Origin of the sequence: Pseudomonas sp. WMBT8, from assembly GCF_050916005.1 — a bacterium.
Taxonomy (GTDB): domain Bacteria; phylum Pseudomonadota; class Gammaproteobacteria; order Pseudomonadales; family Pseudomonadaceae; genus Aquipseudomonas.
Genome location: NZ_CP188096.1, coordinates 6022925 through 6080595, shown reverse-complemented (window position 1 = coordinate 6080595; position 57671 = coordinate 6022925). Strand labels below are relative to the sequence as shown.

General features: G+C 59.6%; 52 protein-coding genes (2 of these 52 running past the window's edge). 27 read left to right on the top strand and 25 right to left on the bottom strand.

The window, feature by feature from the left end; all coding sequences use genetic code 11:
- The 5 genes from atpD to glmS all read left to right on the top strand — a co-directional run.
- Positions 1-816, top strand: partial view of a F0F1 ATP synthase subunit beta gene (gene atpD / locus ACO77H_RS27855; protein WP_015886645.1) — the 3' portion only. The gene continues 561 nt to the left of window position 1, outside the view; the window shows 816 of its 1377 coding nt (coding positions 562-1377); its start codon lies beyond the left edge, outside the window; it ends in the stop codon at positions 814-816.
- A 44-nt stretch (positions 817-860) separates the two neighbouring features.
- Entirely contained in the window at positions 861-1277 is a 417-nt protein-coding gene (locus tag ACO77H_RS27850; protein ID WP_057439300.1) for a F0F1 ATP synthase subunit epsilon, read from the top strand.
- A gap of 123 nt (positions 1278-1400) precedes the next feature.
- Positions 1401-2768: a bifunctional UDP-N-acetylglucosamine diphosphorylase/glucosamine-1-phosphate N-acetyltransferase GlmU gene (gene glmU, locus ACO77H_RS27845; RefSeq protein ID WP_432754811.1), complete on the top strand. Its 1368-nt coding sequence runs from the start codon at positions 1401-1403 to the stop codon at positions 2766-2768.
- Between the two features lie 227 nt (positions 2769-2995).
- Positions 2996-3763 (top strand): DeoR/GlpR family DNA-binding transcription regulator, encoded by a 768-nt coding sequence (locus ACO77H_RS27840; RefSeq protein ID WP_029290123.1) that lies wholly within the window; start codon positions 2996-2998, stop codon positions 3761-3763.
- 10 nt (positions 3764-3773) lie between these two features.
- Positions 3774-5606 (top strand): glutamine--fructose-6-phosphate transaminase (isomerizing), encoded by a 1833-nt coding sequence (gene glmS, locus ACO77H_RS27835; RefSeq protein WP_057439302.1) that lies wholly within the window; start codon positions 3774-3776, stop codon positions 5604-5606.
- A gap of 383 nt (positions 5607-5989) precedes the next feature.
- Here the strand turns inward: glmS and ACO77H_RS27830 are convergent, their stop codons facing one another.
- The gene (locus ACO77H_RS27830) at positions 5990-6955 is read right to left on the bottom strand and encodes a DMT family transporter (protein ID WP_262376956.1); all 966 of its coding nucleotides are present in this window, start codon (positions 6953-6955) and stop codon (positions 5990-5992) included.
- On the bottom strand, positions 6952-8160 hold the full coding sequence (locus ACO77H_RS27825) for a tetratricopeptide repeat protein (RefSeq protein WP_432754810.1): 1209 nt from the start codon (positions 8158-8160) through the stop codon (positions 6952-6954). The genes ACO77H_RS27830 and ACO77H_RS27825 overlap by 4 nt, the downstream gene beginning before the upstream one ends.
- A gap of 119 nt (positions 8161-8279) precedes the next feature.
- On the opposite strand from ACO77H_RS27825, the gene ACO77H_RS27820 reads away from it, so the two are divergent.
- Complete coding sequence (locus tag ACO77H_RS27820) at positions 8280-9182, top strand: LysR family transcriptional regulator (protein WP_432754809.1); 903 nt, start codon at positions 8280-8282, stop codon at positions 9180-9182.
- Positions 9183-9463: 281 nt separating this feature from the next.
- On the opposite strand, the gene ACO77H_RS27815 is transcribed toward ACO77H_RS27820, so the two are convergent.
- Positions 9464-10426: a GNAT family N-acetyltransferase gene (locus tag ACO77H_RS27815; protein ID WP_432754808.1), complete on the bottom strand. Its 963-nt coding sequence runs from the start codon at positions 10424-10426 to the stop codon at positions 9464-9466.
- A 720-nt stretch (positions 10427-11146) separates the two neighbouring features.
- On the opposite strand from ACO77H_RS27815, the gene ACO77H_RS27810 reads away from it, so the two are divergent.
- From ACO77H_RS27810 to ACO77H_RS27780, 7 genes are read left to right on the top strand one after another with little or no spacing between them, the layout of a single operon-like run.
- Positions 11147-12172, top strand: coding sequence for a glycosyltransferase (locus ACO77H_RS27810; RefSeq protein WP_432754807.1), 1026 nt, complete (start codon positions 11147-11149; stop codon positions 12170-12172).
- Positions 12172-13320: an NAD(P)/FAD-dependent oxidoreductase gene (locus tag ACO77H_RS27805; RefSeq protein ID WP_432754806.1), complete on the top strand. Its 1149-nt coding sequence runs from the start codon at positions 12172-12174 to the stop codon at positions 13318-13320. The genes ACO77H_RS27810 and ACO77H_RS27805 overlap by 1 nt, the downstream gene beginning before the upstream one ends.
- Positions 13277-14131 (top strand): pyridine nucleotide transhydrogenase, encoded by an 855-nt coding sequence (locus ACO77H_RS27800; RefSeq protein WP_346343162.1) that lies wholly within the window; start codon positions 13277-13279, stop codon positions 14129-14131. Before ACO77H_RS27805 ends, ACO77H_RS27800 begins: the two co-directional genes overlap by 44 nt.
- The gene (locus tag ACO77H_RS27795) at positions 14128-14961 is read left to right on the top strand and encodes a sugar phosphate isomerase/epimerase family protein (protein ID WP_170042016.1); all 834 of its coding nucleotides are present in this window, start codon (positions 14128-14130) and stop codon (positions 14959-14961) included. Before ACO77H_RS27800 ends, ACO77H_RS27795 begins: the two co-directional genes overlap by 4 nt.
- 2 nt (positions 14962-14963) lie before the next feature.
- Positions 14964-15320, top strand: a complete 357-nt coding sequence (locus ACO77H_RS27790) for an SMR family transporter (RefSeq protein WP_057440644.1) — start codon at positions 14964-14966, stop codon at positions 15318-15320.
- An 11-nt stretch (positions 15321-15331) separates the two neighbouring features.
- Positions 15332-16138 (top strand): glycosyltransferase family 2 protein, encoded by an 807-nt coding sequence (locus tag ACO77H_RS27785; protein ID WP_169954053.1) that lies wholly within the window; start codon positions 15332-15334, stop codon positions 16136-16138.
- Between the two features lie 15 nt (positions 16139-16153).
- Positions 16154-19327: a hypothetical protein gene (locus ACO77H_RS27780; RefSeq protein WP_170057494.1), complete on the top strand. Its 3174-nt coding sequence runs from the start codon at positions 16154-16156 to the stop codon at positions 19325-19327.
- Positions 19328-19407: 80 nt separating this feature from the next.
- Here ACO77H_RS27780 and ACO77H_RS27775 read toward each other — a convergent pair whose 3' ends face one another.
- Genes ACO77H_RS27775 through ACO77H_RS27750 form a run of 6 tightly spaced genes read right to left on the bottom strand, consistent with a single transcriptional unit; the run spans position 19408 to position 25094 of the window.
- Positions 19408-20340 carry a phosphatidate cytidylyltransferase gene (locus ACO77H_RS27775; RefSeq protein ID WP_170042018.1) on the bottom strand — a complete coding sequence of 311 codons (933 nt, stop codon included), beginning with the start codon at positions 20338-20340 and terminating at the stop codon, positions 19408-19410.
- A gap of 1 nt (position 20341) precedes the next feature.
- A complete protein-coding gene (locus ACO77H_RS27770; protein ID WP_170057495.1) occupies positions 20342-20962 on the bottom strand; it encodes a lysophospholipid acyltransferase family protein in 621 nt (206 codons plus the stop codon).
- 9 nt (positions 20963-20971) lie between these two features.
- Entirely contained in the window at positions 20972-21415 is a 444-nt protein-coding gene (locus ACO77H_RS27765) for a hypothetical protein (RefSeq protein WP_170057496.1), read from the bottom strand.
- Positions 21405-22703, bottom strand: a complete 1299-nt coding sequence (locus ACO77H_RS27760; protein WP_170057497.1) for a phosphatase PAP2/dual specificity phosphatase family protein — start codon at positions 22701-22703, stop codon at positions 21405-21407. The genes ACO77H_RS27765 and ACO77H_RS27760 overlap by 11 nt, the downstream gene beginning before the upstream one ends.
- 2 nt (positions 22704-22705) lie before the next feature.
- Positions 22706-24460 carry a bifunctional alpha/beta hydrolase/class I SAM-dependent methyltransferase gene (locus ACO77H_RS27755; protein WP_432754805.1) on the bottom strand — a complete coding sequence of 585 codons (1755 nt, stop codon included), beginning with the start codon at positions 24458-24460 and terminating at the stop codon, positions 22706-22708.
- 10 nt (positions 24461-24470) lie between these two features.
- Positions 24471-25094, bottom strand: a complete 624-nt coding sequence (locus ACO77H_RS27750; protein ID WP_170042021.1) for a CDP-alcohol phosphatidyltransferase family protein — start codon at positions 25092-25094, stop codon at positions 24471-24473.
- A gap of 216 nt (positions 25095-25310) precedes the next feature.
- Here ACO77H_RS27750 and bufA2 point away from each other — a divergent pair, with 216 nt between their 5' ends.
- The 4 genes from bufA2 to cfaB all read left to right on the top strand — a co-directional run bounded on the left by bufA2 (position 25311) and on the right by cfaB (position 28516).
- Positions 25311-25565 carry a BufA2 family periplasmic bufferin-type metallophore gene (bufA2, locus tag ACO77H_RS27745; protein WP_169954045.1) on the top strand — a complete coding sequence of 85 codons (255 nt, stop codon included), beginning with the start codon at positions 25311-25313 and terminating at the stop codon, positions 25563-25565.
- 62 nt (positions 25566-25627) lie between these two features.
- On the top strand, positions 25628-26473 hold the full coding sequence (bufB, locus tag ACO77H_RS27740; protein WP_170057499.1) for an MNIO family bufferin maturase: 846 nt from the start codon (positions 25628-25630) through the stop codon (positions 26471-26473).
- Positions 26464-27246 (top strand): HvfC/BufC family peptide modification chaperone, encoded by a 783-nt coding sequence (locus tag ACO77H_RS27735; protein ID WP_432754804.1) that lies wholly within the window; start codon positions 26464-26466, stop codon positions 27244-27246. The genes bufB and ACO77H_RS27735 overlap by 10 nt, the downstream gene beginning before the upstream one ends.
- A gap of 85 nt (positions 27247-27331) precedes the next feature.
- Positions 27332-28516: a C17 cyclopropane fatty acid synthase CfaB gene (cfaB, locus tag ACO77H_RS27730; protein WP_169954042.1), complete on the top strand. Its 1185-nt coding sequence runs from the start codon at positions 27332-27334 to the stop codon at positions 28514-28516.
- 201 nt (positions 28517-28717) lie between these two features.
- On the opposite strand, the gene cls is transcribed toward cfaB, so the two are convergent.
- A complete protein-coding gene (gene cls, locus ACO77H_RS27725; protein WP_432754803.1) occupies positions 28718-30157 on the bottom strand; it encodes a cardiolipin synthase in 1440 nt (479 codons plus the stop codon).
- Positions 30158-30287: 130 nt separating this feature from the next.
- Here cls and ACO77H_RS27720 point away from each other — a divergent pair, with 130 nt between their 5' ends.
- Positions 30288-30809, top strand: coding sequence for a DUF3617 domain-containing protein (locus ACO77H_RS27720; RefSeq protein WP_169954040.1), 522 nt, complete (start codon positions 30288-30290; stop codon positions 30807-30809).
- 39 nt (positions 30810-30848) lie between these two features.
- Here the strand turns inward: ACO77H_RS27720 and ACO77H_RS27715 are convergent, their stop codons facing one another.
- From ACO77H_RS27715 to ACO77H_RS27695, 5 genes are all read right to left on the bottom strand, one after another.
- A complete protein-coding gene (locus ACO77H_RS27715; protein ID WP_432754802.1) occupies positions 30849-32186 on the bottom strand; it encodes a dihydroorotase in 1338 nt (445 codons plus the stop codon).
- Positions 32187-32188: 2 nt separating this feature from the next.
- On the bottom strand, positions 32189-32749 hold the full coding sequence (locus ACO77H_RS27710; RefSeq protein WP_170042025.1) for a DapH/DapD/GlmU-related protein: 561 nt from the start codon (positions 32747-32749) through the stop codon (positions 32189-32191).
- Complete coding sequence (gene hisI / locus ACO77H_RS27705; RefSeq protein ID WP_169954037.1) at positions 32746-33171, bottom strand: phosphoribosyl-AMP cyclohydrolase; 426 nt, start codon at positions 33169-33171, stop codon at positions 32746-32748. The genes ACO77H_RS27710 and hisI overlap by 4 nt, the downstream gene beginning before the upstream one ends.
- Positions 33168-34073: a GTP cyclohydrolase FolE2 gene (folE2, locus tag ACO77H_RS27700; protein WP_432754801.1), complete on the bottom strand. Its 906-nt coding sequence runs from the start codon at positions 34071-34073 to the stop codon at positions 33168-33170. The genes hisI and folE2 overlap by 4 nt, the downstream gene beginning before the upstream one ends.
- 78 nt (positions 34074-34151) lie before the next feature.
- On the bottom strand, positions 34152-34520 hold the full coding sequence (locus ACO77H_RS27695; RefSeq protein WP_432754800.1) for a glutamine synthetase: 369 nt from the start codon (positions 34518-34520) through the stop codon (positions 34152-34154).
- 126 nt (positions 34521-34646) lie between these two features.
- Here ACO77H_RS27695 and dksA point away from each other — a divergent pair, with 126 nt between their 5' ends.
- The 4 genes from dksA to ACO77H_RS27675 are packed head-to-tail and all read left to right on the top strand — an operon-like array spanning position 34647 to position 37937.
- A complete protein-coding gene (gene dksA / locus ACO77H_RS27690) occupies positions 34647-35051 on the top strand; it encodes an RNA polymerase-binding protein DksA (protein ID WP_169954034.1) in 405 nt (134 codons plus the stop codon).
- A gap of 26 nt (positions 35052-35077) precedes the next feature.
- Complete coding sequence (zigA, locus tag ACO77H_RS27685) at positions 35078-36286, top strand: zinc metallochaperone GTPase ZigA (RefSeq protein WP_169954033.1); 1209 nt, start codon at positions 35078-35080, stop codon at positions 36284-36286.
- The gene (locus ACO77H_RS27680; RefSeq protein WP_432754799.1) at positions 36286-36930 is read left to right on the top strand and encodes a DUF1826 domain-containing protein; all 645 of its coding nucleotides are present in this window, start codon (positions 36286-36288) and stop codon (positions 36928-36930) included. Before zigA ends, ACO77H_RS27680 begins: the two co-directional genes overlap by 1 nt.
- A gap of 44 nt (positions 36931-36974) precedes the next feature.
- Entirely contained in the window at positions 36975-37937 is a 963-nt protein-coding gene (locus tag ACO77H_RS27675) for a CobW family GTP-binding protein (RefSeq protein WP_170042265.1), read from the top strand.
- Here the strand turns inward: ACO77H_RS27675 and ACO77H_RS27670 are convergent.
- The gene (locus ACO77H_RS27670) at positions 37931-38323 is read right to left on the bottom strand and encodes a DUF3301 domain-containing protein (RefSeq protein ID WP_057961211.1); all 393 of its coding nucleotides are present in this window, start codon (positions 38321-38323) and stop codon (positions 37931-37933) included. The two genes, ACO77H_RS27675 and ACO77H_RS27670, sit on opposite strands and share 7 nt — an antisense overlap.
- A 116-nt stretch (positions 38324-38439) precedes the next feature.
- On the opposite strand from ACO77H_RS27670, the gene pdxY reads away from it, so the two are divergent.
- Entirely contained in the window at positions 38440-39312 is an 873-nt protein-coding gene (gene pdxY, locus ACO77H_RS27665) for a pyridoxal kinase PdxY (RefSeq protein ID WP_169954031.1), read from the top strand.
- 116 nt (positions 39313-39428) lie between these two features.
- On the opposite strand, the gene ACO77H_RS27660 is transcribed toward pdxY, so the two are convergent.
- Positions 39429-39911 carry an acyl-CoA thioesterase gene (locus tag ACO77H_RS27660; protein ID WP_029290061.1) on the bottom strand — a complete coding sequence of 161 codons (483 nt, stop codon included), beginning with the start codon at positions 39909-39911 and terminating at the stop codon, positions 39429-39431.
- Between the two features lie 293 nt (positions 39912-40204).
- Here ACO77H_RS27660 and ACO77H_RS27655 point away from each other — a divergent pair, with 293 nt between their 5' ends.
- Positions 40205-41968, top strand: coding sequence for a cation:proton antiporter (locus ACO77H_RS27655; protein WP_169954030.1), 1764 nt, complete (start codon positions 40205-40207; stop codon positions 41966-41968).
- A 60-nt stretch (positions 41969-42028) separates the two neighbouring features.
- Here the strand turns inward: ACO77H_RS27655 and ACO77H_RS27650 are convergent, their stop codons facing one another.
- From ACO77H_RS27650 to uvrD, 8 genes are all read right to left on the bottom strand, one after another.
- A complete protein-coding gene (locus ACO77H_RS27650; RefSeq protein ID WP_029290059.1) occupies positions 42029-42436 on the bottom strand; it encodes an SMI1/KNR4 family protein in 408 nt (135 codons plus the stop codon).
- A 99-nt stretch (positions 42437-42535) separates the two neighbouring features.
- The gene (locus ACO77H_RS27645; protein ID WP_432754798.1) at positions 42536-44035 is read right to left on the bottom strand and encodes a surface lipoprotein assembly modifier; all 1500 of its coding nucleotides are present in this window, start codon (positions 44033-44035) and stop codon (positions 42536-42538) included.
- 93 nt (positions 44036-44128) lie between these two features.
- Entirely contained in the window at positions 44129-44791 is a 663-nt protein-coding gene (locus tag ACO77H_RS27640; RefSeq protein ID WP_432755788.1) for a Slam-dependent surface lipoprotein, read from the bottom strand.
- A gap of 187 nt (positions 44792-44978) precedes the next feature.
- On the bottom strand, positions 44979-48089 hold the full coding sequence (locus tag ACO77H_RS27635) for a TonB-dependent receptor domain-containing protein (RefSeq protein ID WP_432754797.1): 3111 nt from the start codon (positions 48087-48089) through the stop codon (positions 44979-44981).
- Positions 48090-48223: 134 nt separating this feature from the next.
- On the bottom strand, positions 48224-49204 hold the full coding sequence (locus tag ACO77H_RS27630) for a FecR family protein (RefSeq protein WP_346266489.1): 981 nt from the start codon (positions 49202-49204) through the stop codon (positions 48224-48226).
- 43 nt (positions 49205-49247) lie between these two features.
- Entirely contained in the window at positions 49248-49745 is a 498-nt protein-coding gene (locus tag ACO77H_RS27625) for a sigma-70 family RNA polymerase sigma factor (RefSeq protein ID WP_169954026.1), read from the bottom strand.
- Between the two features lie 185 nt (positions 49746-49930).
- Positions 49931-50803 (bottom strand): Tim44 domain-containing protein, encoded by an 873-nt coding sequence (locus tag ACO77H_RS27620; RefSeq protein ID WP_169954025.1) that lies wholly within the window; start codon positions 50801-50803, stop codon positions 49931-49933.
- A 223-nt stretch (positions 50804-51026) separates the two neighbouring features.
- Positions 51027-53210: a DNA helicase II gene (gene uvrD, locus ACO77H_RS27615; RefSeq protein ID WP_169954024.1), complete on the bottom strand. Its 2184-nt coding sequence runs from the start codon at positions 53208-53210 to the stop codon at positions 51027-51029.
- Positions 53211-53490: 280 nt separating this feature from the next.
- On the opposite strand from uvrD, the gene ACO77H_RS27610 reads away from it, so the two are divergent.
- The 3 genes from ACO77H_RS27610 to ACO77H_RS27600 form a co-directional block, all read left to right on the top strand.
- A complete protein-coding gene (locus ACO77H_RS27610; RefSeq protein WP_170042033.1) occupies positions 53491-56370 on the top strand; it encodes an EAL domain-containing protein in 2880 nt (959 codons plus the stop codon).
- 156 nt (positions 56371-56526) lie between these two features.
- Positions 56527-57393 carry a transcriptional regulator HexR gene (gene hexR / locus ACO77H_RS27605; protein WP_029290040.1) on the top strand — a complete coding sequence of 289 codons (867 nt, stop codon included), beginning with the start codon at positions 56527-56529 and terminating at the stop codon, positions 57391-57393.
- Positions 57394-57617: 224 nt separating this feature from the next.
- Positions 57618-57671, top strand: partial view of a PA3496 family putative envelope integrity protein gene (locus ACO77H_RS27600; protein ID WP_262376960.1) — the start only. 144 nt of this gene lie beyond the right edge of the window; only the first 54 of its 198 coding nucleotides appear in the window; the start codon lies at positions 57618-57620; its stop codon lies off the right edge, out of view.

Below are 57671 nucleotides of genomic sequence, written 5' to 3'. Positions count from 1 at the left end.
TTCTACCACGAGATGAAGGACTCCAACGTTCTGGACAAAGTGGCATTGGTCTACGGTCAGATGAACGAGCCGCCGGGTAACCGTCTGCGCGTAGCACTGACTGGCCTGACCATGGCCGAGAAGTTCCGTGACGAAGGTAACGACGTTCTGCTGTTCGTCGACAACATCTACCGTTACACCCTGGCCGGTACTGAAGTATCCGCACTGCTGGGCCGTATGCCTTCGGCAGTAGGCTACCAGCCGACCCTTGCTGAAGAGATGGGCGTTCTGCAAGAACGTATCACTTCGACCAAGGAAGGTTCGATCACTTCGATCCAAGCGGTATACGTACCTGCGGATGACTTGACCGACCCGTCGCCTGCGACCACCTTCGCCCACTTGGACGCCACCGTCGTACTGTCCCGTGACATCGCTTCCCTGGGTATCTACCCAGCGGTCGATCCACTGGACTCGACTTCGCGCCAGCTGGACCCGAACGTGATCGGCCAGGAGCACTACGACACCGCTCGCGGCGTTCAGTACGTGCTGCAGCGCTACAAAGAGCTGAAGGACATCATTGCGATCCTGGGTATGGACGAGCTGTCGGAAACCGACAAGCAGTTGGTATCCCGCGCTCGTAAGATCCAGCGCTTCTTGTCGCAGCCGTTCTTCGTGGCTGAAGTCTTCACCGGTGCCTCGGGTAAATATGTTTCCCTGAAAGACACCATTGCTGGCTTCAAAGGCATCCTCAACGGTGACTACGACCACCTGCCAGAACAAGCGTTCTACATGGTCGGCGGCATCGAAGAAGCGATCGAGAAAGCCAAGAAACTGTAATCCAGGCGCCCGGCAACGGGCGCTCATCAGGTTGAGGCAATCAGATGGCTATGACAGTCCATTGCGATATCGTCAGCGCGGAAGGGGAAATCTTCTCCGGTCTGGTAGAGATGGTAATTGCACACGGCGAGTTGGGTGACCTGGGTATTGCCTTGGGCCACGCACCGCTGATCACCAGCTTGAAGCCCGGTCCGATTACTCTGACCAAGCAGGGCGGGGAAAAGGAGGTGTTCTACATCTCTGGCGGTTTCCTCGAAGTTCAGCCGAACATGGTCAAGGTTCTTGCCGACACCGTGCAACGTGCTGGCGACCTGGATGAAGCCTCCGCTCAGGAAGCCGTCAAGGCTGCCGAGAAGGCTCTGCACGAAAAAGGTGCAGACTTCGACTACAGCGCTGCTGCTGTACGTCTGGCCGAGGCTGCAGCCCAGCTGCGCACGCTCCAGCAGATCCGCAAGAAGTAAGCGGCCAAGCCGTCATGCTTCATGCGCGATTGATTAAAAAGGGTAGCCTCGGCTACCCTTTTTCTTTTTTTGCAAAACACTTCTTTGGTCTGAAGCCGGACCGCCCAGGATTGGTAGCCATTCATGTCTCTTGAAATCGTCATTCTCGCCGCTGGCCAGGGCACCCGCATGCGTTCAGCCCTGCCCAAGGTACTGCACCCGGTTGCGGGTAACTCCATGCTTGGCCATGTTATCCACAGCGCCCGGCAACTGGACCCACAACGTATCCACGTAGTGATTGGCCACGGTGCCGATGCGGTACGTGAGCGTCTGGCAGCCGATGACTTGAATTTCGTATTGCAGGACAAGCAACTGGGTACCGGTCATGCCACCGCGCAAGCCGTACCGTTCATCAAGGCCGACACCGTGCTGATCCTCTACGGTGATGTGCCGCTGATCGAAGTGGAAACCCTGCAGCGCCTGCTCAAGCACGTAGTGCCGGGCCAGATGGGCCTGCTCACCGTCGAACTGGACGACCCTACCGGTTATGGCCGCATCGTGCGCGATGCCGGCGGCAAGGTCGCCGCCATCGTCGAGCATAAAGATGCCAGCGAGGCACAACGGGCGATAAGCGAAGGCAATACCGGGATTCTCGCGGTGCCGGCGGCTCACCTGGCAGACTGGATGAGTCGTTTGTCGAATAACAATGTCCAGGGCGAGTACTACCTCACCGACGTCATCGAGATGGCCGTCAGCGACGGCCTGCTGGTCGCCACCGAGCAGCCCCACGACCCAATGGAAGTGCAGGGCGCCAACGACCGCAAGCAACTGGCGGAACTGGAGCGTCACTACCAACTGCGCGAAGGCCGCCGCCTGATGGCGCAGGGCGTGACACTGCGTGACCCGGCGCGTTTCGATGTACGCGGTGAGGTGACCGTGGGCCGCGACGTGCTGATCGATATCAATGTGATCCTCGAAGGCCGCGTGATCATCGAAGACGATGTGGTGATTGGCCCCAATTGCGTGATCAAGGACAGCACCCTGCGCAAAGGCGTGGTGGTCAAGGCCAACAGTCACATCGACGGTGCCGTGATGGGTGAGGGCAGCGATGCGGGGCCGTTTGCGCGGTTGCGCCCGGGCAGCGTGCTGGGCGCCAGGGCCCATGTGGGTAACTTCGTTGAGCTGAAAAACGCACGGATGGGCGACGATGCGAAGGCAGGGCACCTGGCCTACCTCGGCGATGCAGTGATTGGGGCCCGCAGCAACATTGGCGCCGGCGCCATTACTTGCAATTACGATGGTGCCAACAAGTATCAGACGACGATCGGTGAGGACGTCTTTATCGGCTCCAACAACTCACTGATTGCGCCCGTCACCATTGGCGATGGTTCAAACACAGCGGCAGGCTCAACCATCAACCAGGATGTGGATAAGTCGCAATTGGCGGTGGCCCGCGCCCGCCAACGCAACATCGACGGCTGGAAACGCCCGGTCAAAATCAAAAAGACCTGAGTTATCCACAACCTTCAGCCACCACCCATCAATGTGGGAGCTGGCTTGCCTGCGATGGCGATATTTCAGTCACGTTTTCATCGACTGATACACCGCTATCGCAGGCAAGCCAGCTCCTACATTTTTGATCTGGGGCTTCAATAAAATTTCATTCTTCTGCTTGACGATCCTTCGTCAATAGGTTTTGATTGCCTTCGTTATCTTTCGAAACGAAACTTATCATCACCATGTCGAAACGAAATACACCACAACGACGCCACAACATCCTCACCTTGCTCAACGAGCAGGGCGAAGTGAGCGTGGATGAATTGGCCAAGCGTTTCGAAACCTCCGAAGTGACCATCCGCAAGGACCTCGCCGCGCTGGAAAGCAACGGCTTGCTGCTGCGTCGCTACGGTGGCGCCATCACCATGCCCCAGGAACTGGTGGGCGATCCTGCCCAACCGATTTCTGTGCATAAGCGCGCCATCGCCCGGGCGGCGGTCAAGCGCCTGCGTGAACATGCGCGGATCATCATCGACAGCGGCAGCACCACCGCCGCGATGATCCCCGAACTGGGCCATCAGCCCGGCCTGGTAGTGATGACCAACTCCCTGCATGTGGCCAGTGCCCTGAGTGAGCTTGAGCATGAACCGGTACTGCTGATGACCGGCGGTACCTGGGACCCGCACTCGGACTCGTTCCAGGGACAGGTCGCTGAACAGGTGCTGCGTTCCTATGACTTCGACCAACTGTTTATAGGCGCTGACGGCATCGACCTGCAACGTGGCACCACCACCTTCAATGAATTGCTGGGCTTGAGCCGAGTGATGGCCGAAGTCGCCCGTGAAGTGGTGGTGATGGTCGAATCCGACAAGATCGGCCGCAAGATTCCCAACCTGGAACTGCCCTGGAGCAGCGTCCATACCCTTATTACCGATGATCGCCTGCCGCTTGAGGCCCGCGACCAGATTCAAGCCCGCGGCATTACGCTGATTTGCGCGGCAGTCATCTAGGAGAGAAACCATGTGTGGAATTGTAGGCGCAGTCGCTGAACGAAACGTTACCGCCATTTTGCTCGAAGGCCTCAAGCGCCTGGAATACCGTGGCTATGACAGTGCCGGCGTGGCGGTCTTCAGCAACGCGGGCAAGCTCGAGCGCATGCGTCGCCCAGGCAAAGTCAGCGAACTGGAACAGGCCCTGGCCGGTGAGCCCCTGGCGGGCCGCCTGGGCATCGCCCACACCCGCTGGGCGACCCACGGGGCACCGTGCGAGCGCAATGCGCACCCGCACTTCTCCGGTGATATCGCGGTGGTGCACAACGGCATCATCGAAAACCACGAAGTGCTGCGTGAACAACTCAAGGGCCTGGGCTACGTCTTTACCTCGGACACCGACACCGAAGTCATCGCCCACCTGCTCAACCACAAGCTCAAGGACCACAGCGACCTGACCACCGCCCTCAAGGCCACGGTCAAGGAACTGCATGGCGCCTACGGCCTGGCGGTGATCAGCGCTAGCCAACCGGACCGTGTGGTTGCCGCCCGCAGTGGCAGCCCGCTGGTGATTGGCCTGGGCCTGGGGGAGAACTTCCTCGCTTCCGATCAGTTGGCCCTGCGTCAAGTCACCGACCGCTTCATGTACCTGGAAGAAGGCGATATCGCCGACATCCGCCGTGAAAGCGTGGCGATCTGGGATGTCGACGGCAACTCCGTCGAGCGTGAAGCGGTGCAATACCGCGACGGTGCCGAAGCTGCCGACAAGGGCGAGTTCCGCCACTTCATGCTCAAGGAAATCCACGAGCAACCGGCCGTGGTGCAACGCACCCTGGAAGGTCGCCTTGGCGACAAGCAAGTACTGGTAAACGCGTTCGGCCCGCAAGCCGCCGAGCTGTTCGCCAAAGTGCGCAATGTGCAGATCGTCGCCTGTGGCACCAGTTATCACGCCGGCATGGTCGCGCGTTACTGGCTCGAAGAACTGGCTGGCATCCCGTGCCAGGTCGAAGTGGCCAGCGAGTTCCGCTACCGCAAGGTGGTGGTGCAGCCCGACACCCTGTTCGTGACCATCTCCCAGTCCGGCGAGACCGCTGACACCCTGGCCGCCCTGCGCAATGCCAAAGAGCTGGGCTACCTGGCGAGCCTGGCGATCTGCAACGTCAGCATCAGCTCCCTGGTACGTGAGTCGGACCTGACCCTGCTGACCCAGGCCGGTCGCGAAATCGGCGTAGCCTCCACCAAGGCCTTCACCACCCAGTTGGTGGGCTTGCTGCTGCTGACCCTGTCCCTGGGCCAGGTGCGCGGCACATTGGCTGCAGGCGTGGAAGCCACCCTGGTAGAAGAACTGCGCCGCCTGCCGACCCGCCTGGGCGAAGCCCTGGCCATGGACAGCACCGTAGAGAAAGTCGCCGAGCTGTTTGCCGACAAGAACCACACCCTGTTCCTCGGCCGTGGCGCGCAGTACCCAGTGGCGATGGAAGGCTCCCTGAAACTCAAGGAAATCTCCTATATCCACGCCGAAGCCTACCCGGCCGGTGAACTCAAGCACGGCCCATTGGCCCTGGTGGACGATGACATGCCGGTGGTCACCGTGGCGCCGAACAATGAATTGCTGGAGAAGCTCAAGTCCAACTTGCAGGAAGTTCGCGCCCGTGGCGGCCAACTGATCGTGTTCGCCGACGAAAAGGCCGGCATGACCAACGGCGAAGGCACCCACGTCATCAACATGCCGCACATCCACGACACCCTGTCGCCGATTCTCTACACCATCCCACTGCAATTGCTGTCGTACTACGTGGCGGTGCTCAAGGGCACGGACGTTGACCAGCCGCGTAACTTGGCCAAGTCGGTGACGGTTGAGTAATGTTTAGCGGTAACGAGAAAGGGTGATCGTAAACATTAAAGTCTGTCTCGCTTGGAGCCTCCGTGGGCTCCAAGCGACGATCTTCTCTCCCGCTCCTTTTGTGGCGAGTGCTCCACGTTGCGGCTCACCTTCCAGATTCAGATTTACAAAAAAATTCGCGGAGATTGGCAAGTCGTATATTGCGGTTGATCGTGAATATCTTCATGTACAGCCTGGATATTATAGGCGTCATAGCAACTGCGCATGGGAGCTTCGCAGGTTTGCTAGATAGCCTGCGTAGAAAAGGTGGATTGGTCCGAAAAACAGATGATCTAAAACGTTGTTTAGTTTATGAGCCTCTGGCTGTTTCGATAATTAAAACGGTAAATAACTTACTCAGTTTATTATGGCGTACGCACGTTCTTCATCTCGCAGTTATATTGAGGGCGGGCTGGCCTATTGCAGATCATGATGCCCACTATAATCAGTGCGCCCCCCATAAATGTGGGAGCGCTGAGCTGCTCATCCAACAAAATAGCACCCAGTAACACCGCGGTCAGCGGATTGAGCGCGATGAACACTCCGGCACGTGTTGCGCCGATCTGCTCGATTCCCTTGTAGTACCAGATGTATGCCAGCGCTGAGCCTATGGCACCCAAGTACAGCAAGCTGGAAAAGTCGGCAAGCGTTAGAGCTCGCAGTGATGCCTGATTGAATTGACCAGTGACGATAGCGGTCGCCGTCAGCATCGCGGCCCCCGCGAAGATGGAGTAGGTCACCGTATGTAGGGCGCCGATTTCTTTGACTACCGACTTACCGAATACGCTGAAGGCGACCCAACTGAGTACGCAACCAAAGATCAAAAGGTCTCCGCGCCAGTCGCTTTTATCCACGATTAATGTGCCTGACGACTTATTGAGAATCACGACAGCCGCCCCTATCAGGCAAAGGAAAATGCCTGCGGTTTTCATTGCAGACATTTTTTCTCGGAAAAACACATAAGAGAAAAGAGCCATGACGGCGGGATTCAGGGCTACGATCAATGACGCGCGGGAGGCTGCTGTGTAATGTAGGCCATAAAAAAAACAGAGGTTATAAGTATAAATTCCGCAAAATCCCAATCCTACGATCTTGACTAGTTGCGACCGATCAAGCCGGACAAAGCTCTTTTTTAAAAAGAAACCTAGGAACAGTCCGAGTGTGATTCCGGCGAATATAAATCTGACACTGGCGGCTAATAGCGCGGGTGTGTCTGCGGATAGATACCGACCAGCGACAAAGGTACCTCCCCAGATCATTGCTACCAGAGAAAGCTTAAGATAGGTAAGGCTGTCTGAAGTAAGGACCAGTGGATGAGAATGGCTGGTCATGCAGGTGCCCTCTCTTCAACGATCGGTCGGGTCTTGAGTTCTATGTATTCGAGAGTCAGATCAAGGACTTCGCGTTGGGCACGGCTCCCTCCTAACAACGGCCACTGGTCTCGGCTGGTACGCAAGAGCGCCAGGCTTTCGTGATAACGCTTCAAGGTGAACAGTAGAATGCCTTTGAGCACGTCTAAGCCTGCTCGGTGCGCTTCGGGCTCGATGCCAAAGCCGTCGCTTTCGGCGATTTGCTTCTCGATGAGGAGAGTCTGATTGGTCGCAGAAAAGGCAAGCGCAGCATGGATTTTGTGAAAGTAAGAGGTTGATCCAGAGACGCTGCCGGTCCACAAAAGAGCGAGACGTTCCCAGATAGCGGCGAACTTGCTGTCTGTGGCTTTCAAACGCAGGCGCCAGAGAAAACCCACCGCATCCAGATCCTGCTTCGCGAAGGGGCTGTCCTTTAATTCATACAGTTCCTCGAACGCTTGGAGCGCCTGATCGACCTCGTTGCATCGCTCGTAGGCTATAGCCATGTGCCAATAGACGTGCATGCGCATGCCGCTATTTTCGATCCAGTCAGGCTTGCAGTCGATCAGGAAACTCGAAAGTTCCTGCCAGCGGCCCATCTCATGCAATGCGTGGGCAGTAGCATGGATGCCGTAGATGTTATGGGGAATCAGCCTAACCGCCTCAAGGCCCAGTTCAAGGGCTTGTTGGAAGCGCTGGTCTTCACACAAAACAAAAGATTTTATTGCCAGGTAGTAGGAGTACAAGGCATGAGTGTGCGGTATGTGTGGTTCGCAAAACGAAAATTCTGCCGTTAATCTAGGCGTCTTACCAGTACAGAAGTCGAGCATGTGCACAAAAAAAATTGTGATGATGTCGGAGGGGTACGCTTTCAGGTGTTGCGTAAAGAGTGTACGTGCTCGCTCATATTCAAAGTTTACCCAAGCTATAAATGCCTTATGGATCAGTAACAACTCCGGGGGTAAGTTCGATCGTTGATGCATCCGATTGAGAAACAGTTTGAACTTGTAAAGTTCTTTCATCTCGCAACTCGTGATTGCATCGAACCCTAATAGAAGGTCTTTGTACAGTTCCTGAGTCTGGGTGACCGGCATCAGATGCTCGGGTATACCTCGCAGGGACAGGAATGGGCCGTTGATTTCAGGCCACAGTGCCGAAATCCCATCAGTCTTCCATTGGGCGACCATAAAACAATCCTTGGATATAAGTTGGCGAAAAGGGCTGGCCTATCTCGTTATGCCTGTTTCATCTATGCTTACGCAAAATCATGGTCATATGAAAATGAGCGATTACTCATGGATGAAAAATGACGCTGACCCAATTGGAAATTTTTGTCGCTGTCGCAGAGCGGCGTGGCTTCACCCTCGCAGCCGCCCAACTGAAAATATCCCAATCTGCGGTTTCTCACGCAATAAGGGCTCTGGAGCAGGAGTGGGGTGTTGAACTGCTACTTCGGCATCAAGGCCAGATTGAACTGACAGACATAGGGGCGCGAATCCTTCTACGTGTGCAACCTATGCTTGGTCTGGCGGATGCAATTAGGCAGGATGCCAGCGATGCCCGCGGCATGAAACTTGGCACCCTGCGAATTGGTTCATTTGGCCCAACCTCATCCCAGCTTTTGTTGCCGCGGATTCTTAAAGACTACCGCCGCCTTTACCCCAATATTGAAGTTCATGTGAGTGAGGGGCCTGATCGCCAAGTGACGGAATGGTTGTTAGACAGAGAGGTGGACGTAGGGTTTGTCACCTTACCTGAAGCCCAGTTTGATACCTGGCCTTTACTTGAGGACCAAATGGTTGCCTTGCTACCGATTGCGCACCCTCTCGCTTCAAACGAAAGAGTGACATTGGAGGACTTATGTTCTGATCCGTTTGTACTAACCGAGGCTGGTTCAGCCGAACTGGTCTCGCAGCTCTTTGCTGCTGTCAAATTGAAGCCGCGTATTCGCTACAAGACCTCTCAGTTGATGAGTACCTTGGCCGCGGTGGCTCGCGGAGATGGGGTAACGATTGTGGCTGAGTCTTCGTTGCCCGACGATAGCGAGAAGCTTTATGTGGTCAGGATACTCGATCCGGCAGTCAGGCGCCAAGTCGGAATCGCGGTGCTGGATTGCAGCGAGACTACTGCTGCAGCTCAAGCATTCATTGAGTTGGCAGAGAAGATTTACCGGAGTCGTAAGAGTGATTTGAAGGGAAATGGCTTATAAAGAGGGAGTCCCTCCGGTCATTTCAATGCTGTCGAGCGGGTTGATTTGCTGCGCGATGCCGTGCTGTAGCCCAGCCTGCCTAGTTGCGCATTACCTTATTCCAATCAATTTCGTATCCAGCATCCTGGAGCGCCCGGCTGAAGGCTTGCTTCCAACCATCGTCGTTGATCGACGTCCAGACCAAGGGCACGGTCTTCAGGATTAAAAACGGTCCCGTTTGGGGCCCCTCGGGGCTCCAAACGACGTCCTTCTGTGCTTATCCCTCCTAGCAAAACACGCAATTACAGGTGGAAATCGCCCGCCGCCTCCGGCTGGTAAAGCACTTTCCTGATCTCAATGCGGCGGGTCCGATCAGAAATTCGCCAGTCGATGGCGTCCCCCTCCTGATAGCCCAGGATGGCGGCGCCGATGTCGGAATACACGGAATGCTTCCCTGCGGTGCTGTCCGCGTCTTCAGGGTAAACCAGGGCCACTTCGATCTCTTCTTCGTCCAGTTGCAGCAAGGCCCTGGAGTTCATCGTGACGACATTGCACGCCACCTGCTGCGGTTTGACGACAATGGCTCGCTCAAGCTCATGTTCGAGTTCAACAACGGTCGGGCCTTGCTCGAGCGCGATCAGGCTCTCGAGCCTGGCCTTGTCGATTTCAGTAATGTAGATCCTGGTGGAGTCGCCAGCGCCACCTTCGCGCAAGAGCTGGAGATAGCGCCCCGCCGTCATGGAAAATGACTTCAATGCCGGCGTTTCGCTCTCAAGCACAAAGCCGCTGCGCAGAAAGGCTTTCAGCGAGCGCGCGTTGTCCGGGTGGATCTTGGCGATGAGCTTCTTGGCCCGCATGTCGAGGAAGGCCAGTTTCATGCCTTCGCGGATCGTGCGGGCACCAAGGTTTTGGCCCCACTTGTCGCTGTCTCCGATGACCAGGACTATCTCGCAATCTGAGCCGGTCTTGATTAGACGGACAAAGCCCACCGGGGCGTCATGCCGGTCATAGGCCATGAAGAATCGCCCGCCCTGGTTGAATAGATGGGTCAGGATCGGCGATTGAGTCCGATCGATGGCTTGCTCGATGGAGCGGGAGACATGACGCGAATCGCTCAGATAGCAGGTGACGCGCTCATCCTCCAACCAATCCATCAGCGTCAGCGCGTGGGCCCGAGTAATTTCAGGGCACAGCGAAATGAAAGGCTTGTTCATCTTCATCACACTTACTTGTAAAGGATGGAAGCCCGTCATGGCTTTGGCCATGACGGCTCTTTGGGCAACCGACCATGTTAAGACATAACGCAAGCAATGCCGAACAGCCTGGAGAGGTCGAGCAAATCATCTTTTGCCGAACCCTGTCCCTTGGTCCTACCCTGAGGCTCGCCGTAAGCGGCTCCATCAAGTCTTCCAGAAGTCTCGGTGAGTTGATCTTCCCCATACCCTGCGAGTGCCATGTCTTTGCGGGATGTTTTATTTGCGCTGGTCATCCCGATAAGTCCTGGTGCTTGATCTGAGATTAACTACTTACAGTTATCCTGACGGAATACCGCCGACCGACTTGAACAATAGAAATGAATAAACTTTATAATTAATTAACTGTTTTGAAACGATGGTTTAGTGGACGGCTCAAGATGTTCATTATCCCGGTTTCAAGGCTGGCAAAACGCCAGTTCGGCGTCGTTGAGGCGCCTTTTTTTGTGTTATGATCCTGCGCAACTTTGGGCTGGCACCAGGTTCGATAGCGATTGTCTATTTTGCCGCGCCCCAGGTTTTCCTGGCTTGGCCGCTGTTTCGGGCGTGCTTTGAGCCAACTGCTTCAAGGAAGAGCGATTTGAACGTTTGGCAATGGCTACCCCTTCCCGGCAGTGATGACCCTGCGGCTCTGAAACTCTCGGTCAGTGGTGTGAGGTATTCCGGCTATCTATGGCGATCTCGGATAAACGACTCATCCAGTCTTTTAATTAATTTTTGCGAGAGTTGGTGATGGCTTATTTTCCCTGTTTTTTATCTGTCGTTTTTGTCGTTCGTAATCAGGGCGATAAAATAGAAAAAATACTGTCCGAAGCTGCCGAAGTCATTGCGAAAACAGTCAGCGACTATGAGCTGATCGTTGTTGATAACGCGTCCGATGATGACAGTGTCATGGTCTTGAAGGGCCTGACAAGTGAGAAGGGCCTGGCCAACTTGCAGGTCTATGCGCTGACCAAGGAAGTGGACACCGACACAGCGTCCTGGGTCGGCCTGGAAAACGCCTTGGGTGACTATGTCGCGGTCATCGATCCCCTGGTGGACGACATCAACTTCGTCCCCCAGATGCTTGATCAAGCCGTCAGCGGTGCCGATGTGGTCTTTGCCCACAACGAACAAAAGAGCACCCAGAGCCTGGCCTATCGTTGGGCCAACGCGGTGTTCCACAGCATGTACAACCGCTTCAACGGGGTTCATCTTGCCAAGGAAGCGCCTCAGTACCGCATTCTCAGCAAGCGCGTGATCAATTTCATCCTGCAACACCCCCAGCCTTCGATGACGTATCGGCATCTGCCGGCCACCGGTGGTTTTGCCCGGGCCTACCTCAAGTACAGCGCCGTGCCCCAGGCCTCCAGCCCCAAGCGGCTGGGCGACAGTATTGATCGTGGCGTGCGCTTGCTGGTTTCCACCACGCGCGCGCCTATGCGCCTGGTGACCTACCTTTCGCTGTTTGGCGCGGTTGCCAACCTGGTGTACTGCGCCTATGTGATCTCGGTGGGTATCTTCAAGGCTGATGTAGCGCCTGGCTGGATCAGTTTCTCGCTCCAGCAGTCGGGCATGTTTTTCCTGATCTCACTGGTGCTGCTGGTGCTGGGTGAATACATCCTCAACATGGCCAGCCTGTCGAATGAAGGGCCGCTTTACCATGTAGGCCAGGAGTTCACCAGCGCGCGCATGACCCGGCGCGAGAAGCTGAACATTGAAGAGGTAGCACCAGGTTCGGTCGCGCCCAAGGCTCAGCCCAGCGAACGAGTTTCCTGATGTCGAGCGCCCAAGCCAGCCAGCCTGAGCAGGATGCCGTCATCATCGGTGGGGGGTTTTACGGAGCAGCCATTGCGGTCTACCTGGCCAAGCAACGGGGCTTGAAACGGATCCTGTTGGTGGAGCGCGAGCCGGCACTGATGATGCGCGCCAGTTACAACAACCAGGCACGTGTGCATAACGGCTATCACTATCCGCGCAGCTTCACCACGGCCTATCGCAGCCGGGTCAACCTGCCCAAGTTTGTCCAGGACTGGCCGCAGGTGGTCAAGCAGGACTTTACCAAGCTGTACGCCATTGCCCGGCGCAACTCCAAGGTCACGGCCAAGCAGTTCGAGCGTTTTTGCCGGGACATCGGTGCGGACCTCAAACCCGCCGATCCAGCGCTGCGCGACTTGTTCGAACCACGTTTGATCGAAGAAGTATTCCTGGTCGAAGAGTATGCGTTCGACACCACTCGCCTGGCAGCCTGGGCGGCTCGCGAGCTGGCAGAAAGCGCTGTGCAGATCCGTTACCAGACACGGGTCACTTCAATTTCCAGGGGCGCCGAGGCGCCTTTGCAGGTGGTCACCCAAACCTCCCAGGGCGAGGAAGCACTGACGACTTGTCGCTACGTCTTCAACTGTACGTACAGTGGCCTCAATCAGTTTGCGGGTGATTTCGCGGGGGTCGGTACCGGCCTCAAGCAAGAGATCACGGAAATGGCCTTGATGCAGATGCCCGAATCCCTCGAGGGTTTGGGCGTCACGGTGATGGACGGCCCGTTCTTTTCACTGATGCCATTCCCGGCCCGTGGGCTGCATACCTTGTCCCATGTACGCTATACGCCGCACTTGCACTGGAACGATGAAAAAGGCCTCGACCCCTACGAAAAGCTACGGCTTTATGAGCGCGATACACGGGTCGATCGCATGGTCAGGGACGTCGGGCGGTATATCCCCGAAGTGCTCAAGGCCCAACACAAGGATTCGCTGTTCGAGGTCAAGACCATCCTGGTGAAGAACGAAGGGGATGATGGACGCCCGATTCTTTTCGAAAAGCACGCCGAGTTGCCAGGTTGCTTTTCCGTGCTGGGTGGCAAGATAGACAACATTTACGATGTGCTTGAAAAACTGGATACCGAGAGTTTTTCCCATCAAGGTCAATAAAACTTCAGGTTTGGAGCGGAAAAAGATGAATTCGCTTATTGGTTTCTCCGGGTTTGTCGGGGGCACGCTTCTTAAGCAGGCTTGCTTCGAGGACTTGTACCGGTCCACCAACATCGGTGAGATAGAAGGCAAATCCTTCGACCTCGTGGTCTGTGCCGGCGCCCCGGCGCAAAAATGGATTGCCAACCGCGAGCCTGAGGCGGACCGCCAGAAGATCGAAGCACTGATCGCCCATCTGAAAACCATCCAGTGCAAGACCTTCGTGCTGATCAGCACAGTGGATGTGTTCAAAAGCCCTATCGGCGTTGATGAAGACACCCCGGTCGATGAGTCCGGCCTGCATGCCTATGGCCTGCACCGTCGGCTGTTGGAAACCTTCGTTGAAAGTCATTTTCCGAATCACTTGATCGTTCGCCTGCCGGGGCTCGTCGGGCCTGGATTGCGTAAAAACGTGATTTTTGACTTCCTCAACGACAACAACCTGCAGGCGATCGATAGCCGGGGCGTGTTCCAGTTCTACCCGATGATCAACTTGTGGTACGACATCCAGACCGCACTCGAGGCGGGGCTCAAGCTGGTCCACCTGACTGCCCAGGCAGTGAGTGTCGCCGACATTTCGCAGAAGGGCTTCGGCAAGCCTTTCACCAATACCCTGGCCAATGCGGCTGCTACCTATGACATGCAGACCAAGCATGCGCAGCTGTTTGGCGGCACTGGGCGCTATCAGTACAGCGCTCGCGAAACCGTGCAGGCCGTACGGGCCTATGCGCAGTCGGAGCCGCTCAAGGCCGCATCGGGAGCACAGGCATGAGGCTGGCGATTTCCAATATCGCGTGGGAAACCACCGAGGACGAAGTCATCGCTGAACTGCTTGCGCGCTTTGCCGTGGATGCGATTGATATTGCACCGGGCAAATACTTCCCCGAGCCTGCCAAGGCCACGGACGCAGAGATTGCGCGGGTCAAGGACTGGTGGGCGCAACGTGGTATTGCATTGACCGGCATGCAGGCACTGTTGTTTGGCACGACGGGCCTGAATGTCTTCGGCTCCGTACAAAGCCAGGCGGCCTTGCTGCAACACCTGGCGGGCGTGTGCCGCATTGGCGCAGGCCTGGGTGCGACACGGATTGTATTTGGCTCGCCAAAGAACCGAGATCGCAGTGGTTTGACCGACCAGCAGGCGCAGGATGGCGCTGTGGCGTTCTTCCGGCAATTGGGCGATATCGCCCAGGCGAGCGGTGTGACAATCTGCCTGGAGCCCAACCCCACCTGCTACGGGGCGAACTTCATGACCAACAGTGCACAAACCGCAGTGGTGGTGCGGGCAATCGACCACCCGGCGATCCGCATGCAACTGGATACCGGGGCGCTTGCGATCAATGGTGAAGACCCATTCACCGTGCTTGAGGACTGTGCCGAGTTGATCGGGCATATCCACGCCAGTGAACCAGACTTGCTCCCGCTGGGTGACGGCGGTACTGACCATGAAAAAATGGCACGTGCCGTAGCCCACTACTTGCCCGGGCATGTGGTCACCATTGAGATGGTGGCGACCAAGACCGAAGCCCATGCGCAATCGATCGAGCGTGCGCTGCAGGTTGCCCGCCAGCATTACCGCGCCTGCGACGAGGTGACGGCATGAGCATCAAATGGATCATCTTGATCCTCGGTATCTTGTCGAACGCCTCCGCCAGCGTCCTGGTGAAGATGGCGATGATGCCCCCGCGCAAATTCCCTTCCTTGAGCGACCCGATGGCGGCACTCAGCAACTGGCCGTTCTGGGTCGGGCTGGTCCTGTATGGTGCTGCGTTCCTGCTTTATGCCGCAGCATTGGCCCGTTTGCCGCTGAACGTGGCACACCCGGTCCTGACGGCCGGGGCTATCGCGACGGTCGCCCTGTTTTCCCTGCTGTTTTTCCGTGAGTCCTTCCACTGGACCACGGGAGTCGGCATCGCCCTGGTTATTGCTGGCGTAGGGCTGATCACAGCTCGCGTCGTTTGATGGAAATTAAAATGACTTCTTCTGATATTGCTCCCGATGTACGTGCCGGCTGGCAGGTACCGTCCTATGACACGCCACTCTGGCTAGGTCGCCAGCACCCCTGGTGCGTGGTCATTCCGGTCATCAACGAAGGCGACCGGATCAAGAACCTGCTCGCCCGTATGGCGGCGTTCAACATCGCGGACATGGCCGACATCATCATCGTCGATGGTGGCAGTTCTGATGGCTCGCTCGAGTTGCAATCACTGCAACAGGTGGGTGTGCGCGGCCTGCTGGTCAAGACTGCCCCGGGCAAGTTGAGCGCGCAGTTGCGCTGCGCCTACGCCTTCGCCCTGGACCAGGGCTACGAAGGTATCGTGACCATCGATGGCAACGACAAGGATGACCCAGAGGCCATCCCGCGTTTTATCGAAGCGCTGCAGCAGGGTGTGGATTTTGTCCAGGCTTCGCGTTTTGTCCAGGGCGGTGTTGCCGAGAACACCCCCAAGTCCCGCGATTTTGCTATCCGTTTTATCCATGCGCCGATGCTGAGCCTATTTTCCGGCTTCAAGTGGACAGATACCACCCAGGGCTTTCGTGCCTACAGCCGCAAGATGCTGATTGATCCGAAGATGGCGATCTTCCGTGATGTGTTCGATACCTACGAGCTGCTTGCCTACCTGTCGTATCGCGCGCCGAAACTGGGCTATCGCTGCGTAGAGCTGGCGACCGTGCGCCGCTACCCCCAAGGTGAAGTACCTACCAAGATCAGTAGCGTAAAAGGCAATCTTTCGGTGCTGGCGGTATTGTTCCGAGCCTGTTTTGGCAAGTACAACTAAAGATCTGGTAGTGAAATGTTCAAGCATCTGGAAATGAATGAAAGGGTTTCTTCAGTGCTGGCGTGCGTGGTTATCACGGCGTTTGCACTGTTGTTATGTCTGGGTATCTCGACCGCACCCAAGTATGCCGACTTCATCGTGGGCTACATCAGTTGGACCGCAGATACCAAGTTTCAGGACCAGGTGGTTGCTCCAGTATTCATCGCCGTTCTTTTCTGTGCGTTGCTGTTTTTTACCTCCTTGATGGGGCGCCAGAAGAAACAATTCGGTAGCGACAGCGCACTGGTTTTATCCAACCAATGGTTGTGGTGGTCGCTCCCTGCGATTACCGCTATTGCATGCATGGTGCTTGGCACGGATTTCGAGCCGAAAGTCCTCTACTGCTCGGTGTTTGGTGTCTCGTTTATCGCTTTGGCAGCCACGGTTGGCGCGGTCAAAAAAATCAATGTGGACCCTCGGATATTCGGCCTGGGGGCGCTCGGTATCCTGTTGCTGGCGCTGGTACAGCTGGAGGTGGTGTTGGCGCTGGGCCGCGCGCCAGCTGCCTGGAGCGATGGGGTTGAGTTGTCCAGATACGCCAAGCCCACCTATGGGATAGCCATCGTCGGATGGATCCTGGGTATGGCATACATCGTGTGGAGCCCCAAGGGTTTTGCGCGAATTGCCCCATGGCTGTTGATGGCTGGTCAATTGGGTCTGTCGACCTTTTACCTGGCGCTGTATCCCGCTCGCATACAAGAGCCAGATGGCAGTATTTCCAAATACGAGACCACGGTCTGGTTGAAGATACTGGTTATCGGAATGCTGGTTTGGGGCGTGGTGGATGTACTGCGGCGTTTGCGTCGGTATACATCAACCAGCGACATTGCCACGCTGCTTTCGCCTATCGCGTTTTTCGGCTTGCTGGTGGGCTTGAAAATGGGCACGACCATTTTCCCCAACATCAGCGCCGACGATTATCACTTCGGTGAAAGCTTGTTGGGCTGGTGGTCCTATATGCAGGGGGCTATTCCCTATATTGATTACGTTCCTGCCCACGGCATCATCGGCGATGACCTGACCCAGTTCTTATCATTTGTGTTTTATGACGGTTCTGCCGGCAGCATTATTCATGTCGGTAATCTCAGCATCGCGCTGTTGTCTTTTGCCGCCTTCCTGTCGCTCTACTATTTTTCGCGCAGTATCGGGTTGGCGTTTGCCGCCATCTTCTTCCTGACGGCCAATATTATCTGGCTGTTTCTGATCCCGTTTCTCTGCCTGTGGTTGAGCCCGTCGTTGCGCCAGCGTCCCGAGCGCTGGCTGCTGGTCTGGATGATCACGGCGCCGCTGGTAGTCCTCGGAATCCCGCCACAAGGGCTGCTGCTTGCGGCAGCGTCTGGGGTGATGGCTGCTTATTACGCCTGGCACCTCTGGAAAGCTCCACGCCCCCGCAAGCTGAAGGGCATTCTGATTACAGGCGTAGTGCTACTGGTGTTGGCGGTGGTTACGCCCGCAGGGATCATGCTGTTGGGGGCTATCCGTTATGTCCTGGAAAATGGCCCTATCAACCAGGTTGCCTACGGCGTGCCATGGGCGTTGAGCTGGGAGGGCGCGCGCAAAGGCTTTGTGTTTGAAGCCTTGCGCATGTCCTGGATCGCTATTCCTCTGGCGTGCCTGATCTTGGTACATCGCTGGTTCCAGACACCCGAGCGTCGTCTCGACACCTTGCTGCCATTGCTGGTGGTGTTCCTCTTTGCGCTGTTGTTGATCCCTTATTCGATGGGACGCGTCGACCCAGGTGGTATGTCTCGTCCGGGGTTGGCGGCGAGTTTCGGCTGGGCGATCCTGTTGCCTGTCGCGTGTTGGGGCATGCTCAGTGCGCGCAATAAAGTGGTCATGGTTGTCCTGGCTGCGAGCATGAGCGCATCCCTGGGGTTCTCGCCGGTATCGATCAATAACCTGGTCAAATCCACTACGGCTGTTATCAGCACTCAAGGGTTGGGAATCAGTGATGGCGCCGCGGCAGGCCTGCCGAATATCGGCCGCTCCTTTGTACAGCCTTTTCACTGGGACAGGCTGACCCGTTTGTCGCGAGTATTGGCGGACAATGTTCCGGCTGGCGAAACCTATCTGGACCTGACTTCCCGCAACGCCCAGTACTTCTACCTGGGTTATCGGCCCCTGCTGCCGGTCACTGCGGCGTACAACATGGTGTCGCCATCCCAGCAGTTGCGGGCTATCGAGACCCTCAAACAAGACCTGCCGACCATCGCCTTGCTGGAAGGGATGAACATCATCCACGACGGCGGCGGCCTGGCGCTGCGTAATCCGTACCTGTATCGGTTCGTTGTCGATCACTACGACCCGGTCTATGTGGATGGCTTCATTCTCGGGCGTAAAAAGGGCAGCGCCTCGGCGCCAGTCACCAGTATCGAAATACCCCTGATGGACTTCACCGATGCGAACTGGAGCCACGGCATCAATCGCACTGTCGCAGCGCTCTATGTGTCCGATCCGGGTATGTTGGCGGCGTTGAAGGTGGGTGATCAGATTCAGGTCAACCAGAGCGAGATTCGCCGGATTCGCGAGATACGTGCCGCGGGTCAAAGCATATGGCTGGAGGGCCCGGCGTTGCAGGTTTCCGACGCTGACCCGATCAGCCACCCACGCTTGATCGAACCTCGCCCCGAAGCGATAGCCGAGTACCAGGCAGCCTTGCTGCAGCGCGCTTTTGCATCACCGGACCTGAAGAAAATCCCGGTTGCCTGGGGCCGTTCCCAAGTCTCCCTGAACAACAAGATGGCACTGATCAACAGTCTGGATGACGTAAAGCCGAGCCTCAATCAATTGGTGGCACAAGAAAGCAGCTACCGAGTGGATGGCGGTGATCCGTCGATGAGTTTCGATCTTGCGGCGTTGAATCTGTCTGGTCACGACGCTGGCCTGCTCAAGTTCGAGTTCCGCTGCTCCGGCCGCGCCGCCGAGCCGCGTATGCAGGTGTTCTGGTGGGGGGATGGGCAGCAGGGGCCGTTCGAGGCCTCCAGCGTTCGTTTCAATGCAGAGGACGGGACGTTGATCGTGCCACTGGATGCGTCACCGCGCTGGTTGACGTTGCAGCATGTGAAGGGCATCCGGATTGATCTGGACAATGCCGGCGCTTGCAGCAGTTTCAAGGTCGATAACCTGGGGCTCTACCAGCGACAGCACTGATGTAAGGTGCTCGCAACCCACAAGACCCGATGTCTCTGGCGGACATCGGGTCTTGTCGTTTCAGTCCTGTGGGGTGCTGCTCAGGTCCACCAATACCGCACCAGATGAAAGAAAATCGGCGCCGCAAAACACACTGAATCCAACCGATCCAGCATCCCGCCGTGACCTTCGATCATATGTCCCCAATCCTTCACGCCTCGGTCGCGCTTGATCGCCGACATCACAATCCCGCCGGCAAAGCCCAGCAGGTTGATCAGCAGTGCAATCAGGAAGGACTGCCAGGGGTTGAACGGGGTGGTCCACCACAGCGCTGCGCCGATCAGGGAGGACAGCAGGATCCCGCCGACAAAGCCTTCGACGGTTTTCGACGGTGACAGGTTGGGCGCGATCTTGTGTTTGCCGAACAGTTTGCCGCACACGTACTGCAATACATCCGAGAGCTGCACCACGATCACCAGGTAGGCGATCAGCAGCAGGTTGCGGCCCTCGTAGCCGACGATATCGAGGGTCAGCAGCGCAGGCACGAAGGACACGCAGAACACCGCGATCATCAGCCCCCATTGCACTTTCGATGCGCGCTCCAGGAAGTGCGTGCTGTCGCCGCCCAGCGACGCCAGGATGGGCAGCAGCAGGAACACGTAGACCGGGATAAAGATCGAGAACAGGCCGTACCAGTCAAAGTAGATCAGCAGGTATTGCAGGGGCAGCGCCAGGTAGAACGCGGCGACCAGTGCCGGGTAGTCGCTGCGGCGGGTGGGCGTGAGGGTGAGGAATTCGCGCAGGGCGTAGAACGATACGGCGTAGAACAGCAGGATCACCGCGCCGGTGCCGAGCCAGAAAGCGATGCCGATCACCACCACCATCACCCACCAGGCATTGATGCGGGCGTTGAGGTTGTCGATCACCGCGTTGGCTGTGCCACGGGTGCGCAGCTTGAGGATCAGGCCGATCAGCGAGGCGAGCACCAGGATCATGCCGATGCCGCCGAACAACATCAGGGTTTGGCTATCCATGTCAGGAATGCTCCGGGGCGAGGGCGAGCAGGGCGTCGCGGCTGCGGGCGAGAAACAGGGCCTTGTCTTCACCGTCCTGCAATTGCAGCGGTGCGCCGAAGCTGGTGGTGCACAGCAGCGGCAGCGGTAGCACCCGGCCCTTGGGCATCACACGGTTGAGGTTGGCGATCCACACCGGGATCAATTGCGCCTGTGGATAACTTTTTGCCAGGTGATACAGGCCGCTCTTGAAGGGCAACAGGCCATCTTCGAGGTTGCGTGTGCCTTCAGGGAAAATGATCAGCGAATCGCCCTGTTCCAGGGCCTCGAGCATCGGTTGCAAGGGGTTATCCACAGGGTCTTTGCGCTCGCGGTCGATCAGCACGCCGTTGAACACCCGGTTGATGATGTAGCGGCGCAAGGCGCTCTTGTTCCAGTAGTCGGTGCCGGCCACCGGGCGTGTGGCTTTGCGCAGGGTCTGCGGCAACGACGCCCACAGCAGCACGAAGTCGCCGTGGCTGCTGTGGTTGGCAAAATAGATGCGCTGCACCGGTTCCGGGGCGCAGCCCAGCCACAGGCTGCGGGCACCGGTCACTGTGCGGGCCATGGAGGTAATCAGGGTCGCGACCACGGGTTCGAACATGAGGATTCCTTATCCGGCGAAGGGCAGCCACGGGCTGGCCAGGATGACGGCCAATGTCAGTAACACTTGCGCGCCCAGCAGGTAGGCCTGTTTGCGCAGCAATTTGAGGGCACCACGCCGACGTTCGGTCCAGGGGCGGCTGGGGCGATTGGCAGGTTGCAGGCCCAGGGCTTGCAGGGTCTGGTCCAGTTCGCCGGTACGTTCTATGTCCTTGGCCATCAGCGCAAACAGGTCGGCGTCGAAGGCCACCCGCAGCGCCCAGTACTTTTGCAGCAGCCCGAGGATAATCATCCACAGACTGAGCAGCAGGCAGATCGGCGTGATACTGACCATCAACAATTGCGCCAGGCCAAACAGCACCCCGAGCAAGGTCAGGCCTGTGGATAACTGATCCAGCGAACGGCCGCGGCGCAGCAGGCTGGCGACTACCTGAAGGTGCATGTCAGCGGGCATAAGGCAGTGCTCCCAAGGCTTGACGGTGATTGGCGTGCAGGACCACATCCGGTCGTGCTGTACGAATAATAGCCAGTGCCTCGTCTACCGTGCTCGCCCGCCCGCTGTGCAGCAGCCATGCCGCCACGGCGCTGGCACTGCGCGAGTAGCCGAGGGCGCAGCACACCAACAACGGCCCGTGTTCGCGCAAGCGCTCAATGGCTTGGGCCGCCTCCAGGCACTGTGCCGGTGTGGGGGCAGTCAGGTCGAGGACGGGCAGGGCATGGTAAGCGCGGCCTTGTGGATAAACAGGCAACTCGGCACACAGATCGACCACCGCATTGAATGAACTCAGCTGTGCTGGCGTCGGAATTCGCCCCAACCACACGTTATCCACAACCCGGTCAGGCTGTGGATGCTTGCGCGTCCACAGCCGCGAGTTGAGCCACGCCGCCGCGAGATAAGGCGCATACAGCCAGCGTGCTGCCGGGCTGAGGCGGCCATCGGCGCGTTTCTGAAAGCCTGCGGCGCCCAGCAGCCAGTAGTTGAGCGCCACCAGCAACACCGCGACGGCAGGCCACAGCAGCCATAACCAGGCGCCGCCCCCGGTAAAGGCCGCTATCGCCAGCACCAGGGCGCCCACGGCGTAACGCACACCCAGGCGCCAGCGTTTCGGGTCTTTGGCCAGGCGCGCATGCAACAGCGGGCTTGGATGATCCACCGGCCAGAGCCACACGCACAGCCAGCCGGCCAGGGCGCCTGTGGGTAAGTCGATAAAGTGATGTTGGTACGTGGTCAGCACCGAAACACCAATCAAAGCGAACCAGCCATGCACCAGCCAGCGCCACAGGCCTTGGCTATGCCGCTGGTACATGACCCACAGGATCACCAGCAAAGCGATATGCAGCGACGGCGCCTGGTTGAACGGTTTGTCGAACCCCGCCAGCACCGCGAACAGCCAGCCGAACACGCCGTCCATTTCCGGGCGCTCAAAGGTGAACCGCAACGGCCAGAGCAGGAAGCAGCTCACGGCAATCACCTGGGCACTGAGCAGGCGCAGGGCATGTTGCTTGAGCTCATGGCGACTGTTGGGCAGCAACAGGGAGAAGCCGTAGAGCAGGTCGATCGACCAGTAGGGCACGATGGTCCAGGCCCAGAACGGCATATGGGTTTCCCAGCCGAACACCAGGGTGCCGACATCGCTGCGCTGGCTGGTGACCCAGGTGGCAAAGCCGTAGGTGCTGAAAAACAGCGGCGCCAGAAGCAGCAGCCACAGCAACGCTGGTTTGAAGAGGCCCGGTTCGCGCATGGTCAGATCTTCTGCGCCAGCGACACGCTGAAGATGCCCCATTCATCCACACGCTGGGTGATCTTGCGAAAGCCTGCCGCTGCCACCAGTTGATCCATCTCTGCCTGGCTGCGACGGCGCATCACCCAGGCCTGGCCCTGGCGATGGCTGGTCAGGGCACGGGCGATCAGTTCCAGTTGCGGGTGCCACGGTTGGCCGGTGTACACCAGGTAGCCCCCGGGCTCCACGGCTTCGGCCAGGCCGGCGAGGGAGCCGCCGACCATGGCGTTATCGGCAAACAGCTCATACAGCCCGGACACCACCGCCAGTGTCGGCTTGGGCGCCAGCGCTGCGAGGTCGGCCCGGTCGAAGGCATCGCCTTTGACGAACTGCGCAATATCCCCCAGGCCTTTCTCGCGAATCAGCGCGCCACCGTCGCGCACGTTGATATCGCTGTAGTCGCGCAACAGGATCGATTCGGGCAGTGGAGAAACGCCCTGCAAGGCTTCCAGAATGTACCGACCGTGCCCAGCGGCGATGTCGACGATGCGCACCTCGCGCCCGTCGTCGCGCAGCTTGGCCATGGCCAGGCGCAGCAACTCTTCAACGTGCAGTTTGCGCTGGCGGATCCCGCGCCAGCCGATGGAGTTCAGGTAGTTGGTGTCGATCATCCGCCCCAGCGCGCCTTTGCCGGTGGGGGTGTTGCGGTACACGTAGTCCAGGGTGCTGCCCGAGTCGAAACCGGTGTCGAAGCCCAGCTTCACCCCCTCGGACAACTTGCGGCCCAGGCCCATGCTGGCGCGGGTCATGCGCCAGTACAGGTCACGCAGGGAGTTGCGCGGCAGCGGCGCGGCGAGGGATTCGGATTCGGCGCAGGTCGCGCCGATCTTGTCGGCGTCCAGCAGGCTGGCGCGGTCCAGCGGGTGGGCAAAGTTTTGCAGGATAAAACGCCTGGCGCTGGCCAGTGCCACGGCGCGGTCCCGTTCGCCGAGGGTGTCGTGGAAAAAGCCGGGCAGGATGTGCAGTTCCTTTTTCAGGCTGCCAAGGCGCTCGAAGAACTGTTGCTGGGGTTTGCGATGCACCACGAAGTCCGAGCCGGAGATCAACAGCTGGGTCGGCACCTGGATCGCCTGGGCATCGGCGACCACACGGTCGGCCGCTTCGTACAGGCCCAGCAGCACATTCACCGAGATCGCCTTGGTGATCAGTGGGTCAGTGTCGTAGGACGCAACGCGCTCTGGGTCATGGCTGAGGAACTTGGCCTTGACGTAGCTGTTGACGAAAAAGTTGCCGCGAAAGCGCCGCATCAACCCCAGGCCCGGGCGGGCGAAGGGCACGTAGAGCTTGACCTTGAACGCCGGGGAGGCGAGCACCAGGGCGCGGATGTTCGGCGCGTAGTCGTGGACCCAGGTGGCGGCAATCACCGCGCCGACGCTCTGGGCGATGACCGCGAGGTTTTCTGCCTCGATGCCATAGGTGGCGCCGATATGGTCGCAGAACGTCTGCACATCCCGCGCGCTGGTGGCAAAGCTCGGGCTGTCGCCACGCTCGCCGGGGGACTGGCCGTGGCCACGGGCGTCCCAGGCGAAGAAATCGAAGTGCGGCAGGTCCAGTTCATCCACCAGGTGCGCAATGCGCCCCGAATGCTCGTGGCCTCGATGGAACAGCAGGATCGCCTGGCGTGGCTCGGGCCCGGCGGCGCTGGTCGCGGGCCAATGCCGATAAAAAAGCGCTACGCCGTCGTGGGTGCTGAAGGTGTGCTGTTGCTGTTCGCGCATCGCAAGATCCTTATGCCGTCGGAGGGATGTCTGGTTGTTCTTTGAGGCCCTGGCGTACACGGTTGACCAGGGTGTAGGCGAGCAAGGCCGCCACCAGCCACATCACCCCGTCGACCCAGCCGGCACCGAGCCAGCCCAGGGCCACGCCAGTGGCCAGTACGCCGAGGACGAACGCCCGATCACTCTTGCCCATGGGCCCGTCATAGCGCCGCGATGCGCCGACCATCGGCCCGAGCACACCGGCGTACTCGCTGAACACCGCCAGCAGTGTCACCAGCAACACCGGCGCCAGGCCGACCCCGGGGATCAGCGCAAACGGCAGGATCAGCGCGCTGTCGGCGATCACATCGCACAGTTCATTGAGGTAGGCGCCCAGGCGTGACTGTTGGCCGAATTCCCGGGCGAGCATGCCGTCGATGGCATTGAGGGCCATGCGCAGGATCATCCACAGCGGGATCAATACGAACACCCAGGCGTGCTGGGCGAAACCGGCGATCAGCAGGCCCACCAGCAGCGACACGATGCCCGCCAGCACGGTGATCTGGTTGGCGGTGGTGCCGTTGTCATACAGGCGCTGCACCAGGGGCCGCAGCAGGTTCTGAAAGCGCGGTTTGAGCTGATAGATCGAAATCATGAGAGTGACGCTTCCTTGTCCGTGATCCCGCGAAAAAGCTGCTGCGAGTGTGACGATAAATCGCGGTGCGCACTAGTGATGGCTCCTACAAGGATTCAGGAAACCAGGAAAATTTTCACAGCGCTGTAACGCCCCTCCGGCACCTCACTCTAGTGCTGTGTCGGGACTGAACAAACCGTTTAGCCGACCCCCTACAGACCCATGAGGAATACCACAATGAACTTCAAGAACGCTGTTTCCGGTGCTGCCCTGGCCATCGCTGCCGCCACGCTGTTTGCCGGTGTCGCGACCCAGGCACAAGCCGCCGATGAAGCGAATGTGCACTGCTATGGCGTGACCTCCTGCAAAGGCATGAACGATTGCAAGACCGCTGAAAACGCCTGTAAAGGCCAGGCTGTCTGCAAGGGCCATGGTTTCAAGGCCATGACCAAGGCTGCTTGTGATGCAGCTGGCGGCAAAGTCGGCGAATAACCGCGAATACGTGATCCCGCAGCGGTGTGCACGTCGCTGCGGACACTTTCCAGGAGTTCGTCATGTCGGCATCGGTTCCTTGCCTGGGCTACGGCCTGGGACTACGCAGCACTTACTATCAGCAGATTATCGAGCAGTCGCCGGCGGTGGACTGGTTCGAAATCGTCTCCGAGAATTATCTGGTCCAGGGCGGCAAAGCCCTGTACTACCTGGACGCCATCGCCGAGCGCTATCCGCTGGTGATGCATGGCGTGTCCCTGTCCATCGGCGGGCCCCATGCCCTCGATAGGGACTACCTCACGCAACTCAAGCAATTGGCCGACCGGGTCAAGCCGGCGTGGGTGTCCGATCACCTGTGTTGGAGCCGGGGCAACGCCCATCAGTTGCATGACTTGTTGCCGCTGCCCTACACCGAAGAAAGCCTCTACCACGTTGCTACCCGCGTGCGGCAGGTGCAGGAGGTGCTGCAGCGGACGCTGGTGCTGGAAAATGTCTCCAGCTATGTGCGCTCAAAGGCCGATGAGTTTACCGAGTGGGAATTTCTCAGCGCCTTGAGCCATCTCAGTGGTTGCGAGCTGCTGTTGGACGTGAATAACGTGTATGTCAGCTCGCGCAATCATGGCTTCGATGCCTGGACCTTTATCCGCAACCTGCCGCCGCACAGCATCCGCCAACTGCATTTGGCCGGGCATATGGACTACGGCGACTACGTGGTCGATACCCATGACCACCCGGTATGCGATCCGGTGTGGCAGCTGTTTCAACAGACCCTGGAACACCTGGGGCCGGTGGCGACGTTGTTGGAGCGCGATGACCATTTCCCGCCGTTTGCCGAGTTGCTCGACGAACTGGGCAAGGCCCGTGAGCTGGGGGCTGGCGCCCTGGCCCGGAGGTCGCTATGCGCTTGATCGATTGGCAACTGGCATTTGAACGGCATCTATTGGCAGACACCGACGCCAGCGGCTTTGCCAGCACCTTGATCGGTGGCCCGACCCTGGATGTCGACACGGGCCTGGCGATCTATCACCACGCCTATCGGGCCCGTTTACTGGAAGTGATGCAGGGGGATTTCCCGGCTGTGTGGCACTGGCTGGGGGATGAGGAGTTTGCCGGGCTGGTTGCGGTCTATGTGCAGCGATATCCATCGGCGCATTTCAGCTTGCGCTGGTTGGGGCAACGGTTTGCAGGCTTTATCGGCGAGCATCTGGTCGCCGAACAAAGCGCGCCGCTGGCAGAGCTGGCGTGCCTGGAATGGGCCTTTACCCTGGCGTTTGATGCGTCCCCCGGCCAACCCCTGAGCCTGCACGACATGGCGCAACTGGCGCCTGAAGATTGGCCGGTGTTGCAGGTCGAGTGGGTGCCGGCGGTACAGCAAGTGTTGTGTCGCTTCAACAGCCTGGAGATCTGGCGCGGGGTCAAGGCACAGGCGACGTTTCCCGGCAGCCAGCCGTTGTCGTTGGCCCAGGTGTGCCTGATCTGGCGTGACCAGCAGGTGTGCCGCTTCCGTAGCCTGGAGCCCGCCGAGGCTTATGCCCTGGCCGGGATGGCCGACGGCGGTTGGAGTTTTTCAGAACTGTGCGCCGAATTGGCAGTCACTTATCAAGAGGGCGCGCCGCTACAAGCTGTCACGTGGTTGAAACAGTGGGTTGAGGACGGTTTGCTGCAACGTCGGGCACCATAGAAGGCGGCTATTGAATCGATAGCCAGCTACTTTTTCGTGGATGGTCTACCCTCATTCCAGACGTCTGAAACAGGGGGGACTACTCATGCTCGCGCAACTTCCACCGGCCTTACAGAATCTTCAGCTACCGCTGCGTCTGCGACTCTGGGATGGCCATGAGTTCAACCTGGGCCCGGAGCCCAGCGTCACGATCGTGGTCAAGGACCCGGTGATGGTGACGCAACTGACCCATCCCACGCTCGATTCCCTGGGCGCTGCCTTCGTCGAAGGCAAACTGGAGCTGGAAGGCTCCATCAGCGATGTGATCCGGGTGTGTGACGAACTGAGCCACGCCCTGGTGGATGAAGATGAGCACGCCGGACCGGTGCGCTCGATCCACGACAAGGCTACGGATGCCGCCGCGATTTCCTACCACTACGACCTGTCGAACGAGTTCTACCAGCTCTGGCTGGACCGTGACATGGCCTACTCCTGCGGTTACTTCGAGACCGGCAGCGAATCCCTCGACCAGGCCCAGCAAGACAAATTCCGCCACCTGTGCCGCAAGTTGCGCCTGCAGCCTGGGGAATATCTGCTGGACGTCGGTTGCGGCTGGGGCGGGCTGGCGCGTTATGCGGCGCGCGAATTCGGGGTCAAGGTGTTCGGCATCACCCTGAGCAAGGAACAACTGGCATTGGCCAGGGAGCGTGTGCTCGCCGAGGGCCTGGAAGACCAAGTGGAACTGGCGTTGCTCGACTACCGCGACCTGCCCCAGGACGGGCGGTTCGATAAAGTGGTCAGCGTCGGCATGTTCGAACATGTTGGCCACGCCAACCTGGCGCAGTACTGCCAGACCCTGTTCGGCGCCGTGCGCGAAGGAGGCCTGGTGCTCAACCATGGCATCACCGCCAAACATACCGATGGCCGCCCGGTGGGACGTGGCGCGGGGGACTTTATCGAGCGCTACGTATTCCCCAATGGCGAGTTGCCGCACTTGGTGATGATCAGCGCCGAGATCAGCGAAGTCGGCCTGGAAGTGGTCGACGTGGAAAGCCTGCGCCTGCATTACGCACGCACCCTGGACCATTGGAGCGAACGCCTGGAAGACAACCTGGAAGCGGCGGCGAAAATGGTCCCGCCCCAGGCACTGCGTATCTGGCGCCTGTACCTGGCGGGATGTGCGTATGCGTTTGCCCGCGGGTGGATCAACCTGCATCAGATCCTGGCGGTCAAGCCCCATGCCGATGGCAGCCATGAGTTGCCGTGGACGCGGGAAGATCTCTATCGCTGAGGTCTTGGCTACGCTGCAATACTAAATGTGGGAGCGGGCTTGCTCTAATGCCGATCAGTTAAGCGAACGCAATGCTCAAAGCAGTGAAGATCAAATGTGGGAGCGGGCTTGCCCGCGAAGACGTCGGCCCAGCAAATATTGATGTTGACTGACCCACTGCTTTCGCGAGCAAGCCCGCTCCCACATTGGTTCTGCGTTGGTCTATAGGATCGGGGAAATCAACCGCGCCACCCGCATGCCCAGTTGCTGCAGGCGGCGGGTCTGTTGGCTTTCTTCCTGGCTGGTTTCGTGGGCCTGGGCGAAGTCGTCCAGCAGCATGTGTTCCACTTCGCTGGCGAAGGTTTTATCGACCGTCAGCAACATCACTTCAAAGTTGAGGCGGAACGAACGGTTGTCCAGGTTCGCACTGCCGATGGCGCTGATTTCGCGGTCTACCAACACCACTTTCTGATGCAAAAAACCCGGCTTGTAGCGGAATACCCGAACCCCGGCGCGCACCGCTTCGATCGCGTACAGGCTGGATGCGGCGTAGACAATGCGATGGTCGGGGCGTGACGGCAGCAGCAGGCGTACGTCCACGCCACGCAACACCGCCAGGCGCAACGCGGCGAATACTGCCTCATCGGGGATGAAGTAAGGGCTGGTGATCCACACTCGCTCAGTTGCCGCATGAATGGCTTCGACGAAAAACAGCGAGCAGGTCTCATAGGGGTCCGCCGGACCGCTGGCCAGCAATTGGCAGAGCACGCCATCGTCGGCGTAGGTGTCGGGCAGGATCAGCGGCGGCAGTTCGCGCGCGGCCCAGAACCAGTCTTCGGCAAACGACTCCTGCAAGCAGGCCACCACCGGGCCGCTGACGTGCACATGGGTGTCGCGCCAGGGCGCCAGCGGCGGTTTCTTGCCCATGTATTCGTCGCCGACGTTATGCCCACCGACAAACCCGCTCAGGCCATCGACCACGACGATCTTGCGGTGGTTGCGGAAATTTACCTGGAAACGATTGAGCCAGCCGCTGCGGGTGGCAAACGCCTTGATCTGCACCCCGGCGTCGCGCAGCGATTGCACATAGCGCTGGGGCAGGGAGTGGCTGCCGATGCGGTCATACAGCACGTAGATGGCCACGCCCTCGGCGGCCTTGGCCTTGAGCAGGTTGTGCAACTGGCGGCCGAGTTCGTCGTCATGAATGATGAAAAACTGCACCAGCACAGCCGTCTTGGCGGCGCGGATGGCGTCGAAGATGGCGCTGAAGGTGGCGTCGCCATTGACCAGCAAACGCACCTGGTTATTGGCCAGGCACGGCATGCGCCCCAGCTTGGGCATGGCGCGCAGGGAGGCGTAGGCGTGGGAGTTGCGCGCGGCCAGGGCTTCTTCGACCCAGGGGCGCCAGTTCAATTCGGTGATGGCCTTGTGCATTTCCTGGTTGGCCTGGCGGCGCGCCTGGATATAGGCATCGAAGCTGCTGCGGCCAAAGATCAGGTAGGGGATCAGGGTCAGGTACGGCATGAACATCAGCGACAGCGCCCAGGCAATCGAGCCTTGGGCGGTACGCACGGTCAGCACCGCGTGCAGGGCGGCCAGCGAGCCGAGAAAATGCAGGGTGGCGATGAAGTAACCAAGCAAGTGCGGGCCGAAGAAATCCATGGACAACATTACTCCTGACAATCCAATGCGTAACAGACCATGTTCGGCGGCGATTGTCGCTATTTTATTGAGCATGCAACGCCGACCACTTTACGACGTCTAACGCCGACAATTACCCAGGAGTTACCCGATGAATGCTCGTCTGCTTGGTTTGGCCATGGTTGTTGGTTTGACGCTGCCGGTGGCAGCGCAGGCGCAGATGTTGGCGCCGGGCTTGTGGGAATTGACCACCAGCAATATGAAAGTCGATAACCAGAACCTGCCGGACTTGTCGTTGATCCTTGGTCAGCTGAAACAACAGATGACCCCGGAACAGCGCGCCATGCTGGAAAAACAAGGCATTACCATGGCCGGCAAGGGCGTGCAGGTGTGCCTGACACCGGCTCAGGTGGCCTCCGATTCCATCCCGCTGACCGACCCGCAATCGGGTTGCAAGCAAGAGGTGACAGACAAGACCGGCAACCAGTGGAAATTCCGCTTCAGCTGCCCGAAAGCCCAGGGCACTGGCGTGGCCACGTTCCAGAGCCAGAAGGCGTTTACCACCACGGTCAACGGCACCTTCAATGCCACCGGCGTGCAGCAGAACGGCAGCCTCGACACCCAGGCGCAGTGGCTGGGCAACGACTGCGGCACGGTCAAGCCCCGCGCCTGATCACACGCCCTGCAGGAGCCGGCAAGCCGGCCCCTGCGTTTAGCGCAGAAAATGCAGGGGCAGCCCCTGGCAACTGTCCACCACCTGCCCCTGGTGCCAGGCCACATGGCCTGACACCAGGGTAGTGCTGACGCTATGGCGAAAGCTGCGTCCGGCAAACGGCGTCCAGCCGCACCGGGCGAGGATCGGTTGGCTGCTCACGGGCTTGCCTTCGGGCTCGGGTTTGATCAGCACCAGGTCGGCCCAGTAACCCTCGCGCAGATAACCCCGTTGGGGAATGGCGAACAGGTCGGCGACGCGATGACTGGTTTTTGCCACCAGCGTAGTCAGTGGCAACAAACCGTCGGCCACCAATTCCAGCAATGCAGGCAACGCGTGTTGCACCAGGGGCAATCCTGCCGGTGCCTCACGGTACGCCTGCTGTTTTTGCGCCCAGGTATGCGGGGCGTGGTCGGTGCCAATCACATCCAACCGGTTGCTCAGCAGTGCCAGGCGCAGGGCATTGCGGTCGGCCCGGGTCTTGATCGCCGGGTTGCATTTGATCTGGTGGCCGAGGCGGGCATAGTCACGGTCATCGAACAGCAAGTGATGCACGCACACTTCTGCCGTGATGCGTTTTTCTGCCAGCGGTTTGTCTTCGAACAGCGGCAATTCCCGCGCGCTGGTCAGGTGCAGCACATGCAGGCGCGTGCCATGGCGGCGCGCCAGCTCCACCGCCAGGGATGACGAGCGATAGCAGGCTTCGGCGTCGCGAATCAGCGGGTGGGCTACAGCGGGGATCGCCTCGCCAAACCGGTTTCGCAAGCGTTGTTCATTGGCGTGGATGCTCGGCGTGTGCTCGCAATGGGCGAGGAGAATGGTCGGCACCTCAGCAAATAAACGCTCCAGGACGCGTGGATCATCCACCAGCATATTGCCGGTGGAGGCGCCCATAAACACTTTGACCCCGGCGACCTGCCGCGGATCAAGGGCCGCCACGGTGTCGAGGTTGTCGTTGCTGACGCCAAAGTGAAAGCCATAGTTGGCCACCGAGTGCAGCGCCGCGCGGCGTTTCTTGTCGGCCAGTGCTTCCAGGGTCAGGGTCGCCGGTTGGGTGTTGGGCATGTCCATGAAGCTGGTGATGCCACCGGCCACCGCCGCGCGGGACTCGCTGTAGAAACTGCCTTTGTCCGGCGCGCCGGGTTCGCGAAAGTGCACCTGGTCGTCGATCATGCCTGGCAGCAACCATTGGCCTTGGGCGTCAATCTCGATAGCGGCTGTTTGCCCGTGGATGCTGCTGGCGATTTTCTCGATACGGCCGTTGGCGACCAGCAAGTCGGCGTCGAATTCCTGGCCCTCATTCACCAGGCGGGCGTTGCGGATCAGCAGGCGGCTCATGCTCAGAACTCGTTTTGCAGGGCTTTGTAGCCAAGCACCAGGTCGACATTGGTACGCGCCACATCTTCAGAAAACTCCGAGGCGCTGACGCTCACGGGCGGGAACTGCGACAGGTCGGTGTTGGGACCGATGCGCGTGGTGGACGGCACATAGAAGGCGGCGGGCAAGTCGCGGCCATCCACCACCGAGTTGTGCCGCACCACGCAGCCGTCGCCAACCACGCAGTTGAACAGCACGCTGTTGAAGCCGATGAACACCCGGTCGCCGACGGTGCAGGGGCCGTGGACAATCGAGCGATGGGCGATGGAACTGAACTCGCCGATAGTCACCGCCGCACCGGATTTGGAGTGGATCACCACGCCGTCCTGGATATTGGAATTGGCGCCGATGGTGATCGGGTCCATGTCGCCGGTGGCGTCCACTTCATCGGCGCGGATCACCGCATAGGGGCCGACAAATACGTTCTCACCGATGATCACCTTGCCGCAGATGATCGCGGTTTTATCGACGTAGGCCGATTCGGCAATGACCGGCAGATCGCCGGAAGGGTTCTTGCGGATCATGCTGCAGGTTCCTTGAGGGGCGCGGTGAGGATATGCACGTGGTCGTCTTCGATAGCGTTGTAAAAACAGTTCGGGCGGCCGGTGTGACAGGCCGGGCCCTGTTGGTCGACGATCAGCAACACAGCATCGCCGTCGCAATCCAGGCGTGCTTCGACCAACTGTTGGCGGTGGCCGGAGCTTTCACCTTTGCGCCACAACTGCTGGCGTGAACGTGACCAGTAGCAGACCTGGCCGCTGGCGAGGGTTTCTTCGAGGGCCTGGCGATTCATCCAGGCCAGCATCAATACCTCGCCGCTGCCGTGTTGCTGGGCGATGGCGGCGATCAGGCCGTCGCGGTTCCACGGCAAGGCATTCAGTACCGGGGCCAGGGCAAAGCGACTGCCCACGCTGGCGGCTTCGAGGTCGAGCATTGTCAGCGTCATGGGGTGCCCGAGACGTTTCTCGTCCAATGGCTTTCGGCTACGGCGTCATGGGCGTGCAGGCTTTCGGCGTGGATGACTTTGAGGTGAATGGCTTGCACTGCATCCGAGCGTTTTAGCGCCAGGTTCAGACGGCGCGCGGCGTCTTCGCAGAACATCAGGTTCTGGCCGTTGGCTAGGGCAAACGCCTGTTCATCGGCGCGCTTTACGGCGGTTTGGACGGCGGTGCCGAGGGCGGCTTCGGCCTGGTCGATCAAGTCGGCCAGGGGCAACGTTTGTACGCCGGGTTGCAGTTGGACCTGCAACAGCGCACTGCTGCGTTGGCTATGGGGCGTGGCGACGATGCCATTGGCACTGCCGAGCCAGGCCAGTACATCTTCGTGCTGCAACGACTTATTGCCGAAGTCATCGACAAATTGCTGTTGAATCAACTGCCTGGCGAGGGCCGCAGAGCAAGGGCAGGTGGACGAGTAGGTCACGTCAATTTTTAGTTCCACGTGGAACATCTGCTTTTCCAGACGCGCTTCGATGGTCACCGGATAAGTCTTCCAGCCCGATAGCGGGCTGACCAATGCCGGGCGTTTAAGCAGCAAGTCGGTGTGAATCCGCAGGTAGGCGCTGCTCGATAACCCTTCATGGCTATCAAGGAATCGCTGTAAAACCTGGCGCAGCAACACGGGTTGCAGGTCTTGTTGCTCGAGCATCTCCAGCGCCAGGTACAGGCGCGACATATGAATGCCTCGCGCCTCGCCGTCATCCAGGCTCACGCCGGCATCGGCCTTGGCACTCAAGCGTTGGCCGTCGATCAGGATAGGAAGGGCAATGCCGCACATGCCCACCCAGTCGAGAGGCAAGGCTTGGCGAGAAGCCTGCGCGGCGATATCCGGCAGAGTCAGCGCATTCATGAGCAGGTCCATCGTTGGAAATAATCTGACATGTTATAGTATAACAATTAGATCTACGATGATTTTTCTACGACCGCCCTAGCACCCGCTGATACGGCTGCAGGTGAACTTGGCGCTGGAGCCTCCGGAACTGGAGAACCGGTTGATCGTGGTCCAGCCCACACGCCGGGTGTAGCCCACCCACGCCTCGCCGTCGGAAGCCAGGCCGGTAAAGAACGTCAATTGGCCATAGCGGCTGTTGGTCTGCGCCCAATAGCGCTTGCCGATCACCTCGAACCCGCGCAGATACGTGGTGTTGCCTGCGGTCGCGACACTGTAGGCATTGCCTTGGGCATCGACGCAGGCCAGCAGGGTGGCGCTGCGGGTGCAGGTGGCCAGCGTGCCGGGCATTTGGGCGCCGGCCTGGGTCGCCACCAGCAGCAACACGCTGCATATCAGGTATTTCATCGCGCTTCTCGGGGCCTGGAGAGAATCAAGGATTACGCCCTTCGTCGTGTCGAGCAAGAGGGCGTTGGCTTATTTGTATTGTTATAATATAACATCAATGCACAGCCTGACCCGTGAATCGTCCCGATGACTGAACAAGACCTGCTTGCCCAGCCGCCCGCTGATTACATGAATGAGGCCCAGCAAGCCTTTTTCCGCGAGCTGTTGTTGGCCCAGCGCTATGACCTGCAAGCGCGCATCGAAGCCGAATTCATCGTGCTGCGCGAGCAGGAGCCCAACAGCGACCCCGCCGATGTGGGCAGCGCCGAAGAACAGCGCCAGTGGCAACTGCGCCTGCTGGAGCGAGAAAAGAAGCTGCTGGACAAGATCGACGAAGCCTTGGAGCACCTCGCCCGTGGTGAATACGGCTGGTGCCGCGAGACGGGCGAGCCGATTGGCCTCAAGCGCCTGTTGCTGCGGCCCACGGCCACCCTGTGTATTGAAGCCAAAGAACGTGAAGAGCTGCGCGAACGCCATCAACGGGCGATTTGACCGGCCACCCTGATGAGGAACACCCGATGACCGACCGTCTACCCGTTACCGTGCTGTCCGGATTTCTCGGCGCCGGTAAAAGCACGCTGCTCAATTACGTCCTGCGCAACCGCGAAAACCTGCGGGTGGCGGTGATCGTCAACGACATGAGCGAAATCAACATTGATGGCGCCGCAGTCCAGCGCGACGTCAGCCTCAATCGCGCCGAAGAAAAACTGGTGGAGATGAGCAACGGCTGTATCTGCTGCACCCTGCGTGAAGACTTGCTGGTCGAGGTAGGAAAGCTCGCCAGGGAGGGCCGGTTCGATTACCTGCTGATCGAATCCACCGGCATTTCCGAGCCGCTGCCGGTGGCGGAAACGTTCACCTTCCGCGATGAAAACGGCCAGAGCCTGGCCGACATTGCGCGTTTGGACACCATGGTCACCGTGGTCGATGGCATGAACTTCCTGCTCGACTACCAGGCCGCCGAAAGCCTCGCGTCCCGCGGCGAAACCCTGGGCGAGGACGATGAGCGCTCCATCACTGACCTGTTGATCGAACAGATCGAGTTCGCCGACGTCATCCTGGTCAGCAAGATCGACCTGATCAGCCGCCACGAACGTGAAGAACTGGTGGCCATCCTTGAACGCCTGAATGCCCAGGCGCGCATTATTCCCATGGTCATGGGCGAGGTGCCGCTGGCCGAGATCCTCAACACCGGGCGTTTTGACTTTGAGCGCGCGGCCCAGGCACCGGGCTGGTTGCAGGAACTACGCGGCGAGCATGTGCCGGAGACTGAGGAATATGGCATCGCCTCCACGGCCTACCGGGCGCGCCGGCCATTCCATCCCCAACGCTTTTTCGACTTTATCGACCGCCCGTGGAGCAACGGCAAGCTACTGCGCTCCAAGGGGTTTTTCTGGCTGGCCAGCAAACACCGCGATGCCGGTAGTTGGTCCCAGGCCGGCGGCCTGATGCGCCATGGTTTTGCCGGCCGCTGGTGGCGCTTTGTGCCCAAGAGCCAATGGCCCGAGGATCAGGAAAGTGTCGCGGCGATCATGGGTAACTGGCAGCCGAGCACCGGGGATTGCCGCCAGGAACTGGTGTTTATCGGGCAGAACATCGACTTCGTGCGCCTGCGCGCCGAGTTGGACGCATGCCTGCTGACCGACGATGAAATGGCCTTGGGCGCTGAAGGTTGGCACCTGCTGGTCGATCCTTTTGGCCCTTGGTACGAGGAGGCAGCCGCCTGATGCTGGCACCTGTGATTCAACTGCGCCCGGTGATTCGCCAGACCCGTGGGGAAACCCCGTTGGCCCTCGCCGACATCCTGGATAACGGCGTCAACCTGGCGCTGTGGCAGCGCCAGTTGCCGCTGCACATCGCCGAGTTTGGCGCGTTGCTGGTCTCGCTGGGCGAGCCGCTGGCGGAGTCGCTGGTGGTGGAGCTGGACAGCGAAGACGCCGAACCCAACTTGCAGGGGCTGGCCGCAGGCTGTCGTGACCTTGAGGGCTACGAAGGCTTTATCGCCGATGTTGCCTGGCTGATCAGCGCTTTTTCCTGCCTGTTGGGCGCCAAGCGCATTGGCGTGCGGCTGAGGCTCCTGGACAAGGCCATGTGCCCGCGCTTTCACGTCGATCACGTGCCTGTGCGTTTGATTACCACCTATGCCGGTATCGGCAGCCAATGGCTGCGCGAAGGGGTGATGGACCGAAGTCAATTGAGTCAGGCGGACGCGGAGCCCACCGAGCGCATCGAACAGATCCACTGTGGCGAAGTCGCCCTGCTCAAGGGCGAAAAGTGGCGCGGCAACGAGGGCCATGGCCTGATTCACCGCTCGCCGGCCCTGGCCGCCAACGAACGGCGGCTGATTCTGACGCTGGATTGGCTGGCATAACCGGGTAGGATCAGCGTCTCTACACGGCCTGAATAATGTCCACGATGCTGCAGAATATTCCCACGCATGTGATTGCCGGCCCCTTGGGTGCTGGCAAGACCAGCCTGATCAAGCACCTGTTCACCCAGCGCCCGGCCAATGAGCGATGGGCGGTGTTGATCAATGAGTTCGGGCAGATTGGCCTGGATGCTGCGCTGCTGACCCTGGATGACGACGGCATTGCCATCGGCGAAGTGGCCGGTGGCTGTTTGTGCTGTGTGAATGGTGCGCCGTTCCAGGTAGGGCTAGGCCGCCTACTGCGTAAGGCCAAGCCGCACCGGCTGTTTATCGAGCCCTCGGGGTTGGGGCACCCGGCGCAATTGCTGGCGCAGTTGCGCCAGGCGCCCTGGCAGACCGTGCTCGCTGTCCAGCCTTGTGTGCTGGTGCTCGACGCCCAGGCACTGGCTGCGGGCAGACCGTTGCCCGACGCGCAACGCGAAGCATTGGCCAGTGCCGGGTTGCTGCTGCTGAACAAGGCTGAAGGATTGGACGCTGCGCAACGTAGCGCAATCGAAAGGACCCTGCCGGCCTGCGAGATTTACTGGGCGCGGCAGGCGCAGCTGCCATTGGTTCGGCTACCGGGGTTTGGCGCACAGGCCGGGGCGGCTGTGGATAACTTTCAAGTGCCCCAGGGGCTGGCGCAAATCCCGGCAATCTGGAGCGATCCGTGCGTGCCGATTTGCCTGCATCAGGCGCAGGCCGGCGGCTGGAGCATCGGTTGGCGCTGGCACCCAAGCCAGCAGTTCGACCCCACGCGGCTGTGCCAATGGTTGCAGAACCTGGAGTGGCGTCGCGCCAAATTGGTTATCCATAGCGCCGACGGCTGGGTCTCGGCCAACGCTGTGGATAACACCACACTCACCTGGCAGCCCAGCGAATGGCGTCGGGACTCGCGTATCGAGCTGATCTTTGGCGAAGAGCAGGATGTGGCAAAACTGCAAAAAGCCCTGGCCGCTTGCCGTCAGTGACGGCTCTTGCCGTGCTCCTGGCGCCACTGGCTCAGTTCAATCACTTCGGCGCTGGGCGGCGGCGTCTTTATTTCAAACGGGTAGGGCGCCAGTTCGATTTGCGCGCTGTGGGCCCCAAATTGGGTGATGGTGCCGGGATGGCGGGCTTCGCCGGTCACCGTGAACTCAAAATTGTAGACCCGTGCCAAACGCCGGCGCCCGCTGGCGTCCTTGACGAAACCGATGCGTTTCAAGGCCACGGCGCCGTCGAGCAGTTCGATGTCGAGCTTGGCGCAATGCTGTTTGACCCTCTCCAACGCGCGCTCGCGCAGGCCGTGGTTGTGCCACACCCAGGCGGCAGCCGCCGCCAGCAGCATCAGCACAAAGATATTTCCCAGGGTCAGCATTCGATTTGCTCCAACAAAGTAAGGCCAGCTTAACTGCGTCTCCGGTCTGTCGTACAGGCTGCGTTTAGTCGCATACTGCGCGGCCAGAATTTAACGGTTTTACGGAAGTTTCCTGCATGAAACGTACGCCTCATCTGCTTGCGATCCAGTCCCATGTGGTCTTCGGCCATGCCGGCAACAGCGCCGCCGTGTTTCCCATGCAGCGGGTGGGGGTGAATGTCTGGCCGCTGAACACTGTGCAGTTCTCCAACCATACCCAGTATGGCCAGTGGGCGGGAGAAGTGTTGGCGCCCCAGCAAATTCCTGCGTTGGTGGAGGGGATCGCGGCGATTGGCGAGCTGGGCAACTGCGATGCGGTGTTGTCCGGTTACTTGGGCAGCGCCGCCCAGGGCCGGGCGATCCTGACCGGTGTGGCGCGGATCAAGGCCATCAACCCCAAGGCCCTGTACCTGTGCGACCCGGTGATGGGGCATCCGGAAAAAGGCTGCATCGTGCCCCAGGAAGTCAGTGATTTCTTGCTCGACGAAGCCGTGGCCATGGCTGACTTCCTGTGCCCCAACCAATTGGAGCTGGACAGCTTTTGCGGGCGTAAACCGCAGTCGCTGTTCGACTGCCTGGGCATGGCGCGGGCCCTGCTGGCGCGTGGGCCCAAGGCGGTGCTGGTCAAGCACCTGGATTACCCGGGCAAGCTGGCGGACGGTTTCGAGATGCTGCTAGTGACGGCAGAAGGCAGTTGGCACCTGCGTCGGCCATTGCTGGCGTTTCCACGCCAGCCGGTGGGGGTGGGCGACTTGACGTCGGGCCTGTTCCTGGCGCGGGTGCTATTGGGCGACAGCCTGCTGGCGGCCTTCGAATTTACGGCGGCGGCTGTGCATGAAGTGCTGCTGGAAACCCAGGCGTGCGCCAGCTACGAGTTGGAATTGGTGCGGGCCCAGGACCGCATCGCCCATCCGCGCGTGCGCTTTGAAGCCACGCCGATCAGCCTCTGACACCACCAACCCAATGTGGGAGCGGGCTTGCTCGCGAAGACGGTGTATCAGTCAATATATGTGCTGACTGGTACACCGTCTTCGCGAGCAAGCCCGCTCCCATATTTTGATTGGGGTTACACGTCGGCCTTGATTTCCTGGTAGCGCTTCTCCAGCTCCTGGCGAATCTGCCGGCGCTGCTTGCCCTGGATAAACCGGCGCTTGTCTTCACTGTTCTGCGGCTGCAATGCGGGCACGGCGGCCGGCTTGCGGTCGTCATCGACGGCAACCATGGTGAAGAAGCAACTGTTGGTATGGCGCACCGAGCGCTCGCGGATGTTCTCGGTGACGACCTTGATCCCTACTTCCATCGAGGTGTTGCCGGTGTAGTTGACCGAAGCCAGGAACGTCACCAACTCGCCGACATGGATCGGCTCGCGAAAAATCACCTGGTCCACCGACAGCGTGACTACGTAGCGGCCGGCATAACGGCTGGCGCAGGCGTAGGCCACTTCGTCGAGGTACTTGAGCAGGGTGCCGCCGTGGACATTGCCTGAGAAGTTGGCCATGTCAGGGGTCATCAATACCGTCATCGACAGCTGGGCGTTTCCGGGTTCCATAGCACACTCACGGTTGTAGGCATTGGTTGGGGGGGCACCTCTGCGGATGCTGGAATCATTGCGGCGTCATCCCTTACGGGACGCCGGGACGGGCCTTGCCGTCACGCCCAAGGCGATCTGTTTCCATATATTGCACCGGCTTTCTGCCGGAAGTCGTGGTGTTACCCTTGAAAAGCCCATTTCAAGGGCATTTCTTACGATTAAGGCAGACTTCTCCTTCCGCACATTGCGCGCCGTTGTAGCGGCCGCGTGGAAACCGGGACAGCGCCAGTACCCTCAAGGAGCCCCTCGCCATGCACGCCATCAGCTTTATCCAGGATTTGGCCGTGATCATGCTGGTGGCAGGGGTGGTGACTATCCTGTTTCATCGCCTCAAGCAGCCGGTCGTCCTGGGGTACATCGTCGCCGGCTTCATCATTGGCCCGCACACCCCGCCATTCGGCCTGATCCACGACGAAGACACTATCAAGACCCTGGCCGAGCTGGGGGTGATCTTCCTGATGTTCTGCCTGGGCCTGGAGTTCAGCCTGCGCAAGCTGTTCAAGGTGGGCGCCACGGCGTTTATCGCGGCCTTCCTGGAAATCATCCTGATGATCTGGATTGGCTATGAAATTGGCCAATGGTTCGACTGGAACACCATGGACTCGCTGTTCCTCGGCGCGATCCTGGCGATTTCCTCGACCACCATCATCGTCAAGGCGCTCAACGACCTGAAGATGAAAAACCAGCGCTTTGCCCAACTGATCTTTGGCGTGTTGATTGTCGAAGACATCTTGGGTATCGGCATCATTGCCTTGCTGTCGAGCATCGCCGTCAGCGGTACGGTCAGTTCCGGCGAGGTGTTTTCCACGGTCGGCAAGCTCTCGCTGTTCATGATCGTGGCCCTGGTGATCGGCATTTTGCTGGTGCCACGGCTGCTGGCCTACGTGGCCAAGTTCGAAAGCAACGAGATGCTGCTGATCACCGTCCTGGGCCTGTGTTTCGGCTTCTGCCTGCTGGTGGTCAAGCTCGAATACAGCATGGTGCTGGGCGCCTTCCTGATCGGTGCGATCATGGCCGAATCCCGGCAGTTGCTGAAAATCGAGCGCCTGATCGAACCGGTTCGCGACATGTTCAGCGCAATCTTCTTTGTTGCCATTGGCTTGATGATCGACCCGCAGATCCTGCTGCAATACGCCTGGCCGATTGCAGTGATCACCGTGGCCGTGGTGCTGGGCAAGATGCTGTCCTGTGGCCTTGGCGCGTTTATCGCCGGCAATGACGGCCGCACTTCGTTGCGGGTGGGTATGGGCCTGTCACAAATTGGCGAATTTTCTTTCATCATTGCGGCGCTGGGGATGACCTTGCAGGTGACCAGCGACTTTCTCTACCCGGTGGCGGTGGCCGTTTCCGCCATCACGACGTTGCTCACGCCCTACCTGATTCGTGGCGCCGACCCATTGTCCTTGAAGATCGCGGCGGTGATGCCGCAACGCCTGAGCCGGGTGTTTGGCATGTATGGCGAATGGTTGCGCAGTATTTCGCCCCAGGGCGAAGGTGCGATGCTGGCGTCGATGATCCGCAAGATCATCTTGCAGGTGGGGGTGAACCTGGCGCTGGTGGTGGCGATCTTCTTCACCGGCAGCTTTTTTGCCGCGCGCATTGGTGGGTATCTGGAAGGTTGGATCAGTGATCCGAGTTGGCAGAAGGCATTGATCTGGGGCGGTGCGTTGCTGCTGTCGCTGCCTTTTCTGATTGCCGCATATCGCAAGCTCAAGGCGCTGTCGATGTTGCTGGCGGAGATGAGCGTGAAGCCGGAAATGGCCGGGCGCCATACCCAGCGCGTGCGGCGGGTGATTGCCGAACTGATCCCGATTCTCTCGCTACTGGTGATCTTCCTGCTGTTGGCAGCCTTGTCGGCCAGTATTTTGCCGACCAACAAGTTGCTGGTGTTGATTGCCGTGGTCACGGCTGCGGTGGCCGCTGTGCTCTGGCGTTGGTTCATCCGCATCCATACACGCATGCAAGTGGCTTTGCTGGAGACCCTGGACAATCACAAGGACACACCGGAGCACTGACCACCACCCTCAACTGAGCGATCCACCGTAGGCGCCGGCCGGCCGGCGCCTACAAAGGCATCAGCTTTCCAGCCAGACGTCCCGCGCCCAGTGCCACACCGACTCCCAGGACTCTTCGGTTACCAGTTCTTCTTCGCCGGACCACAACACCACCGTGCCGTCTTCTTCGACGCAATAGTAGTCGTCGCCATCCTGGCAAATCGGGATCAGTTCGCGAGGCACGCCGATATCCCAGGCATTGGCGGCGACTTCCGGCAGGTAAGTGTGGGACTGGGGGTCGGTGATGGTCACCGGCTCCAGGCTGCCATACACCACATCGCTGACGGTCAGCAGGAATTCCTTGAACACAAACGGGATGTTGATAAACAGCTGTTCCTCGACTTCCACCAACTGGTCTTCGTCGGGCAGTTCCAGAGGAACCGGTACCGGTTCGTTGGCTTCACGCAATTGTTCGATAACTTCTTCCACGGCCGGGATCCTCATGCTAGATGGCGCGGTTTATAGGGGCGTTTTATACAGTAGCTCGCTATAAGTGCAACCGCGAAATAGAAAACCCGGTGTTGTCGGTTAAAACTGCTTTTCCAGCTTTAGGCTGATGCTGTTTTTGTCGTAGGAATAAAGCCAGTCGACATTGCTGACGACCTTGTTGTACTTGACCGTCAGACTGGGCACCGCATCCAGCACCGCCAGGCGTGGGGCACGCAGGATAAAGGTGTAGCCTTGTTCTTTCTCATTGCGTCGATCATCGACGATAGCGCTGTAGGCATCGTATTGGCGCTTGCGGTACGAGGCGAACAGCACGGCGCTGACGCCCACTTCGAAATCCTTCGCCACCCCCAGCCGCACGCCCTTTTGCAGGTAGGCCGCCGTGCGGTCCTGGGTATTACGTTCGGTCAGGTCTACGCCGCCGAACAGCGTCCACCGCTGGGGTAGGGCCTGCCACAGGGTGGCGTAGACCGAACTGATGCCGCCGTCGAGGTTGCTATTGATCTGGTGTTTGTAGGCCATGTCCTTGTATTCGCCTTCCAGCTTGAACATGCGGGTGGCCGACAGTGTATGAATCCATTCGCCGCGCAGCCCCCAGGCGCTGTACATGGCGTTGTCACCAATCGTATTGAATTCAAACGACGGCCCGAAGGCGTACTGGTTTTTGGCGTCGTGGTAGCTGTAGCCAGCGTTATTGATGAGGGTACCTTCGTTGTACTTGCTCTGTTTTTCATAGGCCTGGCCATAGAGCAGCGAGCGCATGAACACCCCGTGGTGGCCGCTGATGGCCACGCGCTTGTTGAGCGTGGCCTCGTAGTCCGCGCCGTGGGCAGACACGGCCTTGGGCAGTGAGCGTTTGACGTAGATGGTTTCGTCGGGGGTGACGTAGCGATAAGTCACCTCGCTTTCCGGGGACTGGTTGAGGTTGTAGCCCCAGGTCGGGCCGATGGCCAGGGAGCCTTGCCAGTCTTCACGGTGGTCCAGGGCCTGGATAAAACTGTCGACGGTCTTGCCCACGCCCATGGCTTGGGCGTCCGCTGGGCTGAGGCTGCTGCTGATCTGCCGGAACGCGGCGTTGGATTCGCCATCCTTGCGGTTCTCGAACAATACCCGCGCCAGCTCCAGGCGCCCCGGCAGGAAGTCGCCCTGCAACGCCAGCAGCTGGCGGTAGTAGCTTTCTGCTTGTTCAAGGTTGCCATCGGCGCGGGCCAGGCCGCCGTTGGCATAGGCGGTGAGCATCGGGTCGTGGCCGGGCAGGGCGGTGTAGCGCTTGAGGTAATCCCTGGCTTGTGGCCACTGCTGGCGCTCGATGGACAGGTACACCGCGCGGCCCAGTTCATCGAGGTTGTTGCCCACACTGTAGGTCTGCCCATCGATATTCAACAGCGGCGGGGCGCCGTCGCTGGGCAGTTCATCCTTGAGCAACTCGCGCTCTTGCTGATTGGCGCGGTACTCGATGGTCTGGTTCAGGCGCAGGCTGGTGTCCTGGTCGGCGGCAAATACCGCCGGGGTCATGCACAGCAGCAGGGAAAAGGGTAAAGCGTGGAGCGTGAGGGATCGCATGCAATAGGGCTGGGGCATTACCGGGCTCTCGGGATCGCTTCAAAACGCCAAAAGCAAGTGCCTGGGGGCAGGCACTTGCTTGGGTGGTGCTACAACAGGTTCAACGTGCGATTACTTGGCGACACCACCGAAGGCGGTGTCGTAGTTGCGGTCGGTGAACTTGGCGATACCCGCCAGCGACGCGGTGGCGCCTGCGCCGAAGAAGCTGCCTTGGGTGGTGCCGGTTGACAGGCTTGCGTTAGTGACCGCATCGCGCGCAGCTGCGTTGCCGGCAAAGCTGGCGTCGGCGGTGTTGATGTTGGCCACCAACTGGACCTTCAAGGTGCTGTTGCTCAGCGAACCTACCAGCGTCGGGGCGGCCGTACCGAAGGATGCGGTCAGGTCGCCAGACAGCACGTTAGCTCCGGAGTAGTTGTTGATGCCCTGTACCGCATAGGTCACGCTGGCCGTTGGCAATACGCGGCCGGTGGTATCGCCGGAGTAGTACACGACGCGGGTTGGATCATTGTTGGCGCCGGTCTGCGACCACTCTCCGTAGTACACCTGCTGGTTGGCGACTTGTTTGAAGTCGAAGTTGCCCAGTGTGGAGTGAGAGGGTGGCATCATCGCGGTGGTAATGGTGGAGACACCATTGGCATCGGTGGCAGCCATACCTTTCAAACCGCTGAAAGCGACTTTCGTGCCGTTGTAAAAAGCCTTAACGCCAATGGCTGGCTGGCCTGCGGAACCTGGGTGGTTAGTTGAGCCTGAACCACTGGAGCCGTCGACGACGATCGTGCCATCGTAACTTTGACCAGAAGAAGTGGCTGCTTGAGCAACGCCAGCCAGACCCAGAAGTGCCACTGCCAATACTGTGTAGTTGAAAGATTTCATTTCATCATCCATTGAGTGATTTAAATTAAGTCAACACGTCAAGCGTTTGCCAATTTCTTCTTTAGCCTCCCATGCAGTACCTCCCAAGTTAAAAAGTAGTGGTGAAAGCGAGTTTCAACGTTCGACCGGGTGCGGGCATGGCCGAACGCGTGAGTGGGTCGATGTAATAAAGGTTGCTCAAGTTGGTGCCGGTTAACTCGATGGATGCGTCATCGGTCAATTTATAGTTAACGTAGGCGTCATAAGTGATGATCTTGTCCCATGACATGGGCGTATTCAGGTAATAACTGACCATGGCGCTGTTGGGGTAGTTGTCATAGAACTTGTTTTCATGTTGGCGGTAATAAATAGCCCGTCCGCCCACTTCCAGTTTGCGATCAAGGAAGCGCGCACCTAACCCGAGGTTGGCAGTCCACTCCGGCATTGCCATGCTCACCAGGTATCCGCCTACAAAACCGTCTTCCACGCAGTTGGGGGTGCTACCGTCGGTGCTGACGGAGACAGCCGAGTTTTCATCGCAGACTCTGTTTTTCAGGACGTGGCCGATACTCATGTCGGTGAAAAACCGTCCGTTATCGTAGCGGCCCTGGAACTCCACGCCGGAAGTGACTTGCTTCTCAAGGTTACTGAAGCGCAGTTGTGGGTCACGTTCGATCACGTTTTTGGTCGTGTTGTAGTAATAGCTCAGCTTGATGTCGGCGCTTTCACTGCCACCCCAGCCGGCCAGGTTATGGATGTAGGCGGCTTCGTAGTTATGCGCATGTTCTGGCTCAAGCCCCCAGGGGTTGACCGATGAGGAAAAGCCCATGGTGCTTTCAAACATGCTTGGGTAACGGATGGCCTCGCTGTAGCGCAGGTAGACCCGGCCATTTTCCGAGGTATAGAAGGTTGCAGAAAGCGAAGGTGTCCAGCCACTGTCTTTCTGGTGTTTGGCTTTGATATCTTTTTCGTAGCCCTTGCCGTTTCCGGAAGAGCTGCAGGAAATAATATTCTCGCCTGCATTCAAGCCATTGATACATGGGTTGTTAGCGCGTGAATAGCGACCTTTACCATCGCTCTCCCAGTTAACCCTATGTTGGGTTTTTTGAACGGGTGATGTTTCTTGCTTAATCACTTCTATATCAGCCAAACGTTCGGCCTCTGTGGCGCCGAAAACATCCCAGAGCCCTTTCATGTTTTCAACTTTCTGATCAATGATTGTTTTTAATTCTGCATCCGTCAGTGTTTTTTGCGTGGTGTAATCCACCCGACGCCCGGTTTCTTCAAATTGTGTTGTTATCCCACTCTTGTCCTGGGCACTTTTCAAGTAATCATCAAATGCCCAATAAGACGAATAACGCATCCCCGCCTCAAACTTGGCAAAGCTTACGGGCCGCCAGTCGAATTTGAAGTTGTATTCCTGTTCCTCGCGGCGCCCGGCCCGAGGGTACATGCGCAACGTGTCGCTGATGATAGGGTCGTAATAGTTGTCGTTCGATCCCAACTTTTCATGCTGATAACTACCACCCAGGGTCAGGTCGAGGCTGTCGAGCAACTTCAACTTATTGCTTGCGGTCAGGCCGATACGATCATGCTTGGCGTTGGCCAGGGCGGTATTGCGGTACACCGGGTCGGCCATGGTGGTTTGATTGGGGACGCCACCGCTGCTGTAGGTATCGCTGCGGGTGTTGGTCATCCACAGGTTGGAATAGAAATCCACCCACGGGTTACCTTCGGGCTTGAGGTTGTATTCCAGGTTGTAGGCTTTGCTTTGTACATGGCTCAACGGCCATTGCGGCACGCCGTTGGTGGCGGCGTCGTAAGTCGTGCCGGGTTTAAAGAACGAGATCCGTGATGGCAGGATCTCGCCGTACAGCGCATCGGTGTCGCGATAGCCGAATTCCAGGGACTGGTTTTCATCAATCTTGAGTTTGGCCTTGCCCAGCCAGGACTCCATCTTGCTGGAGGTGTTGGGCACTTCATCGCCCGGTTTGTAGATAGTGGCGAGGTTGGGAATGTAGTCAAACTCGCCGTTGACTTTCTTCCCGCTGGAATAGAAGCCGCTCTTGTTCTTGCCTGCGTAGTGGTTGCCTTTTTCACGGAAGGCGTAGGCTGCCAGCAGTTCGAATTTTTCCTGGCGCGTGGCCAGTGCCAGGCGGTAGGCGGAGTCATCGCTGGACAGCAGTTTGTTACTGCTGCTGGTGCGTGGGTGTTTGTACAGCGAGTGATCGTAATAGCCCCTGATGGGTGAATATTCATAACCGGGGCTGGGCATTTGCCCGGTCATCAGCGTCGGTAGTTTGGGTGACACCGAGTTGTTGCTGCCTTCGATTTTAAGTTCGCCACCATATTCCTGGTCCTGCTTGAGCACATCGTCGACGTTTAGAGTGCTGGCCACCACTGCGCCGCCAATGCCGCTGTAGACGTTACGCTCCAGGTTCGGGCCCTTGAGCACCTTGATGCTGCCGATCAGGTTGGGGTCGATGTAGTTGCGGTTGTTGGCGCCCATGTAGCCGCGGTAAGCGGTGATTGCCTGTTCGGTACCGTCGATGGTCACAGGCACGCGGCCGGGGCCCTGGATGCCGCGGATGTTTGGGTCCAGTGCGCCGCTGTTGCGCGAGTCGCCGCTGTACACGTTGAGCATGCCCTTGAACATATCGGCGGGGGCTGCGCCTTTGTAGCGTTCGATCTGCTCCTTGCCGGCATACACCGAGGAGATGTCATGGTCGTAGATATCGTTGTAGCCCTTTTCGTCCCGGGACTGCTTGCCTTCCATGCCCATGACGTAGGTCGGGTGCAAGTCGCCGGCCTGGATACCCGCCGAGTTCGGTGCCGATTGCACCTGGATGATCGGGCGCTCGGCTGAGCCGGTGAGGCTGTAGCTGACTCCTTGGTTGGCCAGCAGCGTTTGCAGCGCGGTGTCCAGGGACAAGCGCCCCTTGACCGGGTTGCCGTAGCTGTTGGTGAAGTCGTTGCTGCCCAGGTACAACTCGACACCGGCCTGGCGCGCCAGCAGGACCAAGGCTTGATCCAGCGCCAGGGCGGGCACGTCGAAGTTGTGCACGTCAGTGGCCGGGGCGTGGTTTGCGCTTGGCGCTGCCAGCACCGGGCTGATGGTGGCGGCATTGGCGACCAGCGCAATGGCGGCCGACGCAATTCCCAGGCTCAGTCGGGTGCGTTTTGTTGCCTGGCGTTTTTTGTTGTTCTCTTGCGTCTGCAAAACCGGCCTCACTAAAGTAAATAAGATTTATTCACATGTAGTAGAAACGGCCCAGCTGCAAAAACGCGATAGATCGTTATGATCTATAAATATCGTTATTTATATTTTTTGAAATTGACGCCGTGCGAGGCGGCTCAGTAGATCAGTGTCAGTCCTGGCAGCTCGAACATGCGCCCGTGGACTTGCGCCACCAGGTGTTCAAGCGCGGCGTCGAGGTTATCCAGGCGCATTACCGCACTGACCCGCACGTTGCGCAGGGCCTCGCCCTTGACCAGCACCAGCCCCGGTCGGTAACGGTTGATGCGGGCGGCGGCGTCGGCCAGGGATTCGCGTTGGAATACCAGCCGGCCTTCCTGCCAACTGGCCAGTTCCTCGGGGCTGGTGTTCAGCGGCACCAGGCCCGTTCTGGGGCTGAAGTGCAGGCTGTTGCCCTGCTCCAGTAGCGCGGAACCTGCGGCTTCATCGCGCCCGTGCTGGGTCAGGTTGACCTCGACCCGATGCTGCAGCACACCCACCCAGCCTTCGCGATCCTTGCCGACACCGACCAGGTAACGTGTGCCTCGCGCGGTGATATCGGCCCCGGGCGCTTGTACGGTGAAGGGCCGCCGCTCCTGTTCATTCATTGGCGCAGGGGTGAAGACCGCCTCGCCCTGGCTCAAGCGCACCCGACGGGTCTGATCGTCGTAGGCCAGGCTCAGGATGCTGTGGCTGCCCAGTTGCACCTGGCTGCCGTCGGCCAGGGTGATCTGGCGCACCTCGCCAAACCCGGTGTGATAGTCGCTATTCAGGGCCTGGACCCAGAAAGGTGGTGCCAGCAGCATCCAGCAGCCCAACGCCAGCGCCGCCACGGCGCTGCCGCCGACCACCGGCATGCGCAGCCAGGCAGAGCGCGGCGGGCGTTGGGGTTTTACATAGCCGGGACGTTGCTTGAGCTGCGCGGTGGCCAGCCAAGCACGATTGGCGCGCTCGGCGGCGGCGGCGTGCAAAGGGTCGGCGGCCAGCCAGCGCTGAAACGCCTCGAGTTCACGTGCCGAAAGCTGTCCTTGGCGATGGCGCATCACCCAGTCGGCAGCTTTGCGCTCTACCGGGTCGATAGTCTGTGGGGAGGCGTTCACGGTTCGGTCTATTTACCTTTTGGCTCTTTGTCGTACACAAGGCTCAGCCCTCTTGGTCCGGCTCAAGCGCCCGGCCAATCCTGGCCAGGGCCATTGCCATGTGTTTTTGTACAGAGCTTGTGGATATCCGTAAATAGCGCGCGGTCTCTTTGTGCGTCATGCCTTCCACCCGGCACAGCATGAACACATCGCGGGTACGCGGTGGCATGCGCTGCAGCAGGCTTTCCAGGTGCTCCAGTTCCAACGCGCCGAGGGCCTGTTCTTCAGGGCAACTGGTTTCGTCGACCAGGGTGGCGAAGAAGGCGCTGGGGTCGTTGTCGTAGCGCTTTTCACCATAGCGGCGGTGATGGTCGATCATCAGGTTGTGCGCTACCCGAAACAGATAGGACGGCGCGCACAGCACGCGCTCCAGGCTCTCCAACTGGGCGATGCGCAGGAAAGTGTCCTGTACCAGGTCCGAGGCCAGGCTTGGGGAGCACTTTTTGCGCAACAGATACCGATGCAACGCGGGTGCATGTTGAGTGAACAGTTTTTCCAGCACGGCGGCACTTTCCTATGCTCGGGCAGAACCGGGGAGGGCGAGTATAATGAGAGTCGTTCTCATTAATCCAGCAAAACCCCATGCTGACTTTTCCACAGGCAAAAAAACACCCCGGCTGTGCAGGCTTCTTAAAGCGCTGCACAAGACCGGGGTGTTTCTTACAGCAGGCTGTAGGCCTTTGTGGATCAGCCGTTCTGGCGGATACCGGCTACCAGCCAAGGCTGGTTTTCGCCCTGTGGACGTTCCATGTTCCAGCTTTCGCTGAACACTTCGCCCTGGTCGAAGCGCGAAGTCTTCGACGTACCGCTGAAGGTCAGGGTAGCGATGGTCTTGTCGGCGCGATCATCCACACCTTCCAACTGCACGCGCAGGTCGTCGATGTAAGTCGACTGGAAGCCGTCGCCCAGTTCGGCACGTTCGCGCTTGAGGAACTCCAGCAGTTGCGGGGTCACGAACTCGGCGATCTTGTCCATTTCGTTGGCGTCCCAGTGTTGCTGCAGGGACTGGAAGTGGTTGCGGGCCGCTTCGACGAAACGCTCTTCGTTGAACCAGGCTGGCGCGTTGATCACCGGACGAGCGGCAGCAGGTGCTGCCGAGCCGCCGAAGATCGAACCCATGGCAGGCTTTTGCTCGAACACTTCACGCTGCATCGGCGCGCCGGCTGGAGCCAGGTGCTCCTGCTGCTTGCGGCGACGGGCGGCGATGAAGCGGAAGATCACAAAAGCGATGACCGCCATGATCAGGATGTCGAAGATCTGCATGCCCTGGAAGCCGCCGCCCATGAACATGGAAGCGAGCAGGCCACCGGCAGCGATACCGGCCAGAGGGCCCAACCAGCGCGAAGCACCGCCGGCCTTGGCAGCAGCGCCAGCGGCACCGGCTGCACCTGCGGTGGCAGCCGCTCCGCCCATGCCGCCAGCGGCTGGGGCCATTTGGCTGGTCTGGTGGCTCGGTGCTGCGCCGGAGCTTTTACCGCCACCGAAGCGTTTGGCGTTGGCGTCGAGGCTCATCGTCAGGCCGATGCACAACGCCATGGCGATGCTAAGAAAACGTTTCATAAAGGGAATTCCCATTTGTGGATTGCACGCGCGCCATGTTGCACAGGTGCAGAGGCAGTGGCTAGCGGCATAATGTTTCGGGCTTTTGCGTAAGACCTTTGCGAATGGTCTGTAGGACTAATTACAGATATTGGCCCGTACTGGTTAAAAACAAGGGCAAGGCGACCCATCACACCGAGGCAGAGCGCCCGATCGTTCCCACGCAGAGCGTGGGAACGCTCAGTCAGACCGCTTCGAGCTTGGCGTAACCCATCATCAGCCACTTGCTGCCTTCGGCGAAGTTCACCTGCACCCGTGCCTGGGCCCCGGCGCCTTCGAAGTTGAGGATCACCCCTTCGCCAAAGATCGCATGCCGGACCTGCTGGCCAAGGCTGAACGGGGTCTCGGGAATTTCCGAGCCGGCAAACATGTTGCTGGAGTTCTGCTGCTGGCCGCCACCAAACGGCCGGCTGACGCTATTGGACAAGCGCACTTCCTGAATCAGCCCTTTGGGCACTTCCCGTACGAAACGCGACACCTTGTTGTAGGTCTCGCTGCCATACAGGCGTCGTGTCTCGGCGTAGGTCATCACCAGGTTCTGCATCGCCCGAGTGATACCCACGTAGGCCAGGCGGCGTTCTTCTTCAAGGCGGCCGGGCTCTTCCAGGCTCATCTTGTGCGGGAACAGGCCTTCTTCCATGCCCACCAGGAACACGTAGGGGAATTCCAGGCCCTTGGCACTGTGCAGCGTCATCAGTTGCACGCTGTCTTCGTGCTCGTCGGCCTGGGTATCGCCGGCTTCCAGGGAGGCGTGGCCGAGGAACGCCGCCAGTGGCGACAGGTCGGCATCTTCCTCGCTGTTCTCGAACGCGCGGGCGGCGCTGACCAGTTCCTCAAGGTTTTCTACCCGAGCCTGGCCTTTCTCACCCTTTTCCGCCTCGTGATAAGCGATCAGGCCGGATTGTTCGATCACGGTCTGGGTCATCAGGTGCAGCGGCATTTCCAGGCATTTGGCGGCGAGGCTGTCGATCAACTCGACAAACCCACCCAACGCTCCGGCAGCGCGGCCGGTCAGGCCTTTATTGGCGATCAGCAGGCGCATGGCCTCCCACATCGACACATCGCTGTGACGCGCATGTTCGCGGATCGCCTCGACGGTTTTCTCGCCGATGCCCCGTGCCGGTACGTTGATCACCCGCTCCAGCGCGGCATCGTTGCCGCGACCTTCCAGCAAACGCAGGTAGGCCATGGCGTTCTTGATTTCTGCGCGCTCGAAGAAGCGCTGGCCGCCATAGATGCGGTACGGAATGCGCTCGCGCAGCAAGGCTTCTTCGAGTACCCGTGATTGGGCGTTGGAGCGGTACAGAATGGCGATATCACTGCGGGCCAGCCCGGTTTTCAGGGCGCTTTCAATGGTTTCCACCACGTAGCGCGCTTCGTCGTGCTCGTTGAAGGCCGCGTACAGGTTGATTGCCTCGCCTTCGCCGCCGTCGGTCCACAATTCCTTGCCCAGGCGCCCGGTGTTATTGGCGATCAAGGCGTTGGCGGCCTTGAGGATCCCGGCGGTGGAGCGATAGTTCTGCTCCAGGCGAATGGTCTCGGCGTCTGGGAAGTCGTCGGAATACTGGTAGATGTTCTCGATTTTCGCGCCGCGCCAGCCGTAGATCGACTGATCGTCGTCGCCCACCACCATCAGGCTGTCGCCGCCCTTGGCCAGCAGGCGCAGCCAGGCGTACTGCACGGCGTTGGTGTCCTGGAACTCGTCCACCAGGATGTGCCGGAAGCGCTTCTGGTAATGGGCCAGCAAGCCGGGGTTGTCGCGCCACAGGTCGAGGGCCCGCAGCAGCAGTTCGGAGAAGTCGATGACGCCGGCACGCTGGCAGGCCACTTCATAGGCTTCATAAATGCTGCGCATGGTGGCCAGGAACAGGTCGCCACTGGCCTGGATATGTTGCGGGCGCAGGCCTTCGTCTTTCTGGCCGTTGATAAACCATTGGGCCTGACGCACCGGCCAGCGTTGTTCATCCAGGCCCAGCTCGCGGATCACCCGCTTGACCAGGCGTTGCTGGTCATCGCTGTCGAGAATCTGGAAGGTCTGGGCCAGGCCCGCCTCCTGCCAGTGGGCCCGCAGCAAGCGGTGCGCCAGGCCGTGGAAGGTGCCGACCCACATTCCGGCCGGGCTGATGCCCATCAACTGCTCGATGCGGTGGCGCATCTCGGCAGCGGCCTTGTTGGTGAAGGTCACCGACAGGATGGAATGCGGCGACGCGTTCTCGACCTGGATCAACCAGGCGATACGGTGCACCAGCACTCGGGTTTTACCGGAGCCAGCACCGGCCAGGACCAACTGACGGCCAACGGGGGCTGCTACGGCCTGGCGTTGGGCATCGTTGAGGGAATTCAGCAAAAGGGAGAGATCATCGCGCATCGGCGCATTCTAGGGTGCCGGGGGAAGGGGGGCAAATCCCATTGCCGGGTGGTCGGCACAAAATAATCCGCGACGATCTTCAATCGGCTAATAATCGATCCACGGTGATGACCGGTAAGTCATCGCCTGTAGCCCGCGCCCTGTCTTGTTCAGCCCCTCTGGGCCCAAGGTTTGCGATGGTTTATTCGCCGATTTTTATGATCCAGAGCAGTTTGGTCTGCCCGCCCGCTTGTGTATGCTCCGTCGACGTTTCGGGCTCACCATTATAAGAACACTGCCTATGACCCTCAGCACCGACTTGCCTGGCCCTTCTGTCGCGCCGGCGCAAGTTATCCGCAAGCACTACGCCATGGAGATGGCGGTCGAGCGCACGCGTCTGTTGTACCAAGGTTCGTTGCTGCCCACTTTATTGATGTTGATTAACGGTCTGGTCTGCGCCTGGTTGCTCTGGAGCCCGCAGCGCTACGTGCTGGTCGGCAGTTGGCTGGTGTGGTTGCTGGCCCTGGTGGCGATGCGCGTGATCCAGGTGGCGGCCTTCGATAGCGCCCTGCCCAGCCGGCAGGCGCAGCCGGTCTGGCGGCGCATGTTCATGTTGGGCTCGGCGGCCAGCGGCCTGACCCTGGCGAGCGCGGCCATTGTCCTGGTGCCTCTGGACAGTTTCGTGCAGCAGGCCTGGATCTTCGGCCTGATTGGCGTGGCCACCTTATCGGCCAGCGTGGCCTACGCGGTGAGCGTGCCGGCGTTTTTATCGTTTGCCTTGCCCTGCCTGGTGCCCACCATCCTCTATTTATTCTGGAGCGGCGAACCGCAACTGCAGGGCTGGAGTTACCTGGGCCTGATTCTGCTGGCATCCCTGAGCCTGGTGGCATGGCAGGTCAACCGCCTGATCCAGCGCGGTTTGCTGCGCCGGTTCCAGAACCAGGCCCTGATCGAGCACCTGCAGCAGGCCCGTCAGCGCAGCGAGCAGTTGAATCAGGACCTGGTGCGCGAGGTTGAGCAGCGGCGCCAGGTCGAGCAGGAGTTGCGTGAGGCCCAGGTCGGCCTGCAACACCGTGTCGAACAACGCGGCCAGCAACTGGACGCCGCCAGCCTGGCCCTGAGCAAAAGCGAAGCGCGCCTGGCGATGGCATTGCAGGCCAGTGAGTTGGGTTTGTGGGACTGGAACCTGCAAACCGACGAGGTCCACCACACCCAACTCAAGGAGTTGTTCGGCCTGGAGCCGGAATACGTCACGGCGATGTTGCGCGACCTCACGCCTCGCCTGCACCCGGACGACTTGCCGCTGCTCAAGCGCGCGCTGGTGGAGCACTTGAAAGGGCGCAGCGAGGACTACCAGGTGGAGTACCGCGTGCGCCATGGCGACGGACGCTGGGTGTGGATCGAAGACCGTGGGCGCGCCGTGGAGCGTGCGGCCAGCGGGCGCGTGACGCGCATGCTCGGTACCCGGCGCGATATCAGTGCCGGCAAGGCGGTGGAAGAACAGCTGCGGCTGGCGTCCACGGTGTTCGAGGCGGCCAGCGAAGGCATCGTGATCCTGGACCCGGAGTACGTGCTGATTGCGGTCAACCAGGCCTTCAGTCGCGTGACCGGCTTTGATATCGACGACATGCTCGGGCGCAACGTCGTGGAGTTGCCGTGCAGCCGCGATGCCCGCCGACACTTCCCGGTGATCCGCCAGGCGTTGTTGAGCCACGGCAGTTGGCAGGGCGAATTGGTGGAGGCGCGCAAGAACGGCGAGCTGTACCCGCAATGGCTGCAACTGAGCGTAGTGCGCGATGTTCGGGGAAACGTGAGTCACATCGTGGGCTTCTTCGCCGATCTGTCGGCGCGCCGCGAATCCGAGGAGCGCATGCGCTACCTCACCCATTACGACGAACTGACGGGCCTGGCCAACCGCTCGCTGTTTCGCGAGCGCCTGCGCGAGGCCCATCAGCGGGTGCGCCAGGGTGGCCGCAGCCTGGCGTTACTGCATATCAACCTGGACCGCTTCAAGCTGCTCAATGACAGCCTGGGCCATGAAGTCGCCGACCAATTGCTGCAAAAAATGGCGCGGCGCCTGATCAACGCGTTGCCGGAGGCCGACACCATTGCGCGGTTGTCCGGCGATGAATTTGCGGTGTTGTTCGACGCTTATGGCAGCCTGTCGAGCCTGGCGCGAGTGGCCACCCGGCTGCTGGCCAAGTTGCGGGTGCCAGTGGCGGTGGAGGGGCATGAGTTGGTGGTCAGCGCCTCAATCGGTGTCAGCCTGTTGCCGGATAACGCGCGGGAAATTTCCGCGTTGGTCAGCCAGTCGAACATGGCTATGCAGCACGCCAAGCATTTGGGCGGCAATAACTTCCAGTTCTACACCGACAGCCTGCAAGCCAGCACCCTTGAGCGCCTGCAGCTGGAAAACCAACTGCGCAAAGCCATCGATGAACGCCAATTGAAGGTGTTCTACCAACCCAAGCTGTGCCTGGCCACTGGCAAGATGAACGCCGCCGAGGCGCTGGTGCGTTGGGATCATCCGCAATGGGGCAGTGTGCCGCCCGGTGATTTCATTGGCTTGGCAGAAGAAACCGGATTGATCGTGCCGTTGGGCGAGTTCGTGCTGCGCCAGGCCTGCTGGCAGGCGTGTGAATGGCAGCGCCAGGGCCTGGCGCCGATCCGCGTGTCGGTCAACCTGTCGGTGCACCAGTTGCGCCAGGGCAAGCTGGTCAGCCTGGTGCGTCAGGTGCTGGACGAAACCGGGCTGGCCCCGCAGTACCTGGAGCTGGAGCTGACCGAAAGCCAGTTGCTCGACAGCGTCGAGCACATCATCGCCACCTTCCAGCAACTGCGCGACCTGGGGGTGAAGCTGGCGATTGACGACTTTGGCACCGGCTATTCGTCCCTCAGCTACCTCAAGCGCATCCCCGTGGATTACGTGAAGATCGACCAGACCTTTATCCGGGGCCTGGGCCAGGGGCGCGAAGACTTGGCGATTACCCGGGCCATCATCGCCATGGCCCATGGCTTGGCGCTCAAGGTGGTGGCCGAGGGTGTGGAGGATCAGCAGCAGCTGGATTTCCTGCGCGCCGAAAACTGCGATGAGGTACAGGGCTATTTGATCAGTCGACCGATCGAGGCCGAAGGGCTGGCGGATTTGTTACGGAAAAATGCGGATTTTCCTGGCTGCTAGCGAGGCGCCATCGGGTGCTACATCGCATATGCCCGCTGATTCAGGGGGTAGTAGGGCGATTTAGTGATGCATCGAACGGGCAAATCCGCAATTCTTGTAGTATAACTACAAGCTTGCTACATCCCTGGCGCCTGCCAATAACAAGAGTCCTGCCCTTTGAACCTGTTGCAACATATCGCCCAGTCGCGCCACCTGTTACGCAAATCGGAACTCAAGGTTGCCGATCACGTGCTGCTTGACCCTGCGGCCGTGATGCACAGTTCCATGGCTGACCTGGCCCACAGCGTGGGGATCAGCGAGCCGACCATCGTGCGCTTCTGCCGCGCCATCGGTTGCTCGGGGTTCCAGGACTTGAAGTTGAAACTGGCCCAGAGCCTGGCGGCCGGCGCCAGCTTCGGGCAGTTTGCGATCCACGAAGACGACTCCGTCGCCGACTACAGCCTGAAAATTTTCGATACCACCCTGCACACCCTGATGGAAGTGCGGGAAAAGCTCGACCCGATCGAACTGCAAAAAGCCGTGACCGCTATGTCCCAGGCCCAGCGCGTGGAGTTCTATGGCTTTGGTGCCTCCGGCGCGGTGGCGGCGGATGCCCAGCACAAATTTTTCCGCCTGCTGCTGACGGCGGCGGCCTACAGCGACCCGCACATGCAGGCGATGTCAGCGGTGACGTTGAAGCCCACCGACGTGGCGATCTGTATTTCCCAGTCGGGCCGTTCCAAGGACTTGTTGATCACCGCCAACCTGGTGCGTGAAAGCGGCGCGTCGCTGATCACCTTGTGCCCGAGCCAGACGCCATTGGCGGAGCTGTCCACGGTCAACCTGGCGATCGATGTGCATGAAGACACCGAGATCTATACGCCGCTGACCTCGCGCATCGCCCACCTGGTGGTGATCGACGTGCTGGCGATGGGCGTGGCGATGGCGCGTGGCCCGAGCCTGGTCAACCACCTCAAGAGCGTCAAGCGCAGCTTGCGCAGCCTGCGTCTCTCGCCCAAATCGGTCAAAGCCCTCGACGACTGACCCAAGGTCGCACTCGATCAACTGTAGGAGCTGGCTTGCCTGCGATAGCGGTCTGCCAGCCCCACACTTATCGCCCGAGGCACCGCCATCGCCGGCAAGCCGGCTCCTACAGTTTTGGCCGGTGTTGCATCCGCAAGATTCATCGTCCTGTAACCCTCGCGCCGCCAAACCGTCATCCCCCGTGCCCATCCTGGACTCCCCGTACTCGCATTGGGAGACTCGAAATGGCCCGGCACTACGAAGACAGCACCAGCACCGTCAAGACCCGTCGTCAGCAG

Coding starts and splice junctions, on each gene's coding strand:
- ACO77H_RS27850 (WP_057439300.1), top strand. CDS start 861: ATGGCTATGACAGTCCATTGCGATATCGTCAGCGCGGAAGGGGAAATC.
- glmU (WP_432754811.1), top strand. CDS start 1,401: ATGTCTCTTGAAATCGTCATTCTCGCCGCTGGCCAGGGCACCCGCATG.
- ACO77H_RS27840 (WP_029290123.1), top strand. CDS start 2,996: ATGTCGAAACGAAATACACCACAACGACGCCACAACATCCTCACCTTG.
- glmS (WP_057439302.1), top strand. CDS start 3,774: ATGTGTGGAATTGTAGGCGCAGTCGCTGAACGAAACGTTACCGCCATT.
- ACO77H_RS27830 (WP_262376956.1), bottom strand. CDS start 6,955: ATGACCAGCCATTCTCATCCACTGGTCCTTACTTCAGACAGCCTTACC.
- ACO77H_RS27825 (WP_432754810.1), bottom strand. CDS start 8,160: ATGGTCGCCCAATGGAAGACTGATGGGATTTCGGCACTGTGGCCTGAA.
- ACO77H_RS27820 (WP_432754809.1), top strand. CDS start 8,280: ATGACGCTGACCCAATTGGAAATTTTTGTCGCTGTCGCAGAGCGGCGT.
- ACO77H_RS27815 (WP_432754808.1), bottom strand. CDS start 10,426: ATGGCCAAAGCCATGACGGGCTTCCATCCTTTACAAGTAAGTGTGATG.
- ACO77H_RS27810 (WP_432754807.1), top strand. CDS start 11,147: ATGGCTTATTTTCCCTGTTTTTTATCTGTCGTTTTTGTCGTTCGTAAT.
- ACO77H_RS27805 (WP_432754806.1), top strand. CDS start 12,172: ATGTCGAGCGCCCAAGCCAGCCAGCCTGAGCAGGATGCCGTCATCATC.
- ACO77H_RS27795 (WP_170042016.1), top strand. CDS start 14,128: ATGAGGCTGGCGATTTCCAATATCGCGTGGGAAACCACCGAGGACGAA.
- ACO77H_RS27785 (WP_169954053.1), top strand. CDS start 15,332: ATGACTTCTTCTGATATTGCTCCCGATGTACGTGCCGGCTGGCAGGTA.
- ACO77H_RS27780 (WP_170057494.1), top strand. CDS start 16,154: ATGTTCAAGCATCTGGAAATGAATGAAAGGGTTTCTTCAGTGCTGGCG.
- ACO77H_RS27775 (WP_170042018.1), bottom strand. CDS start 20,340: ATGGATAGCCAAACCCTGATGTTGTTCGGCGGCATCGGCATGATCCTG.
- ACO77H_RS27770 (WP_170057495.1), bottom strand. CDS start 20,962: ATGTTCGAACCCGTGGTCGCGACCCTGATTACCTCCATGGCCCGCACA.
- ACO77H_RS27765 (WP_170057496.1), bottom strand. CDS start 21,415: ATGCCCGCTGACATGCACCTTCAGGTAGTCGCCAGCCTGCTGCGCCGC.
- ACO77H_RS27760 (WP_170057497.1), bottom strand. CDS start 22,703: ATGCGCGAACCGGGCCTCTTCAAACCAGCGTTGCTGTGGCTGCTGCTT.
- ACO77H_RS27755 (WP_432754805.1), bottom strand. CDS start 24,460: ATGCGCGAACAGCAACAGCACACCTTCAGCACCCACGACGGCGTAGCG.
- ACO77H_RS27750 (WP_170042021.1), bottom strand. CDS start 25,094: ATGATTTCGATCTATCAGCTCAAACCGCGCTTTCAGAACCTGCTGCGG.
- bufA2 (WP_169954045.1), top strand. CDS start 25,311: ATGAACTTCAAGAACGCTGTTTCCGGTGCTGCCCTGGCCATCGCTGCC.
- bufB (WP_170057499.1), top strand. CDS start 25,628: ATGTCGGCATCGGTTCCTTGCCTGGGCTACGGCCTGGGACTACGCAGC.
- ACO77H_RS27735 (WP_432754804.1), top strand. CDS start 26,464: ATGCGCTTGATCGATTGGCAACTGGCATTTGAACGGCATCTATTGGCA.
- cfaB (WP_169954042.1), top strand. CDS start 27,332: ATGCTCGCGCAACTTCCACCGGCCTTACAGAATCTTCAGCTACCGCTG.
- cls (WP_432754803.1), bottom strand. CDS start 30,157: ATGGATTTCTTCGGCCCGCACTTGCTTGGTTACTTCATCGCCACCCTG.
- ACO77H_RS27720 (WP_169954040.1), top strand. CDS start 30,288: ATGAATGCTCGTCTGCTTGGTTTGGCCATGGTTGTTGGTTTGACGCTG.
- ACO77H_RS27715 (WP_432754802.1), bottom strand. CDS start 32,186: ATGAGCCGCCTGCTGATCCGCAACGCCCGCCTGGTGAATGAGGGCCAG.
- ACO77H_RS27710 (WP_170042025.1), bottom strand. CDS start 32,749: ATGATCCGCAAGAACCCTTCCGGCGATCTGCCGGTCATTGCCGAATCG.
- hisI (WP_169954037.1), bottom strand. CDS start 33,171: ATGACGCTGACAATGCTCGACCTCGAAGCCGCCAGCGTGGGCAGTCGC.
- folE2 (WP_432754801.1), bottom strand. CDS start 34,073: ATGAATGCGCTGACTCTGCCGGATATCGCCGCGCAGGCTTCTCGCCAA.
- ACO77H_RS27695 (WP_432754800.1), bottom strand. CDS start 34,520: ATGAAATACCTGATATGCAGCGTGTTGCTGCTGGTGGCGACCCAGGCC.
- dksA (WP_169954034.1), top strand. CDS start 34,647: ATGACTGAACAAGACCTGCTTGCCCAGCCGCCCGCTGATTACATGAAT.
- zigA (WP_169954033.1), top strand. CDS start 35,078: ATGACCGACCGTCTACCCGTTACCGTGCTGTCCGGATTTCTCGGCGCC.
- ACO77H_RS27680 (WP_432754799.1), top strand. CDS start 36,286: ATGCTGGCACCTGTGATTCAACTGCGCCCGGTGATTCGCCAGACCCGT.
- ACO77H_RS27675 (WP_170042265.1), top strand. CDS start 36,975: ATGCTGCAGAATATTCCCACGCATGTGATTGCCGGCCCCTTGGGTGCT.
- ACO77H_RS27670 (WP_057961211.1), bottom strand. CDS start 38,323: ATGCTGACCCTGGGAAATATCTTTGTGCTGATGCTGCTGGCGGCGGCT.
- pdxY (WP_169954031.1), top strand. CDS start 38,440: ATGAAACGTACGCCTCATCTGCTTGCGATCCAGTCCCATGTGGTCTTC.
- ACO77H_RS27660 (WP_029290061.1), bottom strand. CDS start 39,911: ATGGAACCCGGAAACGCCCAGCTGTCGATGACGGTATTGATGACCCCT.
- ACO77H_RS27655 (WP_169954030.1), top strand. CDS start 40,205: ATGCACGCCATCAGCTTTATCCAGGATTTGGCCGTGATCATGCTGGTG.
- ACO77H_RS27645 (WP_432754798.1), bottom strand. CDS start 44,035: ATGCCCCAGCCCTATTGCATGCGATCCCTCACGCTCCACGCTTTACCC.
- ACO77H_RS27620 (WP_169954025.1), bottom strand. CDS start 50,803: ATGAAACGTTTTCTTAGCATCGCCATGGCGTTGTGCATCGGCCTGACG.
- uvrD (WP_169954024.1), bottom strand. CDS start 53,210: ATGCGCGATGATCTCTCCCTTTTGCTGAATTCCCTCAACGATGCCCAA.
- ACO77H_RS27610 (WP_170042033.1), top strand. CDS start 53,491: ATGACCCTCAGCACCGACTTGCCTGGCCCTTCTGTCGCGCCGGCGCAA.